Below are 55,002 nucleotides of genomic sequence, written 5' to 3'. Positions count from 1 at the left end.
AAATGGTAATGCAAGGGTTTTGTACTATTTTACCTGTTTTTCTTGCACCATTATTGATCGTCCGCTCTCTTAATCCTGGTGGTGTAACCTTTTGACACTGATTCAGCAAGCCCCAATTATTAATAGTGAAACTGCCCAATGGTCATCTAGCAGATTTAGGCAATAAAATAGAAGAATATTCTCTAAATCCGAATCATCAAGAAGTAAAAAATAAAGCTGTTTTGTTTGCCAGTAAGTTAGGCATTACCGTAAAAAATGCTGAAATGCTAAAACAGGCTTAAAAAGAAGCTGCTATCAACGAAGATGTTATTTTTCAAAAAAACAATGAATACGGAACACATTACAACATGAAATTCTTGCTGAAAACCGAAGTAGGTGAATCTCAGATTATAGCAGCTTGGATCGTCCGCTCAGGTGAAAGTTTCCCCAGATTAACAAGTTGTTATCCCGTCAAAAAGTAAGGTAAAAACAATGAAAACAATTAAACACCTAGATATCGTTGCTTTAACTGAAGATTTAGAAGCAACCCATTTTGAAACAAAACAAATCATTAAATTATATAAAGAACAAGTAGAAACAGTTGTGATGGAATTTGATGGCAGTGCTTTTGAGGTAGAATTTTCTCCTCAAGATGGCACAACTTATGCAATGGAAACAATTCCCGCCACAAAATTAATGCTTTTGCATTATGAATTACTGGAATCTGTAGGGGCAGTTAGCCGATGAATTTTGCCAGCAATAATCTTGATAAACCCGCCCCTAGATATTAATACAAATAATTTAGGCTCATTATAAAAAATCCCGCAAACACATCGCTTGGGGGATTTAGTAGGCAGGAAACTTGTAGGGAATACTGTTACTAAGCTCGGTCTACAATCTCTTTTGCTTTATCTTTGAGGTCTTCTTTCAGGTGAATTGCTGATGCTTCATCCTGCTTGGCTTGACCTTCTAATTTATCTTTCTGATTGCCAGTAACTTCGCTAGCAGCTTCTTGGATTTTGCCTTCAATATTCTTTGCTGTTGCTTCGACTCTATTTTCAATGCTCATAATTTTTTATTCTAACTCTACAACTATTAATATATACTTTTAAAGTTGAGTCTGTATCTCTCTTTAGATAGATTTGTTATTACCTTTATTTCTATGTTAAAGGTTCCATTGGAATTTCCACAAGTTTATTTCTCGAAGAAAAACCGGACTTAATGCCGATCGCAGATTTCGGCACTTTAAACTTTTTCGCCAACAGGATGATTAATTCTTGATTGGCTTTACCCTCCACAGGCGGCGACTTGAGATGTATTGTGAGGCTGCCGTCGGGTTGTTCTGCGATGCTTTGCTGTTTGGAATTCGGTTTAACTTTGACGGTGAAAATAGTCATACTTCGACTTTCTCTGAATGTTCGATCTTCGTTCCCAAAACTTTCAGGAATTCAGCCAGCCAGTTAGAATGTGCCGGCCACGCGGGGGCGGTGACTAAATTGCCATCGACTACGGCTTCGGTAACTGGAACTTCTGTATATTTGCCGCCGGCCCGGAGTACGTCGGGGCTGCAAGCGGGGTATGCGGTGCAGCGTTTGCCTTCGAGTACGCCTGCGGCGGTTAGGACTTGCAAGCCGTGACAAATAGATGCGATCGGCTTTTTGCTGTTGGCAAAGTAGCGGGTAATTTGCAGCACTTGTTCGTTGAGGCGGATGTATTCTGGGGCGCGTCCTCCGGGGATAACCAAAGCGTCGTAGTCGGCGGGGTTGATTTCGTCAAAAGTCGCGTTTAAAGTGAAGTTGTGACCGGGTTTTTCGCTGTAGGTTTGATCGCCTTCAAAGTCGTGAATTGCGGTGCGAATTTTTTGGCCTGCGGCTTTTTCCGGGCAGATGGCGTGGACGGTGTGACCTACCATTTGCAGTGCTTGGAAAGGAACCATTACTTCGTAGTCTTCTACAAAATCGCCGACTAGCATTAATATTTTTTTGGCTGTCATGTTTACAACTCCTGTTATTTGGATTTGGTTAAATAGGATTTAAAAAAAATGCGGGACAGTTAAAAAGCCTGCCCCGCAAGCTATTCTGGAATCTAGAAACCGTTGCGTCCCCAAATGACCATTGAAATTGAGAAGGAGAACAGAACTAGCACCGAAACCCAACCGAGTGACAAAATATCCATAGCTATTTATTGAACAAACTGTACAAAGTGACTCCAAACCTTATGTTGACACTCCCCGCGCTATCGCGACGGGGATTCTTAAGACTTTCCAGCCTTAATATCCCTGTTGCCAGGGTTTCCGGGCGCAATCCTTTTGCCAAAAATGGCGGTCTGCTATCCTAGTCTTACAACTAGCTCCTCGGTCGTGACTTTCCTCCAGTCCGGGGGTAGGTTTTAACGTCTTTTACTGACAATTTAATCGATTCAGAACCTTAGTATTGGTTGTGATTAATTATTTTGAGCATCCGTACTGCTGTTAAGCTAGATACTTGATTTCTCAAAATTCGCAACTTTCGACTCTTTTGACGATACCACACTTGGCAGACATTTGTGCAATTGGTATATCTGATAGGCAGCAGGATAAATCCTGCCATGCCCTTTCATCCCTGGACTCTAGTCACAGGGTTTTCAGGGTATTTTTTATAAGTCAATTTGAGCGATTTTAAGAATGAGGGCGCCGTGAAGGACTCGTCAAATTTTAGTGCCGCTGAACGGGTAGAATCTTTGAAGGCAGGGAGTCTTGCTGCTTTGTCTTGTTTGCTGGGTTTTGGAGCGATCGCCCTTGGTAATAGCTTTATTCTAGCGGATAGGTTGGATTCTCTGGCGAGTTTGCAGGTAAGGGAAATTGACCTAAATTTTGCCTTCAGAGGGACGATCGCACTTTTGGGCGGTTTTTTGTTCGGCGTGACTTACCGCTATGCGATTCGCCGAGATGTTAACCCGCAGCTTAAATCTGGTGCGGTGTTGGCTTTTGGGTTGGTGCGGGCTTTTGGACAGTTGGATGCTGGATTGTTTTTTGAGGCGGGACTTTCTTTTGAGGCGGGCAAGATGCCCGCCCTACAGGAGTTATTGCCGTTTGCGGTTCGCGGTGTCGAGAGTGTGGTATTGTTTGCGATCGCGGGTTTGGTTTTGGATTGGGCGATCGGGCGATCGTGGATTAAGCCCTTTGATTCTTGAGTGTAAAATCTTGCAGGATTTTTAGGAACAGGCATCTTGCCTGTTCCACAAAAGTTCAATTTTCCTGTCGGGCGTTGCTCCTAGCCCGCCCAAAAAATACAATTTAGATGCCAGACAGCTTATTTTGCGCTAAACCCGCCCCGAGAGATTTAATACCTCAAATTCTGGATTGCCGTAAACCATCTGTTTATCTACCGCCGACAAAACTTTATTGCTAGCAGCATCAGAAACTAAACACTGACAAACTAGCTGCGCTACATCCGCCCGGTGAATAGTTCCAGCAACTCGACAATCTTCTGTTAAAATACCGTTGCCTGTTGCAGGTTCCGATTTTAGTCCCCCCGGACGAATCACTGTATAAATCATCCCGCTTGCTATCAAATGATTTTCGGCTTTTTCCTTTTCAATTAAAACCGGTCGCAAAGTTTCTAAAGCTTGGGGCGGTAAAGCGCCGACACTATTACCGCTGCCGATTGATGAAACTAAAATAAATTTTTGCACGCCTGCTTTTACAGCCGCATCAATTAAGTTTTTGTTGCCCAAATAATCGGATATTTCTACATCTTTGGGCAAGCCGCCAATTGTGCTGATTACGGCATGAATTGGATCGCCGCCCGCCATCGCAGCTTCCACAGCGGCAGCATCCAAAGCATCGCCAGTCACGACTTTGATGCCCATTGCTTCTAATTCGGTACTGGTTGCGGGCGATCGCAAAAGTGCAGTTACTTGCATCTTTTGTGCTGCCAGACATTTCGCGATTTCTAAGCCGACTCCTCGACTAGCACCAGCTAAAAAAATGTGGAATTTCTCTGTCATATTAATTGTGTTTTAAGTTGTGCATAAATTGGTTGTTTTGACTGTGGAACAGTATACAACAATCCTCTGTAAATTTTTGAATTAGTTTTTTTAACCGCAGAGGGCGCAGAGGGCGCAGAGGAAGAGAGGGGAATGATTTGCAATTACCGATTCCCAATTTCCCATTTACGTTAGATTTTTTTGCCCACTATTACTACCCAAGATTGAGCTTCGCGCGGTAAGCCGGGGGGGCGATAGTAGTGATTGACAATTGCGAATCCCGCTTGTTCTAAACAAGGCGCTAAAGTATGATATTCCCATCCGGCAGTATAGCGTTTTCCCGTCGGCCGCTCGTCGTATCCCTCCCAATTTCCCCGGCACATTGACATGACAATTGCACCGTTAACAACTAAGGCTTTGTGCAAATTTTGCAGCACTTTCACCATCTCGTCACTGGGAACGTGAATCAGGGAAGCATTGGCAAAAATACCGTCAAATTCTGCCTCTGGCAAGTCGAGATTCAGAAAAGATTGCTGCCAAACTTCGCATCCTGATAACTTCTTAGCTATTTCTACAAAAGCTGGAGTTGCATCTAAACCTACCACTGTGTGTCCTTGGCTCTTGAAGGCTACTAAATCTCGTCCGGGGCCGCATCCTATATCGAGAATTTTACCGGGATTGCGGGGCATGGCAGCCGTCAATGCGGAGCGATTTTGGGATACGTCGTGATGCCAAGTTCCTTCTCGAAAAGATTCGGCAGTTAACTGATATTCGGCGATCGTAATTTCTTCGCGTTTGTCCACAATTTCCCCCTCTTGTATGATTTTAGATTTTAGATTTTAGATTTTAGATTGAAGAATGTTAACCGTAGGGACACGGCACTGCCCATTGGTGTCAGCTTAAGGCTAAAACCCTTGATAAATATCGGTTTTACCCGAGTCTAGATCCCCCTAAATCCCCCTTAAGAAGGGGGACTTCGATCAAACTCTTGTCCCCCCCTTCTTAAGGGGGGCTAGGGGGGATCGAACCCTAATAGTCAAACAGCAGGATGGTACTAAGTTTGACGTTAAGTTGACACGAAGAAGGGCACTGCCGTGTCCTACTCTATTTCATCCGATTGAAAACTGCTATAAGAGTTACACAACCAGGGTTTTTTGTTCAGATTTGGTAACTGCTGAATCAACTTCTAAGAGAGAACCTTCGGGGGATTCGATCGCAAATCCCGCATCTCTAATCATGTCCCAATCTTGATGGGCAGCTTGTCCGGGAGTTGTCAGATAATCGCCAACAAAGATAGAATTAGCGGGGTAGAGTCCGAGAGGTTGCAGCGATCGCAAATGCACCTCCCGTCCCCCAGCAATCCGAATTTCTTGACTGGGAAGCAAAAATCGGAACAAACAGAGAATTCGCAAACATTGGCGGGGAGTTAACCTGTTCACATCTGCAAATGGCGTGCCGGGAATCGGAATAAAAAAGTTGACCGGCACGCTAGTAACGCCCAACTTGCGAAGCGAAAGCGCTAAATCGATCGCATCATCATCCGATTCGCCCATCCCCAAAATTCCGCCGGAACAAGTTGTGATTCCCGCTGCTTTTACGTGTTCGACGGTTTCAACCCGATCGCCAAAAGTGTGAGTCGTGCAAATGTCCGAGTGATATGATTCGGAAGTATTGAGATTGTGATTTACGCGATCGACTCCAGCTTTAGCCAAACGATGAGTTTGCTCCTCGCTCAACAATCCCAAACAAGCACAGATTTTCAGGTTATAATTTGCCTTCACAGTCTCGACAGCATCCAAAACGCGATCGAAAGTAGATGCGTTAGGTTGGCGGCCCGAAATTACCAAACAAAACGTACCAGCTTTTAACTCTGCTGCGCGTTGGGCGGCATCCAGAATTTTCTCCTTAGCTAAAAGCGGATATTTCTCAATTTCCGCCGTCGAAATTTTTGACTGAGAACAATAATGGCAATCTTCAGGGCAAAGGCCACTTTGAGCGTTTAACAAATAGTGCAGCCTGACTCGGTTTCCCCAGTAGTGGCGGCGCACCCGATAAGCTGCGTTTAGTTGTTCCAGCAAAACCTCATCCGGTGCGCGCAATACGGCTAAAGATTGCTCGCGAGAGAGACATTTGCCCGCCAGCGCGTCGTCAGCCAAATCGTTCCAATTGGGTAAATTCATTACTAAAATTAAAGGGTTTACAGAGTATCCAAAACCTGACGAATTACCCGATAAATCGATTCTAGTTCATCAGGAGAAATGCAGTACGGAGGCATCAAGTAAAGCGTATTTCCCAAGGGGCGGAGCAAAAACCCCGCTTCGAGAAATCTGGCTTTCAATACAGGAGCAATGTCATTAAAATAACCGGAACCGCTTTCGGTTTTCACATCCATTGCTGCAATCGTGCCGCAAGTCCGAATCCGTTCGAGTTTAGGATGATTTCTCAGCCATTGATTCAGGTATTGGCGGTGCAATTTTTCCATCCCTTGATACACATTTGGGTTTTGCTCCAAAAGCTCCAAGGATGCTACACTCACCGCACAAGCTAAGGGATTTCCGGTGTAAGAATGACTGTGAAAAAAAGCTTTGTCCGATTCATCTCGCCAGAAAGCTTGATAAATATCCTCCGATGCCATTGTGACAGCAATTGGCAAACAGCCGCCAGACAATCCTTTAGACAAACACAGGATATCCGGCTTCGTTCCAGATTTAACAGAGGCAAACAGTTCCCCCGTGCGACCAAAACCAGTCATTACTTCATCGTAAATCAACAATACATTAAACTGACCCGCAAGTTGTGCGATCGCCTGCAAAAACTCAGGGCGGCACATTCGCATTCCCCCGGCACCTTGCACCAAAGGTTCGATAAAAATACCCGCATAGCCGCCCTGCTTTAAGAAAAACTCCAATTTCTCCAAACTCGCCGCCTCTTTGCTTTCCACCTCCTCGTCGCCGTCAAAAGTCGCCGGAAAAGGAACAACATCCCCAGCAAACATTAAAGGTGCAAAAGATTCCCACCACAGCGAACTTCTGCCAGCAGACATCGCGCCCACAGTATCGCCGTGATAACCTCCCTCAAAACTAATAAAGCTAGTACGGTTAGTTTCTCCGAGATTGCGCCAATATTGAAATGCCATTTTCAGAGCAACTTCAACAGCAGTCGATCCGTTATCAGAAAAGAAAATCCGCGTTAAAGAAGCAGGCGTATGAGTTAGCAATTTACTCGCAAGTTTCTGGGCAGGTTCGTGAGTAAACCCCGCGAAGATTACGTGTTCTAACTTTTGGGCTTGTTCGTAAAGAGCCTCCGCGAGAACCGGATGGCTGTGCCCGTGAACAGTCACCCACCAACTAGAAATACAGTCGAGAATGTGTCGCCCGTCTGCTAATTCCAGCACCGCTCCTTTGCCGCGAATTACCTTCAGTGGCGGGGCAGCCGTTTTCATTTGCGTGAAGGGCTGCCAAATCGGTGAACTAGAAGAATTGTGTTCATTATTCGCCGTCATTTTTACCAGGGTAACTAATATTAACTCGCATTTTAATATAGCAATGTTAACTTACGTGGCAACTCTTTATCTTCTCTTCTGTTTTCTTCTCTTCTGTTCCTTCGCGTCCTTAGCGTCTTCGCGGTTCGTTCAAAAAAATCTAGTTTGGTGTTGATGGCGGCTGCGCTGCAACGTCTGCCGCCATATCGCGTAGTCCCCGGCGATGGTTAAAATTGTCAGTTATACTTTTCTGCCTTTGAGCAAATAAGTCGTCATAGATCCTTTGCCTTTAACATTAATTTTACCGCGCTTTTCCAACAAATACTTATCGCACAGCAACTCATAAGTTGAGTTGCTAACTTGAATTTTACCCGGAAGTCCCTGAGATTCCATGCGGCTTGCTGTATTCACAGCATCTCCCCACAAATCGTAAATAAACTTTTTAGTGCCGATAACACCTGCTACAACAGGCCCAGTATTAATGCCAATGCGGATATTGAGAGGTTTACCGCATTCGTCACGGAATTTCATAATTTCTTGCTGCATTTCCAGCGCCATTTCGGCAATAGATTCGGCGTGATTTGTACAGGGAAGTGGCAAACCGCCTGCTACCATATAATTGTCGCCGATAGTCTTAATTTTTTCTAAGCCGTATTGCTCGCTCAAGCTATCGAAAGATGAAAATATTTTGTTAAGCAACTCGACTAATTCTTCAGGAGACGTGCGCGAAGATATTTCGGTAAAGCCCACAATATCAGCAAACAAAACCGTAACCTCGGCAAATCCGTCCGCAATATTTATCTGACCTTGTTTTAGGCGATCGGCAATCATTACTGGTAATATATTTAGTAATAAACGTTCCGACTTTTCTTGTTCGGCGCGCAATACTTCCTCAGCTTGTTTACGCTGGGCGATTTCCTTGTATACTCGGTGAAACATTTGATTGAATGCGACCATGAGTTCTCCCAACTCGTCATCACGCTTGACAGACAGAGAGTAGAAATCAGGTTGTTCTCGATCTTTGCTCAAAGCGTCTCCGGCAGCGATCAAGTCATCGCGCAATCTCAAGAGAGGTGAAATTACTGTCACCCCTAAAAAAAACATAGTCACAGAAGTGACAAAGGCTGATATAATGATGACTAGAACGGCAATCCGCCCGATAAATGCGTAGAGTTCCGGTTGAACGGTGGAAGCATCGTGGCGAACAATTAAGATGTAATCGCCTCCAAAATGTCGCTCCGTCCAAGCAATATCGTAGCGCTTGCCATCGAAATTGTGACTGTGAACTATACGAGCTCTTTTTAGTTGCTTTAAACTGATTTCTGGGGGTTCGCCAAGTGTATATATTAGCTGACCGTTAGCTTGGTAAATAGATAGTCCTAAAACTACTTGAGAATCCTTAATAATATTTTTTACTTCTTCTTGCAAGAAAGTGCGATCGGAAATATCTTGTTGAAGCAAAAACTCTAGGGAATCAACAGTCGCGCGAGATACCTGTTCCAGTTGGGTTAAAAGTTCATTTTCTCGCCGAAAATAAGAGGGAACTAAAATAATTCCCTCTATGACAAGAATGCTAGCAAATACCCACAAAGCTATTTGCCTAGACAAGCGAGATTTGAAAAATTTCAAAAATGATAAAATCCGCGATAACATAAAACTTACTATTTTGCAAATGGCTAATGTAGGACATAGGAAAATAAACGCGGTTTCTCGTAATAAATTTTTGGTTTGTCAACGAAGCAACCGGGCAGAAACCGGGTTCTCACATCCCCTGTGTAATTCCTGTAATTGTCAGCAGTCAAAAGCCAGCAGGCATTAACTGTTAGTTCTTGGCTAACGGCTAACAACTAATGACTGATGACTCCGGACTAACTAGCAGACCCCTTCATAATATAATAAACAAATTAAACCGAAACTGGGCTGACTAGCCTGCCTGCAAGCAGATAAGTATTCATATCGCCCTTGCCTTTGATGTGGATAATTCCTCTGTCTTCAAACAGATACTTATTTCTCAAGATATCGTAAGTTGATTGTGTGACTTGAATCGCGCCGGCAATTCCGTGGGATTCCATGCGCGCTGCTGTATTGACGGCATCGCCCCAGAGGTCGTAAATAAATTTTTTAGTGCCAATAACCCCCGCAATTGCCGGCCCGGTATTGATGCCGATGCGAATGTTAATTCCTGCATGATGTTTGGCATTAAATTTTGCTAATTCCTCCTGCATATCTAAAGCCATTTCCGCAATGCTTTCGGCGTGGTTGGTGCTGGGATTTGGCAAACCTCCCACTACCATGTAAGCATCTCCAATTGTTTTGATTTTTTCCAAGCCGTACTTTTCCGTTAAGCTATCGAAGGCTGAAAAAATTTCGTTTAGAAACTTGAGCAGTTCTTCGGGAGATATTTGTGCTGAAAGCACGGTAAAGCCTACGATATCTGCAAACAAAATCGTGACTTCTGCGAAGCCGTCAGCAATACTGCTTTGACCGTCTTTTAACTTGGTAGCAATGGATTGGGGTAAAATATTGAGCAGCAGGCGATCGCTCTTTTCCTGTTCTTTTACCAATTCTACATTAGTTTCTTGCAATTGTGCCGTGCGTTCCCAGACGCGCTGTTCTAATTGTTTAGCATTTTGGCGCAACCTGCTGATAGATACAGTTAAGCCTGTCACTCCTAAAACGGAAAGTCCTACTAACAGTAAAAACAGGTTTTTAAGTTCACTTTGAGTATGTTGAGTGATGGTATCGAGAGGTTGAGTAATTTCTAATATCCCCCGCACATCTCCCACTTTCCAATCAGTTTTAGGACTGTCACGGTGACTATTGTGACAGTTCACGCAGCTAGAACTTAGAATATCTGCCTCGGCATATCGAAAGGCGGGTTTGCCGCGAACATCATCAACGCGGAAAAATTTTTCTGTCGGATTTTGCGTCAAATAGGTAATAGCTTGCTGTTCAAACTCGTCTCGGGCTCCGCCTTCTTTTTGTCGCCAGGGAAACGGGTAGTTGCTATAGAGACGAAGTGATACTTCGGGATTTTTTTTTGTGATATTGTTGCCTAGTTCTATTAAGAAACTGGCTGGTACGGGAACTGTTACTTTTGTCGGGTTGTAGTCGTGGGTAAAGTTAATTGCTTCAGCGGTGTTTAGAGGACTAACAACATTGGAACTGTAAAGGGTGCGGGCTTCTTTAACAGCTTGGGCATAGAGGGTGGCATTTTGGAGGGCTTGCGATTCGATTAGAGTGGAGGAAAGACGAGACATATTTGCCATCGCTACTCCTACACCTACACAAAATAAAATTGTCACCGCAAGGAGAATGCGCTTATAAATTAATTGGCTGATGGCAGCCCGACTGCGAGAAATCAACTGGCGCATGGTATCCTCAAGCGTGAGGTTTAATCTCTATTTCAATTTATGCACTACTAACATAACACTGCTTGTTCAGACTATTTTGCTGGCGTCCGGGGTAAACCAAGACTCTCTGGGTGCAACGGAGGGTTAATTATGGTTTACCGCGAGTGTTTCGCTTATCCGTAAGAATACCCATAACTTTATAGGGATTTTCTGTTGAGTGAAGTACAGATGCTCGGTTAAGGACACCGCAGTGCCCTGTCCCTACTTCACGCACTTTTTGCTTTATCTCGGTTAGGATAGCAATTGTAGTCTATGGTTGGCGATCGTGAATTCTGACTCTACTGTCTCACCTACTAACAAGGAAATTTTTCCGGGAGAAGTTTTCGTCAATACTGCTGATTTTGATACCGGCATTCGGCGACTTTTACCTAAATATGACGAAATGTTGAATGTATTAGCAGGCTGCATTGCTAACACAAACGATCGCATTTTAGAACTCGGCTGCGGTACGGGGGAACTCACTTTAAAAGTTCTCCAACGCTACCCGTCTGCGGAAATAGTGGCTGTCGATTACTCGCCGCGAATGCTTGATTTTGCCCGCGCCAAAATAGAGTCGGCAGGATACGCAGCCCGGTGGACTGGCATAGAAATGGATTTTGGAGAATGGGCGAACAATCCAAATTTCTCAGGCTTGGGCGATAAATTCAATGCTTGCATTTCATCTCTGGCAATTCACCATCTTGAGGACGAGATGAAGCTGAAATTGTTTCAAGGGATTCGCGAAAATTTAAATCCTGGTGGCTGTTTTTGGAATGCCGATCCTCTTTTAGCAGAATCGTCAGAGATGAAAGATATTTATCAAGCGGCGCGAGAAGATTGGGCGCGAAATCAGGGGGAAACCTTAGCACAAATTCGTGCAAATGTGGGAAAGAGTGTCTCTTACGGATATTCTAATCCCGATCGCCTAGCTACACTTTCGGCACATTTGGAAATGCTGGTAAAAGCTGGGTTTGAGACTGTTGCAGTTCCTTGGAAATACTACGGTATGGCAGTGTTTGGGGGATTTGTTAATTGAAAACAACAGTCCTGGAGGCAGAACTTTTATATGTAGGGTGCGCCTGGACGCACCTTACTACTTAAAGAAAGATTGCAGTTAGTATTTTATTTTACTAAGCTCTGCTTGAGAAAATATATAATACTGCCAGCATGGAGTAAACAAAATGACTGCAACTGCGATTCAAAGTATTGACTGGGATGCTTTTTCTTCGGAACTATCGGGAATTGAAATAATTAGCGATCGCGCGCAAGTTGTCAAGCTATCTCAAGACTATTATCACTTCAGTCCTGTTTTGCAACCCATCTTAAGTGATAAAACAGGAGATTTAGTAGTTCGTCCCGCCAGCGAAGCCGAAGTTTTGCGGATTGCTGCAGCCTGCGTCAAATCCAAAATTCCGCTAACTGTCAGAGGTGCAGGAACGGGCAATTACGGGCAGTGCATTCCCCTCAAGGGCGGCGTCATTTTAGATACCAGCAAAATGCACAGTATCCGCTGGATAAAACCGGGTTTAGCTTGCGTAGAACCAGGGGTGAAAATGTCGGTTTTCGACAAACAAGCGCGAGAAACTGGTTGGGAATTGCGGATGGTTCCCTCAACCTATCGCACCGCAACGATTGGGGGATTTATCGGCGGCGGTAGCGGGGGAATTGGTTCGATAACTTACGGGCAATTGCGCGATCGGGGAAATCTTCATGCCGTTCGAGTCGTTACAATGGAAGACGATCCCCGCGTCATCGAATTGCGCGGCGATGAAGTGCAGAAAGTCAATCACGCTTACGGCACAAATGGGATTATTACTGAGTTAGAAATTCCCCTCGCCCCTGCTTATGCTTGGGCGGAAATCATCGTCGCTTTTGACGCTTTTATGACATCGGCAAACTTCGGTCAAGCTTTGGGCGATGCTGACGGGATTATCAAAAAACTAATTTGTGTTTGTGCTTGGCCGATTCCTGCTTATTTTGCTGCTTTCCGCGATGCAATTCCTGAAGGTAAGCACTGCGCTTTGTTAATGGTAGCTGAATCTTGTCTGGAACCGCTGCAAGATTTGGTGCGCGAATATGGCGGCACAATTTGCTATCAAAAAAACGCGCAAGCAGCGAGCAAAGGTGCAGCAATTGCTGAATTTACTTGGAATCATACAACTCTACACGCTCGCAGCGCTGACCCGTCCCTGACTTATTTGCAGACGCTTTTTCCCGCAGATCAAGGTTTGAAATTGATTGAGGAACTGTACAATTATTATGGGGATGAGGTGATGATGCACTTGGAGTTTTTGCGGATGAATGGCAGGGCGATCGCCGCAGCTTTGCAAATAGTTCGCTACACTACGGAATCACGGCTCAATGAAATTATTCGCTATCACGAACACCAAGGTGCACTGATTGCGAATCCTCACACTTATATATTGGAAGATGGAGGGATGAAAAGTATTAATGTGGAACAGTTGCAGTTTAAAGAGTTGGTCGATCCTTACGGTTTGCTTAATCCGGGTAAAATGCGGGCGTGGTTGGAACGGGATTAAGGGCGATGGTTTTTAGATCAGATTCGGATCTTGAAATCGCTGCTAGACAAACGAAGTCCGCCTAAGCGCTGGCTTCGCCCACGCGGACTGAGAAATGAGCAAACAGCAGTTGTAAATTTAAGGGACGGGGGCGGTAATTTCTGCTGGTGCCGCCCCTTCTGAAGGTACAGCTTGCTTTTCCAGTAATAGGCGCTGTTTGTTGCGAAATTCTGCGGCCGCATCGTTCAAATTTTTGCGCTGTTCGCTATTAAATTCTTCCATGCTGCGGCCGCCTCCCAAATTGGATCGGTGAATTAAATCAAATATTCCGCTGCCGCTGCTGCGGCCGGAAAATGGGTCGGTATTGTCTTGAGTTTGAAAGTCTTGCAGCGGTTGGGCATTATTTAAACCGCTGGCTTGAGCGAAGCTTGCTTGAGGCGAGAACAGAGCACAGGATGCGATCGCGCTTGCAGCAATCCCAATCATCCATTTGCCCGATTTAGAAGTTTTGGTGTTCATAATTTATTAGTTGAACTTTCAAAAAAACAATTCTATCTAAACAATATTCTGACTTGCGACTAAATATTATATTACTTCGCTGGGGCTAAGGACAGGGCAATGCCCATTGGTGTCAACTTAAGCCTGAAAGCCTTGAGAAATCTCGTTTTTACCTGAGTCCAGATCCCCCTAAATCCCCCTTAAGAAGGGGGACTTTGATCCATTTCCGGTTCCCCCCTTCTTAAGGGGGGCTAGGGGGGATCTAGGTTTAATAGTCAAACCGAAGTCTGTGACTGGGTTTGACGTTAAGTTGACATTAATGGGCTTTTGGAGTGTCCCTACAATTGATGGTGCAGGTTAAACGATCGCCCGCAGATTTGCTGCGATCGCCCTAACTAAGCAAACCGGCGTCTCAGCAGGGGTTGAATGCTCAGCAGCGCCACCAAATCAAACGCCAGCAATACTAACAGCGCTCCTCCAAAGGTGACAGTACCCCAAGGAGCTTGCATCACGACACTGGCTAGGGACCAATCGCTGTGCAGGTACAGGTAGCGGATCGGTTCGATGGCGTAACTCAGAGGATTGAGAGTCACCACAACTTGCAGCCACTCTGGCATAAATGACAGCGGCGCGAGGGCTGTGCTGGCAAATAACAGCGGCAGGTTAGTAACAAAAATTACCGCTATTAATTCTACGTGGCCGGGGAGAGCGAAGGCTAAACCCAGACTCAAGCCGGTGACGCCCAAAACTAATAGCAGGACAATTAGGGCGATCGCCCCTAGTCCGGCAATTCCGGGGAATCCCGCGCCCAAAAACGCCCCCGCTGTAACGATTGTGCCGGTTTGGATAAAGCTGAGGGTGACGATAAAAATAGCCGAAGCCAGGACGATCGAAAATCTCGAAGCCAACGGCGCGACTAATAAGCGGTTGAGAAATCCGAACTCGCGATCGAACATAATCGGCAAACCAGCATTCAGCGCCCCGGCAAAGGCTGTAAAAACAATTACACCAGCGCCGAGAAATTGTCCGTAATTCTGGCTTTCGCCGAACAAGCCTGCGGGTGCATTTTCAAACAGAGCTCCGAACAAAACCAACCACATCAGCGGCTGAATAATGCCTGCAACTAGCGTCGAGGGGCGACGCTGCAATTGAATAAACAGGCGCTTGGTTAAGGCGAGTGTTTCTTGGATGAAGTCGGCCAGCAGGGAAGTGGAAGTGTCAGCGGATGCCGTGGAGAGTGGCCGCTGCTGGTTGAGGTTGTTGGGGGATGTAACAGTACCGCTCATAATTGCTTGTTGATTAAATCTAACTCTCTTTACAGTAGCAAGTCTGGAGGTATTGGTGGTGTTGGGCGGGCGATCGGTCTAAAATTGAGAATAAGCTCATCAAATATGCTAAATAAAAACTTGATTTACTAGGAGGATAAAGCTATGTCATCAAGTGCGATCGCCACTTTGGTCAAAATCATGGAATCTTTGCCAGAAACTCTGCAAGATAGAGTTGTTGAACACCTGCAAGAGTACATTCTGAAATCAAATATTACTGTTCCTGTGAGTCCCAACGGTAAGTTAGAAATTCCCGCTGAGATTGAGGCTAAACTGAAGCCTGGGGATCGATATGCAGTTACAGTTACAGGAGATAGTATTGTTTTTCAGAAGGTAGCAGGTTTCGATTGGGAGGAATGGGAACGCCGAGTAGAAGCAGCGAGTCCAGATCCTGATGAGTTAACAATGGAAGAAATTTGCGAACTTGTGCGGGAAGTGCGTCGGGAGAAACGTTCTGAAATAGAGTCGCACAAATGAAAATTGTAGTGGATACTAATATCTTTGTGTCAGGCTGGCTGTGGGGAGGTATCCCAGCTCGTTTATTCAGATTAGCTCGAACTCGTCAACTCATAATTTGTGCTTCTGAACCAATACTAGCAGAATTAGAGAATACTTTGAACAAACAAAAAGTCCAGGCGAGATTACAGTCTTTGAGTTTTACCGTTAATGGTTTAATGAGCGGAACACGAGAGTTAGTGGAGATTTATCCGATTTCCACTATCAACGTGCCTGAGTTACGAGATGCTAATGACAATATGATTTTAGGAACTGCGATCGCTGCTGGTGCCGATGCAATTGTTACGGGCGATCTGGATTTGTTAGTGTTGCAGGAATATGAGGGGATTCCTATTGTTACGGCTAGGGAATTTTTGGAGCGTTATTTTCCAGAAAATTAGGGGGCGATCGCACTTGGGTTAAGTAAGGGCGATCGCTGACTTACAACTTAGCATTCCCAGGTTACGCAGTCAGAAGGCAGTTATGGTTTAGCAGCTTTAACATCTTCAACCATTTTAATCGCCTCTTTGATTGCAATTTGACCGCTTTCTACGGCCCTAATTAAATCCTGAGCGTCTTTCGGGCTAATTAAATTGAGCCTGACGGGTTCTTTCAAGGAAACAATAAATTTATTTTTATCGCTGTCTTCCAGCTTAGAGGCTCTTTCTTTGGCTTCAATATCTGTTACCTGTTTTTTTAAATTTTCAACCATTTCTGCTTGTTTTCCCTGGTCAAAAGTGCCATCCGATAACATTCGTTTTACCCCTACAAGACCAGCAGCACCTAAAGCTGCACCGCCAACAACTAATCCTACGGGAGGTGCAACGGTTATTAACCCAAATAGAAATGATGCACCACCGAAAGCTGCCACCGCCGCACCGGCACCGACAGCCCCCACTACACCAATGCCAATCTCTGCTAAAATCCCTAATTTATCGTGTGGGTTTTTTTCCAGTTGCTCAATTGCCTTCAGAATTTGCTCTTTGGTTGGCGTTTTATTGGCCGACATATTAAACCTCAATCTTTTTGCTAATTTGGGCAGTTAAGCAGTGATGACGTTGCGGAAAATTGTATTGAAAACGTCTATCAGTAATTGAAAAAAATCTTTGGCCATCTCAATAATCTCTTGAACAATTCCAATAATTCCATCAGACACCTCTTTGCCTCGATCGAGTCGGTGGCCGGCTATTGCACCAATTGGGATACCCAGCGCTGTTGCCAAAGGTTCTAATAACGGGCCGACAAATGGTATCGAACTTGCTAAAATTCTTACAGCGACACCCACAGCAACCCCTATCGCTAAATGGGGATGCGCTTTGACAAATTCTATGATTTTAATGAGGAGAATTTTGCCGATAAGTAAAACTTTGTTAGCAGCTTTTTTCGTGTATGTGGCAAGTTCATGCAGCCGCATCGAGACTTCATGCGGCAAGCCCATATCATTTAACCACACATACAAGTCGGTGCTACTCATTGCATCAGCATCGACTTGCCAGAGAGCAATTTTTAAATTAGCTTGCGGTAGGGATAATGCACTAGACATAATTTTTTATCCTCTTGGAAATTACCAAATTTTTACGCACATTTCACGAGGCGAAAACCCCCTAAACCTCTTGCAATTATTAAAAAAGCTGGTTGATAAAAAAGCCAACCCACGCGGATTAACACCGGCACTCCTACCCATGTCAAAACTAAGGGCAAAACTAATTTATGAGCCTTTTTATTTACTTCTTTGCTCACTGACGCAACCACATTTTAAGCAATTTTTTGCTTTAATGCCCCTCCTTAAAAAGTTTAACTTTAATTTTTATGTATTGTCCAGTAGGAGAATGTCACAATTGGCCAGGAGTTGATAAAATTAGCTAGCCGTTAAAAGTCACATTTTGCCCTCCTAAGTCAGAAAAAGTCAGAAAAAGTCAGAAAAAGTCTGATACAATAGATAAAACTTCCTACACCTACCCAATAAATGGATGTTCAAGAACTCTTAAGGTTTGCCGATGGCTTGGTGTTCACTAAGACGGGCAAACACCTAGACGATCTGCAACAGGCAGTAGTACGGGGAACTTGGCAAGGTAAAAGATACTCCGAAATTTCCCAAGAGGTTCATTGTACTGAACGCCATGTCAGAAATATTGCATCAAAGTTATGGCAAATTCTTTCAAAAATCTTAGAGGAAGATGTTAATAAATCCAATTTTAGCTCCACAATGGAAAGATATGAAATCTCTAAAATTTCAAATTCTGGTTATTTTAACCTTGTCCACAAAGGGAATATAAACGTCTGCACAGAAGCCTCACAGCCTCCAAAAGCTCCACAAAACTCACCCCCAACACCAACCTCGAATCAAGACGACACCCAACAAAAACCGCGACTCGATTTAAGAGATGCACCGGAACTCAAAACCTTCTACAACTACCCCAACTCACCCCTCACCACCCTCGAAAACTCGATCGCCCGCCAAAACTGCAGCCTCCTCACCATCACAGGCATGGCAGGCACCGGCAAAAGTGCGATCGCCCGTCACCTCATCCCCCAAATTCAAACTCAATTCGATCGCATCATCTGGCTCAGTCTCCGCACCTCCCCACCCCTCGAAACAACCCTCAAAAACCTGATTCAATTTCTATCCGATCGCACAGATATTAACTTTTCCGCCAACATCGATGCTCAGTTATCAATCCTAATCGAATATTTGCGAGACAATCGCTGTCTCATCATCCTCGATGACGTGCAGCAAATTCTCAGCAGCGGGCAACTTGCAGGAAATTACAAACCCGGATATGAAAACTACGGAACCCTATTTAAACTCATCGGCGAAATTCCCCACAACAGTTGCTTAATCCTCAATAGTTGGGAACCACCCTCAGACATCCTCACATTCACCGACGATAATTCAGCAGTACGTTTATTGCAGTTAACCCGTTTAGGTGAAGCCGCAACAGAAATTCTTAGACAAAAGGGTTTGTTGGATGAAGAAGCCTGGCCAGAATTGATTAACCTTTATCAAGGTAATCCCCTGTGGTTAAAATTAGTCGCTCAAACCATTAACAACTTATTTGGCGGTAGAGTCTCTCAATATTTAAGCTATCAACCAGTATTTTTAAGCGATGAATTGACACCGATATTGCAGCAGCATTATCAGCGGTTGTCGGAAATAGAAAAACAGGCTATTTCGCAACTTAGTAATGAACTCGAACCTGTTTCCTTTACTCAATTCCTGGCAAAATGTCAAGGTGCGCAGGGTGAATTATGTAAAGCAATTCAATCTTTAGCCAGACGGGGAATGATCGAAAAATTGAGCGGTGAAACAGAAACCGTTTTCACGATTCCACCTGTGTTAAAACAGTATGTTAAAATGGTGGCAGAATAGTCTTAAATATCTAGGGCTTGCTGAATAAGTGGTTCAAGTAAACACTGTATGGATTTTCGGACGAAGAAAGGTAGTAATGGTGCAAGAAAAACAGGTATAATGACTCAAAACCCGTGCATCACCATTTGCGCTCGTGTACCGAAAAGCTGAGCTTGCCCCAAGCCCCCCATCCGACTTTGAACTACCCTTTGAAGGAAGGTTGTCAGCAGATAACCGTTGGGTAAAGATGGCAGAACTTATCCCGTGGGATGAATTTGAAGCAGAATATGCTGAAAATTTCCCGACCGAAATGGGCGCACCCGCCAAGTCATTTAGGAGGGCATTGGGGGCATTAATTATCAAAGAGAAACTTGGAATTAGCGATAGAGAGACAGTAGAACAAATTCGTGAAAACCCCTATCTGCAATACTTTATCGGTCAATCAACCTACAGTAATGAACTCCCATTTGACCCATCACTATTAGTTCACTTTCGTCACCGAATTAGTGCGAACCTAATTAATAAAGTGAACGAACGCATGGTGGAAAAAGTGCGCGAAACTACCCCAGTCAAACCAGAAAAAAAAAAGGATTCGGACGCAAAAAATGAGTCACCCAATCAAGGAAAATTAATCATAGATGCGACCTGTGCCCCAGGAGATATTAGCTATCCGACCGACTTAGGACTATTAAACCGAGCCCGAGTTCATACCGAAAAAATCATCGACATTCTCTATAAATCTCTCACAGTAAAAATCAAGAAAAAACCCAGAACCTACCGAAAAATAGCCAGAAAAGACTACTTAGCAGTAGCCAAACAACGACGACCGACCCGAAACAAAAAAATCCAAGCAATTAAAAAACAACTGCAATATATCAAAAGAAACTTGGCTCATATCAATCAGCTAATCGAATCAGGTGCGACTCTGGAAAGTCTGACCAAAAAGCAATATAAAACTTTGCTAGTTCTCACAGAAGTCTATCGCCAACAACTCTGGTTATTTGAAAATAACAAACAGAGTATTGAGGACAGAATAGTAAGTGTAAGCCAACCCCACATCCGTCCCATTATTAGAGGTAAAGCAGGAAAACCAGTAGAGTTTGGAGCTAAACTGTCAGCGAGTTGCTTTGAGGGGTATGTGTTTTTGGAGCGAATAAGCTGGGATAATTTTAACGAATCAGGAGACTTAAAAGCCCAAGTAGAAGCATTTAAAAGTTACACAGGATACTATCCCGAATCAGTCCATGCAGATCGCATTTATCGAACAAGGGAAAACCGAGCTTGGTGTAAAGAAAGAGGAATTAGAATTAGTGGCCCTCCGTTAGGAAGGCCACCAGCAAATGTCAGTAAGGAAACAAAGAAACAAGCCTGGGAAGATGAGAGAGTTCGTAACTCTATTGAAGGCAAATTTGGACAAGGGAAAAGAAGATTTAGCTTGAATCGGGTGATGGCTAAACTTGATAATACTTCTGGTACAGCCATTGCTATTACTTTTTTAGTAATCAACCTTTCTACCTGGTTAAGACGGGTTTTTTGTGTGTTTTTCTGCCGATTTCCCAAAATAAGGTCTGGTTACGCTTCAATGATTGTCAAAAATTATATTTTGGTCAATTACAAAAACCAAAACTTATGCTTCGCCGAACTTGAATCACCCATCAATTGCGATCGTGATTTTCCCTAACTTATTCAGCAAGCCCTATCTAGCTAAATGAGAGCAAACCACTATCGCAACTCAAACCCAACCTCAACAAATGCTCACTTTCGATCGATTCATCAAGCAACTTCCAGATGAAGACGGACGCTATGAACTTGTTAAGGGAGAAATTCTCAAAATATTACCAACAATCAGACTGCACGAAAATGTAGCTGATTTCCTTGAAAATACGTTCCAAGACGAGGTAAAAAGACTCCACCTGAATTACAGGGTATCTGGCCGAATTGTAGTCAGGACATTAACCCCGAATGGTAAAGAACAAGGCCGCCATCCTGATATTACAGTAGTAGACAAAACCCTCTGGAAATCGCAGCCGTTCGCCTATTCAGCCCTAACTGAACCACCACAATTAGTTGTAGAAGTTGTCTCAACAAATTGGGAAGATGATTATATCGACAAGCTAGATGAATATCAGCGGCTGGGAATTTCTGAATATTGGATTGTCGATTATTTAGCTTTGGGTAGCAGAAACTATTTGGGCAACCCGAAAGAGCCGACTGTTTTTGTTTATCTACTTGATGAAAATGGGGTTTATCAAATGACGGCTTACCGAGGGAGCGATCGCATAATATCCCGAACTTTCTCAGAATTAGCACTGACAGCAGAGCAAGTATTGGATGTATGATCTCAAATTCAGCTTAAATATCGGTTTATCTCGTTTATGAACAGGCAAGATGCCTGTTCCACAAGAAAATTCACTCTTTGTGGAACAGGCATCTTGCCTGTTTCTGACGAACTTTTCCCTTCCTTCAAACTACGATCGCATCGCCTGTTTTTGCTCAGCCTTCAAATCGCGGTTGCTAGCAGCAGCCAACTCCGCATCCAACAGCGTCTTACCCGTCGCCGCCAAATACACATCATCCAAACTCGGCCGAGATTGAGCAATCCCAAAAGTAGGCAATCCCGCATCTTTTAAAGCTTGCTGAATAGTCACCAGCGCATCGCTTTGCGGTGTTACTACTAAATTGAGAGAATTTCCTTGAGCGGTATTGACAATTACTTCTTGCACAAAAGGCAGAGATTGCATCAGATTTTTAGCTTTTTCAGCTTCTTCGATCGGCGAAAACTCCCGAATCCGCAGAGTCACCCGATCGCCCCCAACCCGATTTTTCAACTCTTCTGGCGTGCCCTCAGCAATCACCGTACCCTTGTCAATAATCGCCACGCGATCGGCCAAAGCGTCAACTTCTTCGAGATAGTGACTCGTAATCAAAACCGTCGTACCTTCCTCCCGCAAGCGGCGCAGGAAATCCCACACCACCACCCGGCTTTCAATATCGAGCCCGACAGTCGGTTCGTCTAACACCAAAACATCAGGCTGATGCAGCAATCCAGCAGCCAAATCCAAGCGCTTGCGGATACCGCCGGAATAAGTGCCCGTCTTTTTATTTTCCCACTCCTCCAAACCGAGGAGTTTCACCATTTCGTCAATCCGCCCTTTAATCCTAGGGCGCGGCAAATGGTAAAGCGCTGCTTGCAGTTGCAGGAGTTCCCGCCCCGTCAGCACCTTATCGAGAGCCACTTCTTGGGCGACATAGCCTAGTCTTTGTCTGGCAATTCTCGGCTGACTGACAGCAGAAATGCCAGACACTTCAATGCGTCCGCTATCGGGCGCACTCAAAGTACAAAGTACCCGCAGGGTTGTGGTTTTGCCTGCACCGTTGGGGCCTAGCAAACCAAATATTTCCCCCGGTTCTACCTTGAAGGAAACATCTTTAACGGCTTCTACAGTGCCGTAGCGTTTCTGAAGATTTTCAATTAAAACGGCGGGAGCCATATATTTTGGGGATGAACTGGTTGTTAATATTTTGACACTTCCGGGCTCAAATTGCCGGAATGGTCGATCGACCAATGCGACTGGCGGTGCTTGTAACGATCGCACAATCCTCCTCAACCGGAAACTGCTTCTAGTTTTGATTCTTAATACCAGTTTAAAAAATATTAACTTTATAGCGGTTCTCAACCCTGATATTCATCAGTTTTCCCACTCTCCAATCTCCAATCTCACATCCAAAAAATTATGAGTCTTGAGTTAATTCTAACTTCTCAGTTAGTAACTCAAAACTCACAATTGTTCAACAAGTAGAGATGCACCCGAAACCTGTTATTTTATAATTATCTCTACCTATAGGCTGATGTGTAGCGAGATTTTGATAATTAACACACTGGTCAAACACATCACACTTTCGAGCCAACTATTAAACACAAAAAACTTCCCGAAGTGGCAAGTTCTACTTGTAACGAGTTCCCAAAAAAATGTAACTGTAGGCCCGTGTTCTCAACCCCGATAGTTATCAGTTATTACCAATTCTTTAATCGAAAATCGAAAATGGTATTAACTCCCCTAAAGGGAGTGGCTGCCAGGTCTTTAATCGACTATTTTTACCCAACCGCGGCGAACGTTGTACAGCAGTCGGTTGATGATGGCATACTCATCTTCATTCAGTGTTCTTTCTAAAAGTGCAGATCTGAGCTGTCTCCGGTCGTGGCGAGTCACGACGCTGGAGAACATGACCTGACCAAATAACTCTTCGAGTGTCATTTGGGATACTGACATGGTAAACCTCCTAGTTGATTGAGACAGATAAAATTTTCACAGGCTGACTGTAATCCTATTATGCTCTTTGCGATCGACTTCAAAGGCGATCGAAAACATTGACACGGTGTGATTTTTCGGCTAAAAATCTGTGACCGAGACTTTGATGCCCAGTGACTTGGATCTCTTAAATTTGTGATGCTTGTCACTAAAGTCACAAGTCAGAGGGAAAAAGACCATCAAGCGCGATCGCCCTCAAAAACTCTCCATCTCGTCCTCATGGCTTCTCAAGATCATTTTCCCCTATGCCAATTTTCCAGCTAATTGAGGCATCGGTCAATAGTCGCCACAACCGACTCCGCCAACTCTTTCAGCGCGTAACCCCCCTCCAAACCAAAGGCGATGCGGCGGGTGAGTTGCAGGCAGTATCCGGTGAAAGTACCGAAATCTGACGGCATCAGAGTCATGCTCGCCAGCGGATCGGACGCAGTAGCGTCATAACCAGCGCTGACAATCAACAAATCCGGTTCAAATTTGGACAAAAAAGGCACGACAAGAGATTCAAAGGCGCTCAGGTATTCAGCTATGCCACCGCCCGGATACAGGGGAATGTTCAGCACGTTGTCGTAGGTACCGCGCTCCTCGGCATCTCCCGTTCCCGGATAGCACGGAGATTGGTGCAGGGAACAGTAGGCAATTTGCCGGCAGTTTTCCACCAAAGATTGAGTGCCGTTGCCGTGGTGCACGTCCCAGTCGAGGACAGCGACGCGGTTGATTCCCGGCTGTTCCAAGGCGTAGTGAGCGGCGATCGCAGCATTGGAAAACAAGCAAAAACCCATCGCGCGGGCGTTTTCGGCGTGGTGTCCCGGCGGCCTGGCCAGCACAAAAGCCGGTTCCCCCGCAGCCACCACTCGATCGACCCCATCGAGCCAAGCACTCGCCGCTAGCAGCGCTACATCGTAACTTTCAGCAGAAATCGGCGTATCGCCGTCGAGGTAGCCACCTCCCCGATGAGCCAAATGTTCGACTTCTTTGATGTATCTTTGCGAGTGAACTTTTTTGATAGCCGAGAACAGTTGTTGTTCGCGGTGCGCCACTGGGGTAGGCAGTTGCCACTCAATTTGATCCCCCCAGGGAGCAGCTTTCAGAGCGTTGACGATCGCCGTTAAACGTTCTGGTCGCTCTGGGTGAAGCATTCCAGTCTTGTGCAGCAAGAAATCTTCGGAGTAGATGACGGGTAGCATCGGCTGATTTTAGATTTTAGATTTTAGATTTTAGATTTTTAGTTAGCTTTAAGAAGGCCTTCGGTTTTGTGAAATTAAAATTTCGATCGAGTAACCATTTTAATTTCTTATATGGCCGTCAAAAAAACTCACGAAAGCATGAAACCCGACCGCCTAAAAAAACCTTTTTAGCTTTTGCCAACTGCTGACAAAATCACCAACTGACAAACTATCAATTGTGCTTGTTTCGTTCCTTAATTTTTCTGGCAACTTTCCCATAAAGTCCAAGGCAAATTGTGATATAATTTCAGGAGTAATTGGCAATATTTGGCAGCTCTACTGAATCCAAACCGATTTTATCGCATTTTTGAGATTTATAGCGGTCAAATTTAAATTTTTAACGGAGTTTTTCAACCTATGAGCACCTCTGAGTCGCGGATAATCCCGACGGATCTGGGTAATGAGATGTCCCGATCGTACTTGGAATACGCCATGAGCGTAATAGTCGGTCGGGCGCTACCAGATGCCAGGGACGGTCTCAAGCCCGTTCACCGACGCATTCTTTACGCCATGAACGAATTGGGCTTGACTCCCGATCGACCTTTCCGCAAATGCGCCCGCGTCGTGGGGGAGGTGCTGGGCAAGTATCACCCGCACGGAGATACAGCGGTTTACGACGCCCTGGTGCGGATGGCTCAGGATTTTTCCATGCGGGAACGCCTGATCAACGGCCACGGCAACTTCGGCTCCGTTGACAACGACCCGCCCGCTGCCATGCGGTACACCGAATGTCGCCTCACAGCTTTGACTAGCGACTCCATGCTGCGCGACATCGACTCGGAAACAGTTGATTTCGGCGACAACTTCGACGGTTCCCAGCAAGAACCCCTCGTACTCCCCGCACGCATCCCCCAAATTTTGCTCAACGGTTCCTCCGGGATTGCTGTAGGGATGGCCACCAACATTCCGCCCCACAATTTAGGCGAAATAATTGACGGTTTAGTAGCACTAATTCACAATCCCGCAATTACCGACCTGGAATTGATGCAGTACATCCCCGGCCCGGACTTTCCCACCGGAGGGCAAATTCTGGGTAGAGGTGGCATTCGCGATGCTTACACCACCGGGCGCGGTTCGATTACAATGCGCGGAGTCGCCAACATTGAAACCATCGAACATCCCGGTCGCCCCGACAAAGAAGCAATTATTATCACCGAATTGCCTTACCAAACAAACAAGGCAGGGCTAATTGAGAAAATTGCTGAACTTGTCAACGACAAAAGATTAGATGGAATTTCCGACATTCGCGACGAAAGCGATAGAGACGGAATGCGGATCGTGATCGAACTCAAGCGCGACGCCTATCCCCGCGTCGTCCTCAACAACCTCTATAAACAAACACCCCTCCAAGCCAACTTTGGAGCCAATATGTTAGCGCTAGTAAACGGGGAACCCCAACTACTTACGCTCTCGCAATTCCTCAATGTCTTCCTAGACTTTCGCATTGAGACAATTACTCGCCGGACTCAATTTGAACTCCGCAAAGCAGAAGAACGCGACCACCTTCTGCAAGGCTTATTAATTGCCCTAGACAACTTAGATGCAATTATTCACTTAATTCGCGCCGCTGCCGACTCCGCAGCAGCCAAACAAGAATTGATGGATAATTACGGTCTTTCGGAACAGCAATCCGACGCAATTCTGCAAATGCAGCTCCGGCGTTTGACAGCATTAGAAGCGCAAAAAATTCAGCAAGAACACGAAGAATTGCGAGCTAAAATTGCCGATTTGGAAGATATCTTAGCGCGCCGGGAACGCATCTTAGAAATCGCCGAATTTGAAGCAGTCGAAATCCAAACCAAAATCGCCACTCCTAGACGCAGCGTCATCGAACACGCAGAAGGAGAAATCGATGAAAGAGATTTAATTGCCAACGAACAAGCAATTATTCTGATCACAGAGCAAGGCTACATCAAGCGGATGCCTGTCAGCACTTTCGAGGCCCAAAGTCGCGCTACTCGCGGCAAAGCAGGCGCGAAAATGAAAGAAGACGACGGAGTAGAACATTTCCTTTCCTGCTGCGATCATGACAGCGTTTTGTTCTTCAGTGACAGGGGCGTAGTTTACTCTGTCAAAGCTTATCAAATTCCCATCTGTTCCCGGACTGCCCGCGGCACTCCCGTGGTGCAACTGCTGCCGATTCCTATAGAAGAAAAAATCACTTCTATGGTGTCAGTCACAGAATTCACCAGCGAAGAATACTTGGTAATGTTGACTCGCGGCGGCTACATCAAAAAAACCGCACTTTCAGCTTTTGGCAACATCCGCACTAATGGATTAATCGCCATTTCTCTAGAAGAAGGCGACCAACTGCGCTGGGTGCAGAGAGCAAAAGTGGGCGACAGCATCATCATCGGTACGCGCCAAGGCATGGCAATTCATTTCCGCACCAATCACGAACAGTTGCGCCCAGTCGGCCGCGCGACGCGGGGTGTAAAATCAATGAAATTGCGATCGGGCGATGAGTTGATCAGCATGGACATCTTGCCCAGTTCAATTGTTGCCGAAATTCCTGAATTGGAAACTGAAGACTCCGAATTGGAAGTAGCAGAAATTGCTCAATTAGAAACGGGCGACTCGGAATTTGAAGGGGCAGAAATTGCAGAATTGGAAACGGAAGAGTCGGAAGTGGAAGATGAAGAATTAGAACTGCAAGCCGAGGGAATTGAAGGCGAAGAGGTCGAAGAAATTTCGGCAGTTAGCAGCGAAGTTCCTTCGGTGTTGGTAATCACCACCAACGGCTACGGCAAGCGGGTTCCTGTTTCTCAATTCCGCCTACAAAGACGGGCGGGCAAGGGATTGACTGCTACTAAATTCAAGTCGAAAAAGGGTAAGGATCAGGTAGCTGCCCTGCGAATTGTCAACGAAGATGACGAATTGATGATCATTACCAACCGAGGTATTATTATCCGTCAGGCTGTGAGTGCAATTTCTACTCAATCGCGCACAGCAACAGGTGTGCGGGTGCAGCGGTTAGATGAGGATGATTCGATCGTAGCTGTGGCTTTAGTACCGCCTGCTGGTGAAGAATCGGCCGAAGAATTGGAATGTGAGGAAGTGGCAGAATAGTCATAGGTTAATAGTTTGTAAGGTGCGCGCTGCGTACCTTACTGCTGAATTGTAAAAATGCGATCGTCTATTCCCGGTTTCTGCCTCCAAAACTGGTCAACATTTAATACTAATTCTGAAAAGATATATGTAGGGACACGGCAATGCCGTGTCCTTAATGCGATCGTTGACAATCGAGCCGATAATTGCTATAGCATAATAGAATCAAAAAGTTAATAGCAAAAGTCGGTAAAAATGCCTTATTTAACAGCAGCAAACGACATCAAAGCACTCATAGCTAAATTTTACCAAGCTAAAATCCTGTGGGTGGATACAGAAATAGCAGACTATAAATCCAACCCCAGATTATCTCTGATTCAGGTGTTAGCTGACTCCACAGATTCGACGGGAGATGCCACTTTTCTACTCGATGTCTTGGATCAACCTGAATTGGCAAAAGATTTCATCAACCAAATCATGGTCAATCCAGATATTGAAAAAGTCTTGCACAACGCCAGCTATGACATCAGATTTCTAGGCAATGACGAGGCTCAAAATGTCACTTGCACATTGAAAATGGCGACAAAGATTCCCACTTACATTCTGCCCTTACCTAATCGACAACTCAAAACTTTAATAGAAACACTTTGCGGCATTGCTTATGTAGATAAAACAGAACAAAGCGGCGATTGGGCAAAGCGTCCCCTGACCCAGAAGCAGCTAGAATATGCCAAGATGGACGCGGTTTATTTAGCTGGAGTGCATCGCCGCCTGCTAGAAATCCTTGCCCAATGTTACCCCGAACCCGCAACGGAAAACTTGACAGCATTGGGCGAAAAATATCAGGAAATAGAATCTCAGTGGAAGCCGCTAGATTCAGAAATCGCTGAAGTGAAAGAACGCATTAAAGCAGGGATGCTGGCCCAAAAGCTCAAAGACAGTTCTTATTTTGAGCTTTCCAGTTCGATAACGATGAAAGTTGATTTTATGACGCTGGCCAGACTGACGCAAACTGAGGGAATTGAGTTAAATTTTCCGGTAACGCTGACGAAAGAAATTCAAAAACAGTTAGGCCAACTCATCGCTCATCCATCTTTGGAAGTTGAGGATATTGCGAGTTTGCGGTTAAATTCTAATGTACAGCAACGGCGGAAATCTACTAAGAAAATTGCGCCGGAACCGGAGAGTGAGGATTTAACAGCATTGGGGGAAAGGTACAAAGAAATTTTGCCTGAATGGAAGTTGCTGGATTCAGAAGTTGAGCATCTGAAAGAGCGCATTAAAAAAGCAATGTTGGTGCAAAATAAGAGAAATACTCCCGATTTTAAGTTATCCAGTTCCTCGATTTTGAAGGTAGATTTTGCTAGATTGGCAAAACTTGCGCTATCTGTAGGGGTTGAGTTAGATTTTATGGTGACGCTGACTCAATACATCCAAAAGCGGTTAGGGGAAGCTATTAACAAAATTGATGTGCAAATTGAGTATATTACCAGTTGGCGGATGACGGCTAAGACTCTGGAAGATGAAGATGAGGAAATTCCGTTTTAAATAGAGGGCGGGTACGGGGATACCGCCCTTACAGTATAAACGAATCGCGTTTCATTTTTGCTGTGTGTACCGCGACTAAGCTTGTTCTTCCAAATACTCTGCAACTGCTTGCAAATCTTCCAATCCTCGGTTCAAGCTGTTAAGCATAGCTTCCCCAGTTTCAGTATCAAAGTTGAGTTTAGGATTTTGGAAAGCTAACTCTTGAATTGCTTCTAGCCATAGTGAAAGCGGTACCTGGCGAACCGCTTCCCGTAACCCCATATTTGCCAATACTGCAAGATAAAAACCTGTCAAGTCTTGCCCTCCATAGCCATAGAAACCATGCCGCAGTTCTAGCTTTTCGGGGGTGTAGGCTGCATATTGATCGAAAGTGATCGGTGTGCGATCGAGTTTTGGTTGTGGGAGTGGAGGTGTATCCATATTTTTTGACCGGATTTGTTACTATCGACTACGCCTTTGCAGTTCATTTCAATCAGCCCTATTTAACCAAGGTGGGCAAATGCCCACCCTACTTTCTACTTTCCTACCGTGAAATACTCATTCTTAGCATACACGCTAATAATGCAGTCTCCGACTTCAAAAAACATCCCCTCTTGCTCATCTTTAGAAAATTGCAAGTTGCCGTATTTAGAATTAATTTCCTCAGCAGTCGCCGCTTTTGCCTCCATTTCATCCGGGATAAGTCCGGTAGAACCGATATAGAAAACCAGCGGTGAAACTTTTTCGCTGTACACTTTTTCAGCATAAGCTTCCAGTCGCTCGTTTGCATTAGCTAAAGCAGCGACAAATTCGTCTCGCTTGACATCTTCTTCCTGCCATTTCGCTTGCAAAAGGCGCAGCAAACTATCTGCACCCACTTTCGCTAAAGTAGCGCTAACAATTCCGTTATCCTCCAACCCCAGAAACTCATCGAAAATCTGTTTCATCAAGTCGTCAACTTTGGTGATTTTTGTTCGGGATGACAGGGTTTTGTGTGCGAAGACAACAGGCTCATCTAAGGTGATGTCAAATGTCGGTTTTGCTAGCTTTTCGCCCGTGTTTTTGTGGTAAGCTTCATAAAGGCGATCGAGAAATTTGTTGGCCGAGTGCAATTTGCCGAAGTTGAGGATGTTTTTGCTGCCGATGTCGATTTTGTAGCTGACTCGCGAATCTACTGAACCGTTGGCGATCGCACTTTTTAATTCCGTGTATTCCGTCGTCGTCGGAAAGTTGATGTAAAGGCTTTTGGACAGATAATGCTGTTTCAATTCTTCTAATTGTTCCGCAGTGTAAGCCTCGGATTCCTCCTTCAAATGAGCCGAGAGAATGCTAGAGAGAATTTTGATTTCTGCGAGTTCCTCAAACACTCCGTCAAGGCTGCCGTAACGCCCGTCAAAAGGCACGAGGGGCAAAGTCTCTAACTTTATATCGTACTCTGAACGGAAGTCAAATTCTTGCACAGGCGAACCGTCTTTTTCAAGGACACCGCATTTTTTGAGCAAATCAAACACTGGTTTGCTGCTGATTTTGGTTCGCAGCGACTTAATATTAACTTCGCCGTCGCTGACAATGGTATAATTGTTGAAAGTAGTGAGGTCTGTAACTAGAATTCCCGCCACTTCTGCGATTAAAGTTCCATCCTCAACTTTTACCAGCTTAGCTTTTCGGGTAATCAGCATATTGATGGTAGCGGTATTTTGATTGATGGCAAATGAACCCATTTGCACGTATTCGCCACCATCTAAGAATTCAGTTTTCAGCCAAGGGTTGACAAGGTTGCCGTTTTCGTCTCGCTTTCCTTCAATTCGCTTCAAACCTTTTCGCTGATAATTTTCTTGCAAGTGTTTCAAGTTGATGATGATGCTGTTGCTGTTTTCCTCCAATATCTTGATTAACTCCAGCAGGGAAATTTTCTCGCTGACTTTTACCCGATCGCCAATTTCATGATTTTTCAACACTTCAGGCGCAAAAACAGCCTCTTCCAAATCTTCCGTAAACTCCGCTATTTGGGCATTTGTCAAAGCTTTAGCGTGTTTTTCCGTCAAAGTAGCGTCGAAGGTACTCACCAGCGCATACTTAGCCGTATTTAAATTGCCGTCAGCGAGGTTAGCTTTCGCAAAAGCAAACACTGACTCATCAGTTTGAGCAACGGGAACATGTAGTTTGTCATACTCATCTTTGGCGACTTTCTGATATTTGTAAAACAGTCCGCGATCCTCTGCTTTCAGCCCGCAGATTTTCAGCGTGCTCGATGAACCGTTGATTTTCTTGCCGCTTTTGGAAACAAAAACTTGATAATCATATTCCTTAATTAACGGTTCTTCCAGCGCAGGTGCAACGGAACTGCCTAACAGTTTTGTGCTATCGTAAAGAGCATCATAAACCATGTTGACTTCGCCAGCGCGGATGCAATTTCCCGATAATGTGTTGGCGATTTTGGAGAGCAGTTTGAAGTCAGCATCGGCATAGGATATCGTGTTGGCAAACACATCCATGTCTTTGAGTTCTTCGCAAATTTCCCCTAGTTTTGCAGCTTCCGAATTGGCACTGGGGTCATTTGCATAGCCGTCTGTGTGCAAATTGATCGCTGTCATTTCTCCCGCTTTAACCAGAGATTTAGCGAGTTGCATCGACTGCGATATGCAGGTAGAGCCAGCCGTGTGGATTTTTTGAATTTCTTTGATGTATTGAGAGTCAAACTTCAGCACTTCTTGAATTGGAATTCGCTGGAAATGACAAATTACGTCCCCATTGCTAGCATAGGAAATCAGGCTGACAATTAGCTGGTAATTGTTGTACTCGTCTAAGGTCAAAAGCTTGATTAGGGTTTCTTTCAGCGGTTCTAAGTCATAATACATTGAGCCGGAACGGTCGATGATGATGATGCTGTGAGCGACGGATTTTTCTGGGATCTCACCGGGCTTTCTTTCTAAATTAATGCGATCGACTAGATAGAATGCCTTTGCGTTTCCGGCAAAATTGTAGAGGGTAAATTTGGTGCGAGTATTGGAGGCTGCTTGGCTGCTGGAACTTTTGACTTGAGATGATTGTTTTGCTTGCCGTGCCATAGTTTTCACCTATGTTGACTTATTCCTCAACTTAATCATGACACGCGCTTCTGTGGATGTCAAGGCCGGTGTGGAAAATTATCTGCGAGGCTGAATAAACATTAATATTGAGCGCTGCGGTGCAAGGGAAAACTGCGGCGGTAGGGTAAAGGTGGGCTTTTTTGGCAAAAGTAGTGGATCTGCGTAAATATTTAGTAAATATTTAGTCAATCATGCTTTCTTTAGAAAATCCGCTGCTCAAACTTTATCTAAATCTGATCGGATGGGTGGCGTTCGGATTCATTCTCGGTCGCCTACTACCGAGAAGCTATTCTACATATTTAGCCAAGTTTCTTTTCTTCTTTGGCACGCCATTGAGCATTGTTGCTTTTATCCGCAGCGCCAATTTGTCGGGCGCTATTTGGAAGGCGCCGCTGATAGCTTGGGCGGCAATTCTAGCAGGTGGAGGACTCGCTTGGATTTTGATAAAGTTCGGTGTCGGGGACGAACGTTTTAAGACTCTTAATCCGATCGCCCAAAATAGCCCGGAACACACTACCGCTTGGAGTTTGCCCACTCAAGGCAGCTTCTTATTGGCAACGATGGTGGGTAATACGGGTTTTTTAGGCATTCCCGTCACCTTGTCCTTATTAGGGTCGGAACACTTTGCCTGGGCGTTGTTTTACGACTTGCTAGGCACTACCGTGGGAATGAATATACTGGGAGTTGCTATTGCTTCTCACTGCGGTAAAAGCGATCGCCCTCAGAGTTGGTTAGGTCCGGTGCGGGCAATTTTTCAGAATCCAGCACTGTGGGCTTTTGGTTTAGGATTTGTCTCGCGCAGCTTGTCGCTTTCGGCACCAATCGCAGAATTGTTAACAACAGGTGCTTGGACTGTAATTACTTTAGCTTTAATTACGATCGGGATGCAGTTGAGCAAGTTGAATTCCTTGCACAACCTCAAACAAGTTTTGCCTTGTCTGGCGATTAAAATGCTGTTAGTTCCCTTAGTAATTGGCACGGGATTAACGTTTTTGGGGATCGCGGGCGCGCCGCGACTTGTGCTAGTGCTGCAAATGGCAATGCCTCCTGCTTTTGGTACTACGTTGTTGGCCGAAGCTTTCAATCTCGATCGCGAATTAGCAGTAACAGCGATCGGCCTCGGCTGCGTTAGTTTATTATTCACTATTCCAATATGGATGAGGGTATTTAATTTTTAATAAAAATAATAGGATTTGGTCAGTTTAAAAAGTGTATTATTTCAGTGATCCCCATCACAAATGTTGAGCGCTCTATGTCATATTAATTTAACAATCACTGGACTGGGAAACTGTATTGGCTTCTGCTAATGTGGAAATAGCCCGCTGAGGACGGGAAGAATAAAAGTATGGCAAGTATAAATTTTACATTGACAGGTTATCAAATTCTCGATCGCATTTACTCAGGAACTCGCACCCTAGTTTATCGAGCTTTCCGCACTAGCGATAAACAGCCCGTCGCTATCAAAGTCCTGCAGAACGAGTATCCCAGCTTCAGCGAACTGGTGCAATTTCGCAATCAGTACACGATCGCCAAAAACCTCAACTTGCCCGGAATCATCGAAATCTACAGCTTAGAAACCTACCACAACAGCTATGCGTTGGTAATGGAAGACTTTGGGGGAATTTCTCTGAACGCATGGAGGGAAAAACGGGAAACTCGGCCGACTCTGAGCGAGTTTTTGCCAGTGGCGATCGACCTGAGCAATACATTAGATATACTCTACCGCCACCGGATAATTCACAAAGACATTAAACCCGCCAATATTTTAATTAATCCCCAAACAAAACAAGTCAAACTCATTGACTTTAGTATTGCATCTTTGCTGCCCAGGGAAACTCAAACCCTGATGAATCCTAACCTGCTGGAAGGGACACTCGGCTATTTGTCTCCTGAACAAACGGGAAGGATGAATCGCGGCATTGACTACCGCAGTGACTTTTACTCTTTGGGCGTTACTTTTTACGAGTTGCTGGCGGGACGATTGCCGTTTCAATCCAACGATGTGATGGAATTAGTACACTGTCATATTGCCAAGCAACCACCCTCACTGCATCAACTCAACCCTGAAATCCCGCCCGTAGTTTCGGAGATTGTCAGCAAATTAATGGGGAAAAATGCCGAAGACCGCTATCAGAGTGCGTTGGGGCTGAAATTCGATTTACAATGTTGTTTGGATCAACTTGAAGAAAACGGTAGGATAAAGAGTTTTGCGATCGCGCAGAGGGATGTTGGCGATCGATTCATTATACCAGAAAAACTCTATGGTCGCGAAACTGAAGTAGAAACCCTACTCGAAGCCTTTGAGCGCGTGAGTAGTGGCACAACTGAAATGATGCTAGTAGCTGGTTTTTCGGGAATTGGAAAAACGGCAGTTGTGAATGAAGTTCAAAAACCAATTGTCCGCCAGCGTGGCTATTTCATCAAAGGCAAATTCGACCAATTTAACCGCAACATTCCTTTCTCAGCTTTTGTGCAAGCATTTCGAGACTTAATGGGACAATTGTTGAGCGAAAGTGACGAGCAGTTGAAACAATGGCAAACTAAAATATTGCAAGCACTGGGCGATAACGCACAAGTCATTATTGAAGTAATTCCCGAACTCGAAAAAATTATTGGCCAACAATCACCCGCACTAGAATTATCAGGAAATGCGGCAAAAAATCGGTTTAATTTGCTGTTCCAAAACTTTATTAAGGTGTTCACAAAACCCAAACATCCCCTGGTGATGTTTTTGGATGACTTGCAGTGGGCAGATTCCGCCTCGCTGCGGTTAATGGAAATGCTGGTGGCCGATGCGACAATCGGCTATTTATTAGTAATTGGTGCATACCGAGATAATGAAGTATTTGCAGCACATCCGTTGATGCTGACACTGGATGCAGCGGTCAAAGCTGAGGCAACGGTGAATACTATTACGCTGGAACCGTTGAGTTCCGAAAGCCTAAATCATTTGGTTGCGGATACGCTCAATTGCGATCCATATTGGGCAAGACCTTTGGCTGAGTTGGTGGCACAAAAAACCCAAGGAAATCCCTTTTTTGCAACGCAGTTTCTCAAAGCACTGCATCAGGATGGGCTGATTGAGTTTGACTGGGTTGCTGGTTATTGGCAGTGCGATATTGTGCGAGTTCGCGAGGCAGCGCTGACGGATGATGTGGTCGAGTTTATGGCGTTGCAGTTGCAAAAATTGCCGCCAGGGACTCAGAATGTGTTGAAGTTGGCTGCTTGTATTGGGAATCAGTTTGATTTGGGGACTTTGGCAGTTGTTTCCGAGCAATTGGAAACGGAAACGGCTGCGGATTTGTGGAAGGCTTTGCAAGAGGGGTTAATCCTGCCTGAAAGTGAAATCTACAAGTTTTATATGGGGCGAGAAAGACGGGAGGAGACAGAAAATTCGGAGGTGGTGAATTACAAGTTTTTGCACGATCGCGTTCAGCAAGCTGCCTATTCTTTAATTCCCGAACAAGAGCGAGATCGTGCTCACTATCAGATTGGACAATTGCTGATCCAGCAAAATTCACTCGCAGCTATAGAAGAGCAAATTTTTTCAGTCGTCAATCAGTTGAATTATGGTATTGCGCTGATTGAAGACCAAACAGAACGATCCGATCTGGCACAACTCAACCTCACGGCTTGCCGCAAAGCCAGAGCCGCTACTGCTTATCAAGCTGCTCGCGAGTATGCTGCGATCGGGCTAAATTTGCTTGGAGATAGCGCTTGGCAACGACAGTACGAGATGTCCTTGAACTTGCACGAAATAGCAGCAGAAGTGGCTTCACTCTGTGGTGATTTTGACCAGATGAATCAGTGGATTGACACTGTGATTCATCATACCAGAACTCCCCTTGAGCGAGTGAGCGTTTACATCGTCAAAATTCAGGCATTATCGTCCCAGAACAAGTTTTTAGAAGGAATTGCTATCGGTTTGTTGAGTCTCAAAGAATTAGGAGTAGAATTGCCCGATAGCCCTACATCAGAAGATATTCAGCAAGCAGTGCAGGAAATTAATAGCTCGATCGGCGATCGACCTATTGAAGAGTTATTCGAGCTGCCAGCGATGGTGGATGCCCAAAAACTGGCCACGATGCAAGTGGCGGCAAGTATTGCGACAGCTTGTTATCTGGCTGGTTCGTCTTTGTTTGCGCTGGTGACTGCCTTACAGGTAAATTTATCTATCCAATATGGCAACAGTCGTACTTCAGCTTATAGCTATAGCTGCTATGGGATGTTTCTCAACAACTTTCTACAAGATGTGACGGTAGCCGATCAATTTTGCCGATTAGCTTATCGTCTTGGCAGTAGCGCGGAGGCCAAAAATATTCGCTCTGCAACTTTTGCTGCGATCGGACTCTGTTTGTACCATCGCAAATCGCATTTGCGGGAAACCCTCCCCATTTTTCAAGCAGGCTATCAAGCGGCATTAGAAACAGGAAATTTAGAGTTTGTCGGGTTTAATGGGCATGGATTTTGTCTACATTCCTACTGGTGCGGTCAACCTTTGGCAGACCTCGATCCCCAAATTCGGGCATACCGTCAGCAATTACTCGACCTCAACCAACTAACGACGGCAAATTATTGTTCGATTTATTGGGAAACAACGCTGTTTTTATTGGGTAATCCAAACAAGTTTGAGATTTCCTTTGAAGAGGAACGCTATGAGGAGAAGCTGGTTTCTCAGTCGCTTGCCACTAACGATTTGTACCGACTCTGCAGCTTCTATCTGTACAGGGCGACCTTGAGATTCCTGCTGGGAGACATTGCTCGGGCCTCCGTAGATGTCGATCGAGCAAGAGAGTATATAGCGGGAAGCGTAGGAATTACTTCCGAAGCTGGTTTATATTTCTATGACTCACTCATAGCCCTGGCCACTCCTGAGTCCGAGACGGAGTTAGAAACGCAGTGGCAACGAGTTCAGGAAAATCAAACTTCGTTGCAGCATTGGGCAGAACACGCCCCCATGAATTATTTGCATAAGTGGCAGTTGGTAGAAGCAGAGAAATACCGAGTTGTCAGACAGAGGGCAGAAGCCATTGAAATGTACGATCGCGCCATTTCTGGAGCGAAAGAAAACGAATACATCCAAGAAGAAGCTCTCGCTAACGAATTAGCAGCTAAATTCTACCTCGACTGGGGCAAAGAAAAAGTGGCGCAAGCTTATATGCAAGAAGCCTACTACTGTTATGCTCGCTGGGGTGCGAAAGCCAAAATAGATGACTTAGAAAAACGCTATCCCCAACTTCTTTCTCCCATATTGCAGGCAAGAGAAAATCGTTGTGTAATCCCCCAAACCCGCCTCCAACCAATCAATAAATCGTCAATTTTAGCTCAAAGATTCCCAACAATTCTATCGAGCAGCAACAGTATTTACGAAACCCTCGATTTCGCGGCTATTCTCAAAGCCTCCCAAACTCTATCGAGTGAAATTAAATTAGAACAATTGCTGGCTGGACTGATGTCTGTGGTAATGGAAAATGCCGGAGCGAAAAAAGCTGTTCTGCTGTTGCTTAATGATGGGAATCTCGTCATCGAAGCTGTAGCCTCTTTCAATCAAGATGTCATCTCAATATCTGTACCCCTGTCAGCCAGCGACGAGTTTCCCCCTGCTGTGGTCAACTATGTTAAGCGGACTTGGAAAACTGTGGTTTTGGATAATGCCGCAGCCCAAAACGATTTTATTGCCGATCAGTATTTGATGCAGAAAAAGCCCAAAAGTGTGCTGTGCGCGCCAATTTTAAATCAGGGTAAATTAATCGGGTTGCTCTACCTAGAAAATAACTTGACAATTGGTGCATTTACAGAAGAGCGCACTGATGTCATCCAACTTTTGTGCGCCCAAGCGGCTATCTCTATAGAAAATGCTCGATTGTACCAACAATCTCAAGCTTATGCACAAGAATTAGAGCGATCGCTCCTTGATTTGCAGCAAGCACAGTTACAGATCGTGCAAAGCGAAAAAATGTCCGCTTTGGGCAATCTAGTCACAGGAATAGCCCACGAAATCAATAACCCTGTCGGCTTTATTAACGGCAATATTGAGGAAGCAATGACCACAATCAAAGATCTGATTGGTCACTTAAAATTATATCAAGAAAAACTGCCCGATCCCGGCGAGGAAATTGAAGAAGATGCTGAGGATATTGATTTAGAGTATGCCTTAGAAGATTTGCCCAAGATGCTGTTGTCGATGAAAGTGGGGTGCGATCGCATTCGCGGCATTAGCACCAGCCTCCGCACCTTCTCCAGAGCCGATAAAGACTACAAAGTTCCCTTTAATATCCATGAGGGCATTGACAGCACCATCTTAATTTTGAAACACCGGCTGAAAGCCAACGAACACCATCCTGCGATCGAAGTCGTCACAGACTACGGCAATCTCCCCCCAATCGAATGCTTTCCCGGTCAACTGAACCAAGTCTTTATGAACCTGCTTGCTAACGCGATCGATGCCCTAGAAGAATCAAACCAAAGACGCAGTTTGGATGCCATTAAAGCAAATCCACACTGTATCACAGTTCGTACCAGTCAGTCGGATGATCGACACATCAAAATTCAGATTGCCGATAACGGGGCGGGCATGACAGAAGCCGTGAAAAAACGGATTTTTGACCATTTGTTCACAACGAAGGCAGTAGGAAAAGGCACCGGGTTAGGATTGGCGATCGCCCGCCAGATTGTAGTCGAAACCCACGGCGGAACAATTAATGTGAATTCTACCTTGGGGGGAGGAAGTGAATTTGAGATAGTGTTACCTATTACTGAATAAAAGTAAAAGACATTCTTCATCATTTTAGATTTTAGATTTAAGAAGAGGGAATGACCGATGACCTACTGATTTGGAGCTAACCTACAGTTGCATTATTTTTTAAAAGTGGTACATGAAGTAAAATTTTGAGGAGGAGCAAGAAGGGAAAAGGTTATTCATTTTTCAGTCTTCATCATTTCGTTTGTCGAGTTTGAGTGCCTTGAGTGCGATCGACTAATTTGTATTTGAAAAAATCCAGAATAAGTAAATTAGATTGCCGATCGGGCATTATACCAGCGCGGAGCGCAACTCTGGACACGGGCAAAACTTCCCGCGCCCAAGGCCTGATCCCCAAAATCTCAACTATGCTAACGTAGGCAAGCAGCAATCCCTTGTCACGAAGGTGATTAACATAATTTCAAACAATTTATTTGATTTAGGAGCGGTGTATCCCGTATGGCAAACCTGATCGGCACAGACAGCAACGACTTTATTCTAGGAACTCCGCTGAGCGATCGAATTCGCGGTTTAGATGGCGATGACACGCTCCTGGGTGCGGGAGGAGATGACACCCTAGAGGGCGACGGCGGCAACGACCAGCTTCTTGGAGGTGACGGAGCAGATTCGCTGATTGGCGGTGAAGGAAATGACGAACTCATTGGCAACCAAGGCCGCGATTTTTCTTCCGGCGGGAACGGCGACGACTCGATTCGCGGCGGTTTGGGCAACGACATCCTCGAAGGCAACGACGGGATAGACAGCGTGTTGGGAGACGCAGGGGACGACTTAGTTTTTGGCAACGCAGGCTCTGATGTGATTGCCGGCGGTACTGGTAACGACACCCTCACAGGGGGTGACGGTGACGATTCCGTGTTCGGCAATGCTGATGACGACTTTCTCTACGGGAATGCGGGGAACGATTCTCTCAACGGCGGCAGTGGTAGAGATCAAATGTTGGGCGCTGAGGGCAACGATTATTTGACCGGCGGCGACGGCGACGACACTTTGTACGGCAATGCCGACAACGATTCGCTCTTCGGAGACGCTGGTAATGACCAGATATTCGGTGGCAAGGCTGACGATACAGTTTTTGGCGGCACCGGTTCCGATACCCTTCGCGGCGATGAAGCCGACGACTCGGTACTGGGAGAAGAAGGTAATGACTTTCTGTTTGGTGGCAAAGGTAATGATGGTATCGACGGTGGTTTTGGCGATGACTCCTTGGCAGGAGGTATCGGTGACGATACAATTTTGGGCGGTTTCGGCAATGACAATTTATTTGGAGCAGAGGGTAATGATTCTTTAATCGGAGGCGAGGGTTCGGATACTCTGACTGGCGGCAGCGGCAGCGATGTCTTTGGATTGGGAGCCGGGCCTGGGAGTCTGGCTTTAATTACTGATTACAATGACACAGAGGATTTCTTTGGACTGCCGAGCAATTTATCTTTCGCTCAACTGCTAGTTACCCAAGGCAACGGTGCAAATGTCAGGGATACAGTAATTACGACGCTCGACGGCAAGCTTTTAGCAATTTTGATCGACACTCCGGCGGCGCTTATCGAGGCGAATGATTTTATCGCTGTGACTGGGACGGCTACTCCCAGGCCAACCACGATTACCACTACAACTACAACTACAGTTACAAGCACAATTACAGATCCAACTCAACCTCAAACTTCAACTACAGAATCACTTCCAACTCCGCCTCCAACTCCCACGGAAGCACCGACTCCAACTCCCACGGCAGCACCGACGCCAACTCCCACGGAAGAAGCGACGCCTACTCTCACGGAAGCACCAACTCCGACTCCCACGGCAGCACCGACTCCGACTCCCACGGCAGCACCGACTCCGACTCCCACGGCAGCACCGACTCCGACTCCCACAGCAGCACCGACTCCGACTCCCACAGCAGCACCGACTCCGACTCCCACAGCAGCACCGACTCCGACTCCCACAGCAGCACCGACTCCGACTCCCACGCCAACGGCTGCGAGGATTCCTACTGCACCGACAGTTAGCGCGCCTGATGATTCGCCTCTGGTGTCAATGAGTTCTCTGGCCCCGACTCCGACTCCCGGACTATTGCCAATGCCGGGCCAGACGCCGATATTCCCGACGGTGCCGAACCTGATACCTTTTCCTACACCTTTTCCTCCACCTTCGGGGTTGTAGGTGCGATCGCGCAGCTTAGTGATGAGTTATGAGTTAATGTAAAACTCACTAAACTCATAACTCAAAACTATTTCACGTCTTGGGGAGTTTCGGCCGAGTCTTGTGGCGACTCGGCTGGAGAATCTTCTAGAGGAGATAATTGTTGGCTGTATCCCAAGAGCGATCGAAGTTTCATGCGGTGGATGTAAGGCCAGCCGCCATTGGCTTCAATATTCCTGAGCAGTTTGTAAAGTGCTTGGCGGTTGTCGGGAAAAGACGCTTGAAACAAACCGTCCCGAATTTCCCGGTGCGAAGCTTCCAGCCTCCGCAGCAGGGCCAAAAGCAGCAGACTGTCTCCCTGACAACTTTCGGCTAAAGTCCGAATCGCCTCTGTCACTGATTGCATTTGAGACTGCAACTTTTCTGACTCTAAATCTTTGCCGTTGTCCATACTGCTGCTTCCTTTGAAATCTACAAGGCCTTTGTCCCCAGCCTTTTGGTCAACCGACTAATCGAGCTAGTCGCGATCGCCATTCGGGGTCATAAGCAAAGTAACTTAAGTAGGTTGACTTAAGCAATATTAATTTGCAGTCCAAGTCAGGAAAAGAGCACAACCCGTCGTACCATGTGTATTGGGCTGCGATCCGAACATGATTGAGAAATCATAAGTTCATGCTTATTTTCACGGCGCACTAGCTTGCTTTTTTGAATCAATGCCGGTGTCGGTGAAGCGAGGGATCAGGATCTAAATGCTACCCTAAGCGCTGGCCTAGCCTGCCGGCGGGCAATTATATTTTGCTCGAACTAGGGCTTTTTCTTAATATAATCCGATGTTGGATATTGAGGTTGGCAATGAAATATCGTGCTTTAATTGTTGCACTTTTAGCTTTTTGCATGAGTGCGCTGGTTGCTTGTTCTTCTGCTTCTGACACGACGGTGGCGACTACCGAGTTGCTCACCTACGACGAGATTAGAGGTACTGGCTTGGCTAATAACTGCCCTAGCTTGGCAGAAACTTCTCGGGGATCGATCCCCATCGAAGCGGGCGGCACCTATAAACTGACTGGTTTGTGTTTGCAGCCCACAACTTATTTTGTGAAGGAAGAACCAGCAAACAAACGCCAAGAGGCGGAGTTTGTGCCTGGTAAATTGCTGACCCGGTTCACGTCGAGCATTGACCAAGTTCAAGGTACGCTCAAGGTCGGTACTGACGGAACTCTGACTTTCACAGAAGAAGACGGCTTGGATTTTCAAGCTATTACGATTCAATTACCGGGCGGAGAGCAAGTACCTTTCTTGTTCACCATTAAAGAACTCGTGGCCAGTTCCGAACCGGGAGTGGTTGCTATCAATACTTCCACCGATTTGAGAGGGGAGTTTAACGTTCCTTCTTACCGCAGCGCAGGCTTTTTAGACCCTAAAGGTCGCGGGGTAGCGACTGGCTATGACAATGCTGTAGCGCTTCCGGCTACTGACAATTCCAAACGTGTGCGGGCTAATGTTAAGGTAGCTGACACCCGCACTAAGGCAGGCAAAATTTCTCTCCAAGTTGCTAAAGTCAACAGCGCCACTGGCGAAGTTGGCGGGATTTTTGAGAGCACACAGCCTTCTGATACTGATTTGGGAGCTAGACCGGCTCTGGACGTGAAAATTCGGGGTTTGTTTTACGCTCGCATTGAGCCTTCTGTATCGTAAAATTGGCTTTCTGGATTGATCGAACTTGAGCAGTTTCTGGCCGTAAAGCAACAGCTCGCCCTTCATTAGCCAACAGTCTTGAGCAATATAACTTAGGACTGTTGACTAATGACTAAATTTATGATTTAATTGAGGTCATTCGCAAGTTATGAAGTTGGGATTTTTTATTAATTAAAGTATTGTATTCACACCGCTTTCAGCTTATAATATATTTTTCAAAAAACCTGGTTAAATTCTGGATTCGGTCGAAGGCCTTCTACCTGGTAAAAGTCTGCTTTATGCCGAAAACCTTCGGATAATCCCGCTAAATCCGTTCACGTTCCGAAAGCTCAACTGGTGTGTCCGCTATCACACCTATTAAGTGCTAGGATTACACTACCTAAAAGTGAATTTTTTTAGACTAGATTGTAAACTAGATCTAAAGCAAGTTCAGTCCTCTGCTCTACCCACCCTTATGCCACCATGTCTACCACACTGCCGAACGAGCTAAAAAGCGAAAATTTGCAATTGTTGCGCGAGTACCAACTTTCTGGATCGAATGAAATCCGCAATCAGTTAGTTAAACTGAATATTGGACTGGTGAGAAAAGAAGTTTACCACTGGCTCAACCAGTGCGGTGAAAGCTACGACGATTTGCTGCAAGTCGGATGTATTGGGTTGATCAGGGCGATCGAGCGGTTTGATATCGCCAAGGGACACGCTTTTAGTTCCTTTGCAATTCCCTACATACGGGGCGAAATTCAACACTACTTGCGGGACAAAAGCCCTTCTGTGCGATTTCCCCGCCACTGGCAGTCCCTGGAACGCAAATCTGTAGCAGCGATCAAGGATTTGCAGGTGCAGTTAAACCGCAAGCCTACGGATGCTGAAGTAGCAGCAGTCCTTGAGGTTTCTGTAGAAGAATGGCACGAAATTAAGCTGGCTCATCTGAACAGATCGCCTCTGAGTTTGGACGCGCCGATGCAAGATGAAGATGAGGGGGCTACTTGTCTGGGAGAATTGGTGCCCGATAGCAAGTATCGGAGTTTTCAGTTGGCGCAAGAGGATCAAATTCGCGTACAGCAAGCTTTGGCTATGTTGGAACAACGGACTCGCGAGATATTGGAGTTTGTTTTTCTCTACGATTTGACGCAGAAGGAAACGGCTGAACGCTTGGGTATCAGTGCGGTGACTGTTTCTCGGCGAGTTAAGAAGGGGCTGGATTTGCTCAAAGAGATTATGACTAAACAGCTTTAGTCATTAGTCATTAGTCATTAGTCAGCAGTCACCAGTCATTAGTCAGCAGTCACGAGTAAGCTGCTATCGATAACAAATAACAAATAACCACTGACTACTAACTAATTTTTAGAGGCTGCGGACAAATTTATCCAGCCTTTCTACGGCTTTTTTAATTGTGCCTAAATCGGTGGCGTAAGACAAGCGAATGTGGTCGTCTGCACCAAACGCAATCCCCGGAATAACTGCTACTTGCTGCTGTTCTAAGAAAGCGTCGCAAAATTCCAGAGAATTCATTCCAGTCTTGCTGATGTTGACAAACATATAGAAAGCACCGTCTGGTTTAATACAGCTAATTCCAGGGACAGCATCGAGTAATTCAAATATTACCTGACGCCTTTGGGCGAAAGCTAGACGCATTGTTTCGACAGATTCTTGGCTGCTTTCCAAAGCTGCGATCGCGCCGTACTGTGCAAAGGTACACACATTTGAGGTACTGTGACCTTGAATGGTGTTGGTGGCTTTGATTAATTCGATCGGCCCAGCCAAATAACCGATTCGCCAGCCTGTCATCGAGTAAGCTTTGGCAAAACCGCTGCTGATCAGGGTGCGATCGAAGATTTCTTTGCCTAGGGAACCGATGCTGACGTGTTGGGCGCCGTCATATATAATTTTTTCGTAAATCTCGTCAGCAACGACTAAAATATCTCGATCGACTATCACCTCGGCCAATGCTTTGATTTCCGCCGGAGTATACACCATTCCCGTCGGGTTAGAAGGCGAATTCAGTACAAATAACTTGGTTTTGGGAGTAATCGCTCGACTCAGTTGTTCCGGTGTAATTTTATATCCTGTAGAAGCATCAGTCCGTACAATTACTGGCTTGCCGCTAGCGAGTTTCACCATTTCAGGGTAGCTTAGCCAGTAGGGAGCCGGAATAATTACTTCCTCTCCCGGCTCGATCAGAGCCATCATCAGATTGTAGAGCGAATGCTTGCCGCCGTTGGTGACAATGATATTTTCTGGTTGATAGTTGAGATTGTTGTCGGATTGGAGTTTGCGGGCGATCGCAGCTTTTAACTGCGGTTCACCAGCCACAGGGCCGTACTTAGTCTTCCCCGCGTCTAAAGCTTGTTTTGCCGCTGCTTTAATGTGTTCCGGGGTATCAAAGTCGGGTTCTCCCGTACTCAAACTACAGACATCAATTCCTTCGGCCTTCATTGCTTTAGCCTTAGCGGCGATCGCCAAGGTTATAGAAGGAGTAACCTCACCCACTCGTGCTGCCAACTTAATCATTGGATTTTAGATATTAGATTTTTGACTTTCGATCATAGGGTGACAAATGTTGATATTCAACCCTGTTGTTAGGGAATTATGACATTTGTTTACATAGTACGTAAAGGATTAAGCAATTAAAGAATAAAAATTAAAGAAGCTCTTAGTTTTAATTTTTATTTTTTAATTTTTAATTTTTGACGTTATTATTGTACCATTTTTGATGCCTCGTTACCCTCAACGCCGATCTGCAAGCTTATGGATCTCAAATCTCTGATTCGCGACATTCCTGATTTCCCCAAGCCGGGAATTCTGTTTCGAGACATTACAACTTTGTTGCGCGACCCGCAAGGGCTCAGCTACACCATTGACAGCTTAGCGGAAAAATGCTCTGCAATGTCTGTTGACTATGTGGTAGGCATGGAATCGCGGGGCTTCATCTTTGGCGCGCCGTTGGCTTATAAAATGGGAATAGGCTTTATTCCTGTCCGCAAGCCGGGGAAACTGCCCGGTGCGGTTCATTTTGCTGAGTACGAGTTGGAGTATGGTGTCGATCGACTGGAGATGCACCGAGATGCGATGACATCCGGCAGCCGGGTGCTGATTGTGGACGATTTAATCGCCACTGGCGGAACAGCGGCGGCGACGGCTAAATTGTTGGAACAAGCTGGCTGCGAGCTTGTCGGTTTTGCTTTTATCATTGAATTGCAGGGTTTGGGTGGCAGGCAGAAATTGCCCGATGTGCCGATCGTCACGCTAGTTGAATATTAGTTAGTTAACTGTTGGCAGTTGACAGTTGACAGTTGACAGTTGACTGCTGACAGTTGAATAAAAAATACTGAAAAATAATATTCTTGCTCTTTGCATCGGAATTATTCATCTTTCTCTTCTCTTTCTCTGCTATCTCTGCGTTCTCTGTGGTTAAATCATTCCGATGCAATCGGCATTAATATCATTCACAATTCTTCAAATCTAAAATCTAAAATCGTATGACTTCTATTAAATTGAATCGAAATTGGCGAAAGTTGAATTCTCTGTTTGGCAGCGAGACATTTACTTATGTTTTCAAGCGACTGTTGCAGGCACTTTTAACGCTATTTTTGGCATCGATGCTTTGTTTTGCAATTATTGAGCTAGCACCGGGAAATTACTTGGATACTTTGAGCCAAAATCCCAAGATTTCGCCGGAGACACTCAAGCAACTCGAACAGCAGTTCGGCTTAGATAAACCAGCTATTGTGCAGTATTGGCTGTGGCTGCAACAAATTGTAACGCGGGGGAATTTTGGCACGAGTTTTGTGTATCAGCGATCCGTAGCTTCGCTGCTGTGGGAACGGGTACCGGCGACGCTATTGATGGCGATCGCATCTTTGATTGTAACTTGGGCGATCGCCATTCCTTTGGGAATAGTCGCCGCCGTCAATCAAAACCGCACAGTCGATCGAGTTTTGCAAGTAGTCAGCTACACGGGACAGGGATTTCCGAGCTTTATCACAGCCTTGCTGCTGCTATTTTTTGCTCAGAATACTTCGCCTCTTTTCCCCGTCGGAGGAATGACAAGTATTGACCACGCAGACTTACCTTGGTGGGGTCAAATCCTCGATTACGGCTGGCATTTAATTTTGCCAACTGTCGCCCTCAGCCTTACTGGTTTTGCTGGTTTGCAAAGATTGATGCGGGGACAATTTTTGGACGTGCTGCGTCAAGATTATATCCGAACAGCACGGGCGAAAGGTTTGCCGGACGATCGAGTAATTTACATTCATGCTTTGCGGAATGCTGTTAATCCGTTGATTACGCTATTGGGTTTTGAGTTTGCTAGTTTGTTGAGCGGTGCGTTTATTGCCGAATATTTCTTTAATTGGCCGGGTTTGGGAAAGCTGACTCTGGATGCGGTGAACAATCAAGATTTGTATTTAGTAATGGCAAGCTTGATGATGGGTGCGACGATGTTGATTGTGGGGAATTTGTTGGCGGATTTGCTGCTGAAAGCTGTCGATCCTCGGATTAAGCTGGAAGATTTGAAATAGAAGACTTAATTCAGTAACAGAAGGTACGCAAGGACGATTTGTAATAGTCAACACTCAACAGTATTCCCATTATCCATGCCCAATGCCCCATTCCCCATCTAGGAGTGTTTTATGTCAGAAAAACAACCAAACGAGCCAATAAACATCTCCCATAATTCTTGTGGGGTAGGCATCCTGCCTGCCTTTAACAGGCTTGTTAGGAGATGTCTAATGAGTTTTAGTCGCTTTGCCGACGCGTACAGGCATATTGACAGTTTTTCAGAAGAGGCAAGGCACACAGCTAAAGTGTTGTTAAAAAAGGCTGGCACGGATGACGCTGAAGCAGCAGAGCGGATACTTTCAAGCATGACAAGACTGGATCTCAGCGACACTCTAATTACCGACATCAGCTCCCTCGGCTCGCTCACCAACCTGACAACACTGCATCTCAACAACAATCGAATTACCGACTTCAGATTCCTCGGCTCGCTCACCAATCTGACAACACTGCATCTCAACAACAATCGAATTACCGACATCAGTTTCCTCGGCTCGCTCACCAATCTGACAACACTGCATCTCAACAACAATCAAATTACCGACATCAGCTCTCTCGGCTCGCTCACCAATCTGACAACACTGCATCTCAACAACAATCAAATTACCGACATCAGCTCTCTCGGCTCGCTCACCAATCTGACAGAACTAAATCTCAGCGACAATCGAATTAGCGACATCAGCTTCCTCGGCTCGCTCACAAATCTGACAACACTGAATCTCAGAAGCAATCGAATTACCGATATCAGCTTCCTCGGCTCGCTCACCAATCTGACAGAACTAAATCTCAGCTACAATCAAATTACCGACTTCAGCGTCTTCCGATCGCTCACAAATCTGACAACACTGAATCTCGAAAAAAATCAAATTACCGACATCAGTTTCCCCGGCTCGCTCACCAATCTGACAACACTCGATCTCAGGCTCAATCAAATTACCGACATCAGATTCCTGGGTTCGCTCACCAATCTGACAACACTGTATCTCTACCACAATCAAATTACCGACATCAGATTCCTGGGCTCGCTCACCAATCTGACAACACTGTATCTCTACTACAATCAAATTACCGACATCAGCTCCCTCGGCTCGCTCACCAATCTGACAGCACTGTATCTGGAGGACAATCAAATTACAGATATCAGCGCGTTACGATCGCTCACCAATCTGACAACACTGAATCTCAAAAACAATCAAATTACCGACATCAGCTCCCTCGGCTCGCTCATCAATCTGACAGAGATATATCTCAACAACAATCAAATTACCGACATCAGCTCCCTCGGCTCGCTCATCAATTTGACCAGACTGAATCTCAGAAGCAATCAAATTACCGACTTCAGCGCGTTACGATCGCTCACCAATCTGACAGACATCGATTTCGACTACTATAAAATTGCCCCTCTCAGCGTGTTAGGTGAACCCGCACAGAAATGTCGGACTCTCTCGACTAGGCCAATTGATGCTGAAAAAGCCACAGAAGCAGTCAAAATTGCCTATGCAACTATTGGGCTAGAAGAACCTGAAGTTATTATTTGCAGCAGTCCCCGCGACGCTTATCTCCAAATCTTAAACTTGCCGAAACGCGATCGTTCAGAAAACAGCTCAAAGGAATGGAGCTGGAATCGACCGGGGCAAAAGCTAGATGGGAAATGGATGGCTCGATCGATTGTGGGAGAATTTGCCAATCCGGCGGTGTGGGAGTATGAGCTCCGTAGCATGACGATCGAGTTTGAAGGCGACAGCATACTGAGTTCGCTAATGTACCAATTCGTTGACGAATATGAGCGCTCTGAACGGACGAGGCGTAGTGTTTTTAGCGAGCATTTTTTATCTCGAAAATACCATGAAACCCCCACTAATTTGTTTAAAGAAATCTATTTAACTGAATTATATATCTCTTTATTAGGCATCAATCTTTCCCAAAAGGCACAAGAAATACTTCGCTCGCAAAAGCTGCTTTTCGAGCATTGCGGTTGGATATTTCCCTTTGAAAAGATTTGCTTTGTGTGCGATCGCCCCCGCCACCTGCGCTTTGACAGTCAAAACCGCTTGCACGCGGAAGGAGAACCTGCCATTGAGTTTGCGGATGGATGGAAGTTTTACTATTATCACGGCGTCAGAGTGCCTGAACAATACGGCAAATTCCACCCAAATCAATGGCAATCCCAATGGCTTTTAACAGAAGAGAATGCCGAGCTGAAGCGAGTGTTAATTGAAGGAATTGGTTACGAGCGCATTTGTCAAGAGTTGCAAGCCAAACAAATAGATAGTTGGCAGGAATATGCACTATTACAAATAGATGATGCCGATGTCGAGCCGATTTGTTTGTTAAAAATGACTTGTCCGAGTACGGGATTCATTCACGCTTTGAGAGTTCCACCTAACCTGAGATCTGCTAGGGAGGCAATTGCCTGGGTAAATTGGGATATTGATCCAGAGGAATTTTCCGTGCAGACTTGATATAATTGCGGCGATGGAGTTCTACAAGTAGTCAGCTACACCGGACAAGGATTTCCCAGATCGATCGCAGCGTTGCTGCTGGTATTTTTTGCTCAGAATACGAAGCCTCTGTTTCCCGTCGGAGTAATGACTTGTATCGATCGCGCACACTTACCGAATGTGGGGTCAAATCCTCGATTACGGCTGGCACTTAATTTTGCCAACAGTCGCTTTGAGCTTTACTGGTTTTGCTGTCCGGCAAAGATTGAGGCGCGGACAATTGTTGGACGTACTGCGTCAAGATTACATCCGAAAAGCACGGGCTCGCCTGTTTGGCGGGCGATCGAGTAATTTACATTCATGCTTTGCGGAATGCTGTTAATCCGTTGATTACCCTATTGGGTTTTGAGGCAAGCTAGTTTGTTGAGCGGTGCGTTTATTGCCGAATATTTCTTTAATTGGCCGGGTTTGGGAAAGCTGACTCTGGAGGCGGTGACAAATCTTGATTTGTATTTAGTAATGGCAAGTGTGATGATGGGTGCGACGATGTTGATTGTGGGGAATTTGTTGGCGGATTTGCTGCTGAAAGCTGTCGATCCTCGGATTAAGCGGGAAGATTTGAAATAGAAGACTTAATTCAGTAACAGAAGGTACGCAAGGGCGATTTGTAATAGTCAACAGTCAACAGTTAACAGTATTCCCAAGTCAACAGTATTCCCATTATCCATGCCGCCTGCCCCCTGCCCCATTACCCATCTCGGAGTGTTTTATGTCAGAAAAACAATCAAACGAGTTAATGAGTTTTAGTAGCTTTGCCGACTGGTGTAGGCATATTGACAGTCTTTCAGAAGAGGCAAGGCACACAGTTAAAGGGTTGTTAAAACAGGCTGGCACTGATGACCCTGAAGCAGCGGAGCAGATACTTTCAAGCATGACAGAACTGCACCTCAACAACAATAGAATTACCGACATCAGCATCCTCGGCTCGCTCACCAATCTGACAACACTGTCTCTCGACTGCAATCAAATTACCGACATCAGCTTCCTGGGCTCGCTCACCAATCTGACAACACTGTCTCTCAACAGCAATCGAATTACCGACATCGGATTCCTCGGCTCGCTCACCAATCTGACCACACTGTATCTGTGCGGCAATCAAATTACCGACATCAGCTTCCTAGGCTCGCTCACCAATCTGACCACGCTCGATCTCGGCTACAATCAAATTACCGACATCAGCTTCCTCGGCTCGCTCACCAATCTGACCACACTCGCTCTCAGCTACAATCAAATTACCGACATCAGCTTCCTCGGCTCGCTCACCAATCTGACCACACTGAATCTCTACAACAATAAAATTACCGACATCAGCTTCCTCGGCTCGCTCACCAATCTGACCACACTGAATCTCGGCTACAATCAAATTACCGACATCAGCTTCCTCGGCTCGCTCACCAATCTGACCACACTGTCTATCGATAGCAATAAAATTACCGACTTCAGCTTCCTCGGCTCGCTCATCAATCTGACCGCACTGTCTATCGATGGCAATAAAATTACCGACTTCAGCTTCCTCGGCTCGCTCATCAATCTGACCACACTGTCTATCGGTGGCAATCAAATTACCGACATCAGATTCCTCGGCTCGCTCACCAATCTGACCACGCTGCATCTCAACAACAATCAAATTACCGACATCAGATTCCTCGGCTCTCTCACCAATCTGACCACACTGAATCTGTGCAGAAATCAAATTACCGACATCAGCATCCTCGGCTCGCTCACCAATCTGACCACACTGTATCTCAACTACAATCAAATTACCGACATCAGCTCCCTCAGTTCGCTCACCAATCTGACCACACTGTATCTGTGCAGCAATCAAATTACCGACTTCAGCGCTTTGCGCTCGCTCACCAATCTGACCAAACTCGATCTTCGCGCCAATCGAATTACCGCTATGTGCGTGTTAGGCCTCCTCGCACAGAAACGTCTTACTCTCTCGACTAGGCCAATTGATGCTCAAAAAGCCACAGAAGCAGTCAAAGTTGCCTATGCCGCTATTGGCCTAGAAGAACCCTCCGTTATTATTTGCAGCAGTCACCGCGACGCTTTTCTCCAAATTTTAAACTTGCCAAAAGGCGACCATTCACCAAACTGGTCAAACGAAGGACATGGGAATAGATTGGGGAAAAAGCTAGACTGGAAATGGATGTCCATGTCCCCATCGATTGTGAGAGACTTTGCAAGTCCGGCGGTGTGGGAGTATGAGCTCCTTAGCATGACGATGGAGCCCGAAGCAGACAGCACACTGAACTCGCTAATGTACGAATTGGTTGAGGAATATTATCGATCGGAACAAACGATGGGGAATATTTTTCCCGATTATTTGTTGGGCATCACCTACGCTGAAAACCCCACGACTTTGTTTAAAGAAATCTATTTGACTCAATGGTATATCTCTTCATTAGGCGTCAATCTTTCCCAAAAGGCACAAGAAATACATCACTGCCAAAAGCTGCTTTTCGAGCATTGCGGTTTTATATTTCCCTTTGAAAAAATTTGCTTTGTGTGCGATCGCCCCCGCCACCTGCGCTTTGACAGTCAAAACCGCTTGCACGCGGAAGGAGAACCTGCCATTGAGTTTGCGGACGGATGGAATTTTTACTACGATCACGATGTCAGATTGCCTGAAAAATACGGCAAATTCCACCCAAATCAATGGCAATCCCAATGGCTTTTAGCAGAAGAGAATGCCGAAGTTCGGCGAGTGTTAATTCAAGGAATTGGTTACGATAGAATTTGTCAAGAGTTGCAAGCAAAACAAATAGATAGTTGGCAGGAGTATGCACTATTACAAATATATAACGCCGATGTCGAGCCGATTTCTTTGTTAAAAATGACTTGTCCGAGTACGGGATTCATTCACGCTTTGAGAGTTCCACCTAACCTGACATCAGCGAGGGAGGCAATTCGCTGGGCAAATTGGGATATTGATCCAGAGGAATTTTCCGTGCAGACTTGATATATAGCCTTTCTCAGGTAAATTCGATGCTCGTGGGCATCGGCCATAGCAGATATAAAAGCGTTTGAATTTTTAATTTCCGAACGGGGCTGACAATTCATTGAAGAACGGGCTAGGCTAGTTGTAAACTTCTATTTCCCTGCCAGGAATGCACAGATAAAACTTCATTCACCCTCCAAACATGGCAAAACAACTAGCAATAGAAACTCGCGGGCTGACGAAACAATTCGATCGCCATATAGCCGTCAATGACATCGATTTGCAAGTAGCAGCAGGCGAAGTATGCGGACTGATAGGCCCCAACGGTGCCGGCAAAACTACCTTGCTGCGGATGTTGGCGGCGGCTGAGGAACCGACTATAGGGGAAATTTACATCAACGGGGATAGGTTATTGCGCGATCGATCGCACCCGATTCTCAAACAGCGCATCGGCTTTCTTCCCGACGACTTTCCCCTCTACGACGACTTGACTGTTTGGGATTATTTAGACTATTTTGCCCGACTCTACAACCTCCAGCAACCCCGCCGCCGAGAGCGAATCAACTCCGTGTTAGAACTCGTGCAACTAACCAACAAGCGCAACAGCTTAATTTCCACCCTGTCGCGGGGGATGAAACAGCGCCTGAGTTTGGGGAGAACTATTATCCACGAACCGCTATTGTTGTTGTTAGACGAACCCGTTTCTGGCTTAGATCCGATCGCCCGAATGCAGTTCCGCGAAATTATCAAAGTTTTGCAAGAAGCCGGCATGACCGTAGTCATATCATCTCACGTCCTCAGCGATTTAGCCGAACTTTGTACCTGGGTGGGTATCATGGAACTCGGATATCTGGTCGAAAGCGCACCTTTACAAGAACTTTACAAACGCCTCAGCCGCCAGCAAATTTTCATGTCGGTTTTAGGAAATAAATTAGAAGCGCTAACATCGGCCTTAAAAAACTTTCCTTGGGTGGAAAATTGGGCAATAATCCCGGAAACTCAACAGGTGTGCGTTGATTTTTCAGGAAGCCCGGAAGATGCCGCAAATTTATTACGGGAACTCGTCGCCGCCAACATTCCCCTAACCGAATTCCACTGCACTCAAGAAGACTTAGAAACCATCTTCCTCAAGATGGGGCACCAGCAAGCATCCTAATTTGCTAGTTTCCTGTTTACCAGAATAAACCGTGAGTTATAACTGAGTCGTCACCCATTCCTAATCACCAATAACCAATGACACTTCACTTACTCGACAAAATAGGCAACTGGAATCCCCAGTTATTTCGAGAAATCAAAGGTCGCTTGAATACTGGCAATATGGCGATCGCCTCTGCCCTTTCCCTAAGCGCTCAACTGCTGCTGTTCATGTCTGTCAGCGCTCAGATACCCGTTCCCCCTCCTAATGGGGAGTACACTTACCCCATCTATCACAGATTTTGCTCTTTAGATAACGCCCATCCCTATGAAAAAATCTGCGTCAGAGATGCCTTCAGCAACTTTGTCATTAACTGGCGGGAGTGGTGGCTAGAGATATTCGTTTGGCTGAGCATATTTAGCGTCTTAGCTTTATTAGTAGCAGGGACTTATCTACTTGTCAGTGACTTAGACAAGGAGGAACGCCGCGGCACGCTCAACTTTATTCGCCTCAGTCCCCAGTCTGCCAAAACAATTTTTCTCGGCAAAATCCTTGGCGTCCCAATTTTACTTTATCTAGCAGCAATTCTGGCAGTACCGCTGCACTTGTACGCTGGATTAGCCGCTCAAATACCTCTGAATGAAATTTTATGTTTCTACATAGCAGTTGCAGCTAGCTGTGCTTTATTTTACAGCGGTGCGATGCTATTTGGATTGACAACCAGTTGGTTGGGAGGATTTCAACCTTGGTTGGCTAGCGGTATGGTTTTTGTGGTGTTTGGGATTTCTGCGCTCCCCTTCACGCGAACTGCTTGGGATTTGTTAAAATTTTTGTCTCCCCTTGCTATCGTGAGATATCAGCTTTTTCTAGTTGATAGAGGTGAGTTCGATTCGTTAGTTGAAGACTTAGACAAGCTGCAATGGTTTTACTCGCCAGTGGGTACAAATATTGCGAGTGGCCTTGCTTTGTCTCTCTTGGTTTGTGGTACAGGAACCTACTGGATGTGGCAGGGATGGCAGCGCCGCTTTCCAAATCCCAGTGCTACAGTTTTGAGCAAGCGGCAAAGTTATTTG

The 55,002-nt window shown here is 45.5% G+C and carries 40 protein-coding genes and 9 pseudogenes; 26 read left to right on the top strand and 23 right to left on the bottom strand.

Features of this window, described 5'->3' with window-relative positions; translation table 11 throughout:
- The first annotated feature begins 125 nt into the window (after positions 1–125).
- Both NDI35_RS29625 and NDI35_RS24470 read left to right on the top strand, forming a co-directional pair.
- Positions 126–461 (top strand): annotated as a pseudogene (locus NDI35_RS29625) (DUF6883 domain-containing protein).
- A 10-nt stretch (positions 462–471) separates the two neighbouring features.
- Positions 472–726, top strand: coding sequence for a DUF4926 domain-containing protein (locus NDI35_RS24470; protein ID WP_445314978.1), 255 nt, complete (start codon positions 472–474; stop codon positions 724–726).
- A gap of 133 nt (positions 727–859) precedes the next feature.
- On the opposite strand, the gene NDI35_RS24465 is transcribed toward NDI35_RS24470, so the two are convergent.
- From NDI35_RS24465 to petN, 4 genes are all read right to left on the bottom strand, one after another.
- On the bottom strand, positions 860–1,048 hold the full coding sequence (locus tag NDI35_RS24465) for a CsbD family protein (RefSeq protein ID WP_333025464.1): 189 nt from the start codon (positions 1,046–1,048) through the stop codon (positions 860–862).
- Positions 1,049–1,139: 91 nt separating this feature from the next.
- Positions 1,140–1,376 carry a DUF167 domain-containing protein gene (locus NDI35_RS24460; protein ID WP_445314977.1) on the bottom strand — a complete coding sequence of 79 codons (237 nt, stop codon included), beginning with the start codon at positions 1,374–1,376 and terminating at the stop codon, positions 1,140–1,142.
- The gene (locus NDI35_RS24455; protein ID WP_445314976.1) at positions 1,373–1,972 is read right to left on the bottom strand and encodes a DJ-1/PfpI family protein; all 600 of its coding nucleotides are present in this window, start codon (positions 1,970–1,972) and stop codon (positions 1,373–1,375) included. Before NDI35_RS24455 ends, NDI35_RS24460 begins: the two co-directional genes overlap by 4 nt.
- Before the next feature lie 92 nt (positions 1,973–2,064).
- Positions 2,065–2,154 (bottom strand): cytochrome b6-f complex subunit PetN, encoded by a 90-nt coding sequence (petN, locus tag NDI35_RS24450; RefSeq protein ID WP_071883976.1) that lies wholly within the window; start codon positions 2,152–2,154, stop codon positions 2,065–2,067.
- Positions 2,155–2,652: 498 nt separating this feature from the next.
- Between petN and NDI35_RS24445 the strand changes: the two genes are divergently transcribed.
- Positions 2,653–3,150 carry a hypothetical protein gene (locus tag NDI35_RS24445; RefSeq protein WP_445314975.1) on the top strand — a complete coding sequence of 166 codons (498 nt, stop codon included), beginning with the start codon at positions 2,653–2,655 and terminating at the stop codon, positions 3,148–3,150.
- Positions 3,151–3,279: 129 nt separating this feature from the next.
- On the opposite strand, the gene NDI35_RS24440 is transcribed toward NDI35_RS24445, so the two are convergent.
- The 7 genes and pseudogenes from NDI35_RS24440 to NDI35_RS24410 all read right to left on the bottom strand — a co-directional run.
- On the bottom strand, positions 3,280–3,966 hold the full coding sequence (locus tag NDI35_RS24440; protein WP_445314974.1) for an SDR family oxidoreductase: 687 nt from the start codon (positions 3,964–3,966) through the stop codon (positions 3,280–3,282).
- 170 nt (positions 3,967–4,136) lie between these two features.
- Positions 4,137–4,748 (bottom strand): class I SAM-dependent methyltransferase, encoded by a 612-nt coding sequence (locus NDI35_RS24435; RefSeq protein WP_445314973.1) that lies wholly within the window; start codon positions 4,746–4,748, stop codon positions 4,137–4,139.
- A 333-nt stretch (positions 4,749–5,081) separates the two neighbouring features.
- Positions 5,082–6,125: a biotin synthase BioB gene (gene bioB, locus NDI35_RS24430; protein WP_445314972.1), complete on the bottom strand. Its 1,044-nt coding sequence runs from the start codon at positions 6,123–6,125 to the stop codon at positions 5,082–5,084.
- Positions 6,126–6,142: 17 nt separating this feature from the next.
- Entirely contained in the window at positions 6,143–7,447 is a 1,305-nt protein-coding gene (bioA, locus tag NDI35_RS24425; RefSeq protein WP_445314971.1) for an adenosylmethionine--8-amino-7-oxononanoate transaminase, read from the bottom strand.
- Positions 7,448–7,666: 219 nt separating this feature from the next.
- Positions 7,667–9,079, bottom strand: coding sequence for an adenylate/guanylate cyclase domain-containing protein (locus tag NDI35_RS24420; protein ID WP_445314970.1), 1,413 nt, complete (start codon positions 9,077–9,079; stop codon positions 7,667–7,669).
- Positions 9,080–9,330: 251 nt separating this feature from the next.
- Positions 9,331–10,047: pseudogene (locus NDI35_RS24415) on the bottom strand (adenylate/guanylate cyclase domain-containing protein); the annotation flags it as partial.
- A gap of 138 nt (positions 10,048–10,185) precedes the next feature.
- Positions 10,186–10,686 (bottom strand): annotated as a pseudogene (locus tag NDI35_RS24410) (Tll0287-like domain-containing protein); the annotation flags it as partial.
- A 418-nt stretch (positions 10,687–11,104) separates the two neighbouring features.
- On the opposite strand from NDI35_RS24410, the gene NDI35_RS24405 reads away from it, so the two are divergent.
- The gene (locus tag NDI35_RS24405; protein ID WP_445314969.1) at positions 11,105–11,854 is read left to right on the top strand and encodes a class I SAM-dependent methyltransferase; all 750 of its coding nucleotides are present in this window, start codon (positions 11,105–11,107) and stop codon (positions 11,852–11,854) included.
- Positions 11,855–11,999: 145 nt separating this feature from the next.
- Positions 12,000–13,358, top strand: coding sequence for an FAD-binding oxidoreductase (locus NDI35_RS24400; protein WP_445314968.1), 1,359 nt, complete (start codon positions 12,000–12,002; stop codon positions 13,356–13,358).
- A gap of 117 nt (positions 13,359–13,475) precedes the next feature.
- Here NDI35_RS24400 and NDI35_RS24395 read toward each other — a convergent pair whose 3' ends face one another.
- Together NDI35_RS24395 and NDI35_RS24390 are read right to left on the bottom strand one after the other, a co-directional pair.
- Entirely contained in the window at positions 13,476–13,856 is a 381-nt protein-coding gene (locus NDI35_RS24395) for a hypothetical protein (RefSeq protein WP_445314967.1), read from the bottom strand.
- 374 nt (positions 13,857–14,230) lie between these two features.
- Complete coding sequence (locus tag NDI35_RS24390; RefSeq protein WP_445314966.1) at positions 14,231–15,121, bottom strand: ABC transporter permease; 891 nt, start codon at positions 15,119–15,121, stop codon at positions 14,231–14,233.
- Positions 15,122–15,265: 144 nt separating this feature from the next.
- On the opposite strand from NDI35_RS24390, the gene NDI35_RS24385 reads away from it, so the two are divergent.
- The gene (locus tag NDI35_RS24385; protein WP_445314965.1) at positions 15,266–15,637 is read left to right on the top strand and encodes a hypothetical protein; all 372 of its coding nucleotides are present in this window, start codon (positions 15,266–15,268) and stop codon (positions 15,635–15,637) included.
- On the top strand, positions 15,634–16,056 hold the full coding sequence (locus NDI35_RS24380; protein WP_445314964.1) for a putative toxin-antitoxin system toxin component, PIN family: 423 nt from the start codon (positions 15,634–15,636) through the stop codon (positions 16,054–16,056). The genes NDI35_RS24385 and NDI35_RS24380 overlap by 4 nt, the downstream gene beginning before the upstream one ends.
- Positions 16,057–16,136: 80 nt before the next feature.
- Here the strand turns inward: NDI35_RS24380 and NDI35_RS24375 are convergent, their stop codons facing one another.
- Together NDI35_RS24375 and NDI35_RS24370 are read right to left on the bottom strand one after the other, a co-directional pair.
- On the bottom strand, positions 16,137–16,664 hold the full coding sequence (locus NDI35_RS24375) for a hypothetical protein (RefSeq protein WP_445314963.1): 528 nt from the start codon (positions 16,662–16,664) through the stop codon (positions 16,137–16,139).
- 33 nt (positions 16,665–16,697) lie between these two features.
- Positions 16,698–17,198, bottom strand: a complete 501-nt coding sequence (locus NDI35_RS24370; RefSeq protein ID WP_445314962.1) for a hypothetical protein — start codon at positions 17,196–17,198, stop codon at positions 16,698–16,700.
- 423 nt (positions 17,199–17,621) lie between these two features.
- On the opposite strand from NDI35_RS24370, the gene NDI35_RS24365 reads away from it, so the two are divergent.
- The 3 genes from NDI35_RS24365 (at position 17,622) to NDI35_RS24355 (ending at position 21,343) form a co-directional block, all read left to right on the top strand.
- A complete protein-coding gene (locus tag NDI35_RS24365) occupies positions 17,622–19,025 on the top strand; it encodes a helix-turn-helix domain-containing protein (RefSeq protein ID WP_445314961.1) in 1,404 nt (467 codons plus the stop codon).
- 133 nt (positions 19,026–19,158) lie between these two features.
- The gene (locus tag NDI35_RS24360) at positions 19,159–20,685 is read left to right on the top strand and encodes an IS5 family transposase (protein ID WP_445314960.1); all 1,527 of its coding nucleotides are present in this window, start codon (positions 19,159–19,161) and stop codon (positions 20,683–20,685) included.
- A gap of 70 nt (positions 20,686–20,755) precedes the next feature.
- Positions 20,756–21,343: a Uma2 family endonuclease gene (locus tag NDI35_RS24355; RefSeq protein WP_445314959.1), complete on the top strand. Its 588-nt coding sequence runs from the start codon at positions 20,756–20,758 to the stop codon at positions 21,341–21,343.
- Between the two features lie 129 nt (positions 21,344–21,472).
- Here NDI35_RS24355 and NDI35_RS24350 read toward each other — a convergent pair whose 3' ends face one another.
- The 3 genes from NDI35_RS24350 to NDI35_RS24340 all read right to left on the bottom strand — a co-directional run bounded on the left by NDI35_RS24350 (position 21,473) and on the right by NDI35_RS24340 (position 24,498).
- On the bottom strand, positions 21,473–22,495 hold the full coding sequence (locus NDI35_RS24350; protein WP_333250859.1) for an ABC transporter ATP-binding protein: 1,023 nt from the start codon (positions 22,493–22,495) through the stop codon (positions 21,473–21,475).
- A 591-nt stretch (positions 22,496–23,086) separates the two neighbouring features.
- Positions 23,087–23,275 (bottom strand): hypothetical protein, encoded by a 189-nt coding sequence (locus NDI35_RS24345; RefSeq protein WP_015175516.1) that lies wholly within the window; start codon positions 23,273–23,275, stop codon positions 23,087–23,089.
- Between the two features lie 299 nt (positions 23,276–23,574).
- A complete protein-coding gene (locus NDI35_RS24340) occupies positions 23,575–24,498 on the bottom strand; it encodes a histone deacetylase family protein (RefSeq protein WP_445314958.1) in 924 nt (307 codons plus the stop codon).
- Between the two features lie 396 nt (positions 24,499–24,894).
- Here NDI35_RS24340 and gyrA point away from each other — a divergent pair, with 396 nt between their 5' ends.
- Together gyrA and NDI35_RS24330 are read left to right on the top strand one after the other, a co-directional pair.
- Positions 24,895–27,606, top strand: coding sequence for a DNA gyrase subunit A (gene gyrA, locus NDI35_RS24335; RefSeq protein ID WP_445314957.1), 2,712 nt, complete (start codon positions 24,895–24,897; stop codon positions 27,604–27,606).
- A 234-nt stretch (positions 27,607–27,840) separates the two neighbouring features.
- The gene (locus tag NDI35_RS24330) at positions 27,841–29,133 is read left to right on the top strand and encodes a ribonuclease D (protein ID WP_445314956.1); all 1,293 of its coding nucleotides are present in this window, start codon (positions 27,841–27,843) and stop codon (positions 29,131–29,133) included.
- Between the two features lie 75 nt (positions 29,134–29,208).
- On the opposite strand, the gene NDI35_RS24325 is transcribed toward NDI35_RS24330, so the two are convergent.
- Both NDI35_RS24325 and NDI35_RS24320 read right to left on the bottom strand, forming a co-directional pair.
- Positions 29,209–29,553 (bottom strand): hypothetical protein, encoded by a 345-nt coding sequence (locus NDI35_RS24325; RefSeq protein ID WP_333153902.1) that lies wholly within the window; start codon positions 29,551–29,553, stop codon positions 29,209–29,211.
- A 95-nt stretch (positions 29,554–29,648) separates the two neighbouring features.
- The gene (locus tag NDI35_RS24320; protein ID WP_445314955.1) at positions 29,649–32,180 is read right to left on the bottom strand and encodes a vWA domain-containing protein; all 2,532 of its coding nucleotides are present in this window, start codon (positions 32,178–32,180) and stop codon (positions 29,649–29,651) included.
- A gap of 212 nt (positions 32,181–32,392) precedes the next feature.
- Here NDI35_RS24320 and NDI35_RS24315 point away from each other — a divergent pair, with 212 nt between their 5' ends.
- Complete coding sequence (locus NDI35_RS24315; RefSeq protein ID WP_445314954.1) at positions 32,393–33,379, top strand: AEC family transporter; 987 nt, start codon at positions 32,393–32,395, stop codon at positions 33,377–33,379.
- A gap of 167 nt (positions 33,380–33,546) precedes the next feature.
- Positions 33,547–38,964, top strand: coding sequence for a trifunctional serine/threonine-protein kinase/ATP-binding protein/sensor histidine kinase (locus NDI35_RS24310; RefSeq protein WP_445314953.1), 5,418 nt, complete (start codon positions 33,547–33,549; stop codon positions 38,962–38,964).
- A gap of 172 nt (positions 38,965–39,136) precedes the next feature.
- On the opposite strand, the gene NDI35_RS24305 is transcribed toward NDI35_RS24310, so the two are convergent.
- Positions 39,137–39,331 (bottom strand): hypothetical protein, encoded by a 195-nt coding sequence (locus NDI35_RS24305; RefSeq protein WP_445314952.1) that lies wholly within the window; start codon positions 39,329–39,331, stop codon positions 39,137–39,139.
- A 68-nt stretch (positions 39,332–39,399) separates the two neighbouring features.
- On the opposite strand from NDI35_RS24305, the gene NDI35_RS24300 reads away from it, so the two are divergent.
- On the top strand, positions 39,400–41,118 hold the full coding sequence (locus NDI35_RS24300; protein WP_445314951.1) for a calcium-binding protein: 1,719 nt from the start codon (positions 39,400–39,402) through the stop codon (positions 41,116–41,118).
- Positions 41,119–41,185: 67 nt separating this feature from the next.
- Here the strand turns inward: NDI35_RS24300 and NDI35_RS24295 are convergent, their stop codons facing one another.
- Positions 41,186–41,548 (bottom strand): hypothetical protein, encoded by a 363-nt coding sequence (locus tag NDI35_RS24295; RefSeq protein WP_445314950.1) that lies wholly within the window; start codon positions 41,546–41,548, stop codon positions 41,186–41,188.
- A gap of 401 nt (positions 41,549–41,949) precedes the next feature.
- Between NDI35_RS24295 and NDI35_RS24290 the strand changes: the two genes are divergently transcribed.
- The gene (locus NDI35_RS24290; RefSeq protein ID WP_445314949.1) at positions 41,950–42,792 is read left to right on the top strand and encodes a photosystem II manganese-stabilizing polypeptide; all 843 of its coding nucleotides are present in this window, start codon (positions 41,950–41,952) and stop codon (positions 42,790–42,792) included.
- A 462-nt stretch (positions 42,793–43,254) separates the two neighbouring features.
- On the top strand, positions 43,255–44,028 hold the full coding sequence (locus tag NDI35_RS24285) for an RNA polymerase sigma factor SigF (protein ID WP_445314948.1): 774 nt from the start codon (positions 43,255–43,257) through the stop codon (positions 44,026–44,028).
- A 108-nt stretch (positions 44,029–44,136) separates the two neighbouring features.
- Here NDI35_RS24285 and NDI35_RS24280 read toward each other — a convergent pair whose 3' ends face one another.
- Positions 44,137–45,303, bottom strand: a complete 1,167-nt coding sequence (locus tag NDI35_RS24280; RefSeq protein WP_445314947.1) for a pyridoxal phosphate-dependent aminotransferase — start codon at positions 45,301–45,303, stop codon at positions 44,137–44,139.
- 237 nt (positions 45,304–45,540) lie between these two features.
- On the opposite strand from NDI35_RS24280, the gene NDI35_RS24275 reads away from it, so the two are divergent.
- The 9 genes and pseudogenes from NDI35_RS24275 to NDI35_RS24235 form a co-directional block, all read left to right on the top strand.
- Positions 45,541–46,053 (top strand): adenine phosphoribosyltransferase, encoded by a 513-nt coding sequence (locus NDI35_RS24275; protein WP_333175468.1) that lies wholly within the window; start codon positions 45,541–45,543, stop codon positions 46,051–46,053.
- Positions 46,054–46,271: 218 nt separating this feature from the next.
- A complete protein-coding gene (locus tag NDI35_RS24270; RefSeq protein ID WP_445314946.1) occupies positions 46,272–47,312 on the top strand; it encodes an ABC transporter permease in 1,041 nt (346 codons plus the stop codon).
- A gap of 111 nt (positions 47,313–47,423) precedes the next feature.
- Positions 47,424–48,752, top strand: a pseudogene (locus NDI35_RS24265) (leucine-rich repeat domain-containing protein); the annotation flags it as partial.
- Between the two features lie 492 nt (positions 48,753–49,244).
- A pseudogene (locus NDI35_RS24260) lies at positions 49,245–49,811 on the top strand (DUF6745 domain-containing protein); the annotation flags it as partial.
- A gap of 12 nt (positions 49,812–49,823) precedes the next feature.
- A pseudogene (locus NDI35_RS24255) lies at positions 49,824–50,417 on the top strand (ABC transporter permease); the annotation flags it as partial.
- A 142-nt stretch (positions 50,418–50,559) separates the two neighbouring features.
- Positions 50,560–51,738, top strand: a pseudogene (locus NDI35_RS24250) (leucine-rich repeat domain-containing protein); the annotation flags it as partial.
- A 567-nt stretch (positions 51,739–52,305) separates the two neighbouring features.
- Positions 52,306–52,815: pseudogene (locus NDI35_RS24245) on the top strand (DUF6745 domain-containing protein); the annotation flags it as partial.
- A gap of 181 nt (positions 52,816–52,996) precedes the next feature.
- Positions 52,997–53,950 carry an ABC transporter ATP-binding protein gene (locus tag NDI35_RS24240; protein ID WP_333061090.1) on the top strand — a complete coding sequence of 318 codons (954 nt, stop codon included), beginning with the start codon at positions 52,997–52,999 and terminating at the stop codon, positions 53,948–53,950.
- A 77-nt stretch (positions 53,951–54,027) separates the two neighbouring features.
- Positions 54,028–55,002: pseudogene (locus tag NDI35_RS24235) on the top strand (hypothetical protein); the annotation flags it as partial.

It is taken from the genome of Microcoleus vaginatus FACHB-2002, assembly GCF_040004035.1.
GTDB lineage: Bacteria > Cyanobacteriota > Cyanobacteriia > Cyanobacteriales > Microcoleaceae > Microcoleus > Microcoleus vaginatus_C.
This window is presented reverse-complemented; position numbering and strand designations above follow the sequence as displayed.

Excerpts from the sequence above, each read along its gene's own strand:
- NDI35_RS24300 (WP_445314951.1), top strand. The coding sequence starts at position 39,400 with ATGGCAAACCTGATCGGCACAGACAGCAACGACTTTATTCTAGGAACT.
- gyrA (WP_445314957.1), top strand. The coding sequence starts at position 24,895 with ATGAGCACCTCTGAGTCGCGGATAATCCCGACGGATCTGGGTAATGAG.
- NDI35_RS24325 (WP_333153902.1), bottom strand. The coding sequence starts at position 29,553 with ATGGATACACCTCCACTCCCACAACCAAAACTCGATCGCACACCGATC.
- NDI35_RS24470 (WP_445314978.1), top strand. The coding sequence starts at position 472 with ATGAAAACAATTAAACACCTAGATATCGTTGCTTTAACTGAAGATTTA.
- NDI35_RS24370 (WP_445314962.1), bottom strand. The coding sequence starts at position 17,198 with ATGTCTAGTGCATTATCCCTACCGCAAGCTAATTTAAAAATTGCTCTC.
- petN (WP_071883976.1), bottom strand. The coding sequence starts at position 2,154 with ATGGATATTTTGTCACTCGGTTGGGTTTCGGTGCTAGTTCTGTTCTCC.
- NDI35_RS24290 (WP_445314949.1), top strand. The coding sequence starts at position 41,950 with ATGAAATATCGTGCTTTAATTGTTGCACTTTTAGCTTTTTGCATGAGT.
- NDI35_RS24400 (WP_445314968.1), top strand. The coding sequence starts at position 12,000 with ATGACTGCAACTGCGATTCAAAGTATTGACTGGGATGCTTTTTCTTCG.
- NDI35_RS24280 (WP_445314947.1), bottom strand. The coding sequence starts at position 45,303 with ATGATTAAGTTGGCAGCACGAGTGGGTGAGGTTACTCCTTCTATAACC.
- NDI35_RS24275 (WP_333175468.1), top strand. The coding sequence starts at position 45,541 with ATGGATCTCAAATCTCTGATTCGCGACATTCCTGATTTCCCCAAGCCG.
- NDI35_RS24385 (WP_445314965.1), top strand. The coding sequence starts at position 15,266 with ATGTCATCAAGTGCGATCGCCACTTTGGTCAAAATCATGGAATCTTTG.
- NDI35_RS24310 (WP_445314953.1), top strand. The coding sequence starts at position 33,547 with ATGGCAAGTATAAATTTTACATTGACAGGTTATCAAATTCTCGATCGC.
- NDI35_RS24350 (WP_333250859.1), bottom strand. The coding sequence starts at position 22,495 with ATGGCTCCCGCCGTTTTAATTGAAAATCTTCAGAAACGCTACGGCACT.
- NDI35_RS24320 (WP_445314955.1), bottom strand. The coding sequence starts at position 32,180 with ATGGCACGGCAAGCAAAACAATCATCTCAAGTCAAAAGTTCCAGCAGC.
- NDI35_RS24285 (WP_445314948.1), top strand. The coding sequence starts at position 43,255 with ATGTCTACCACACTGCCGAACGAGCTAAAAAGCGAAAATTTGCAATTG.
- bioA (WP_445314971.1), bottom strand. The coding sequence starts at position 7,447 with ATGACGGCGAATAATGAACACAATTCTTCTAGTTCACCGATTTGGCAG.
- NDI35_RS24375 (WP_445314963.1), bottom strand. The coding sequence starts at position 16,664 with ATGTCGGCCAATAAAACGCCAACCAAAGAGCAAATTCTGAAGGCAATT.
- NDI35_RS24345 (WP_015175516.1), bottom strand. The coding sequence starts at position 23,275 with ATGTCAGTATCCCAAATGACACTCGAAGAGTTATTTGGTCAGGTCATG.
- NDI35_RS24270 (WP_445314946.1), top strand. The coding sequence starts at position 46,272 with ATGACTTCTATTAAATTGAATCGAAATTGGCGAAAGTTGAATTCTCTG.
- bioB (WP_445314972.1), bottom strand. The coding sequence starts at position 6,125 with ATGAATTTACCCAATTGGAACGATTTGGCTGACGACGCGCTGGCGGGC.
- NDI35_RS24365 (WP_445314961.1), top strand. The coding sequence starts at position 17,622 with ATGGATGTTCAAGAACTCTTAAGGTTTGCCGATGGCTTGGTGTTCACT.
- NDI35_RS24295 (WP_445314950.1), bottom strand. The coding sequence starts at position 41,548 with ATGGACAACGGCAAAGATTTAGAGTCAGAAAAGTTGCAGTCTCAAATG.
- NDI35_RS24395 (WP_445314967.1), bottom strand. The coding sequence starts at position 13,856 with ATGAACACCAAAACTTCTAAATCGGGCAAATGGATGATTGGGATTGCT.
- NDI35_RS24330 (WP_445314956.1), top strand. The coding sequence starts at position 27,841 with ATGCCTTATTTAACAGCAGCAAACGACATCAAAGCACTCATAGCTAAA.
- NDI35_RS24240 (WP_333061090.1), top strand. The coding sequence starts at position 52,997 with ATGGCAAAACAACTAGCAATAGAAACTCGCGGGCTGACGAAACAATTC.
- NDI35_RS24355 (WP_445314959.1), top strand. The coding sequence starts at position 20,756 with ATGCTCACTTTCGATCGATTCATCAAGCAACTTCCAGATGAAGACGGA.
- NDI35_RS24440 (WP_445314974.1), bottom strand. The coding sequence starts at position 3,966 with ATGACAGAGAAATTCCACATTTTTTTAGCTGGTGCTAGTCGAGGAGTC.
- NDI35_RS24420 (WP_445314970.1), bottom strand. The coding sequence starts at position 9,079 with ATGTTATCGCGGATTTTATCATTTTTGAAATTTTTCAAATCTCGCTTG.
- NDI35_RS24460 (WP_445314977.1), bottom strand. The coding sequence starts at position 1,376 with ATGACTATTTTCACCGTCAAAGTTAAACCGAATTCCAAACAGCAAAGC.
- NDI35_RS24465 (WP_333025464.1), bottom strand. The coding sequence starts at position 1,048 with ATGAGCATTGAAAATAGAGTCGAAGCAACAGCAAAGAATATTGAAGGC.
- NDI35_RS24390 (WP_445314966.1), bottom strand. The coding sequence starts at position 15,121 with ATGAGCGGTACTGTTACATCCCCCAACAACCTCAACCAGCAGCGGCCA.
- NDI35_RS24455 (WP_445314976.1), bottom strand. The coding sequence starts at position 1,972 with ATGACAGCCAAAAAAATATTAATGCTAGTCGGCGATTTTGTAGAAGAC.
- NDI35_RS24340 (WP_445314958.1), bottom strand. The coding sequence starts at position 24,498 with ATGCTACCCGTCATCTACTCCGAAGATTTCTTGCTGCACAAGACTGGA.
- NDI35_RS24315 (WP_445314954.1), top strand. The coding sequence starts at position 32,393 with ATGCTTTCTTTAGAAAATCCGCTGCTCAAACTTTATCTAAATCTGATC.
- NDI35_RS24380 (WP_445314964.1), top strand. The coding sequence starts at position 15,634 with ATGAAAATTGTAGTGGATACTAATATCTTTGTGTCAGGCTGGCTGTGG.